Consider the following 55,352-nt stretch of genomic DNA (forward strand, 5'->3'; position numbering starts at 1 on the left):
TGCCGCGCCGGGCGGGCGTGCCCGGGCATCCGGAAGGACGCTCGTGCGCGTGGAAGTACCGGCCGCGTACCTGTAGCCGATACTCCCGCGGGAAGTCAGCCCCACCGACTTCCCGCTTCCTGCACGAACTCCGTCCACGACAGCCGTCTCAGGCCGCGTGACAGCGTCGTCCCCTTCTCCGGCAGGCCGGACGAGGTCCCCCGGCAGGTGCCCCCGTGACCACACCCTCCCAGCAGCTCCGCGCCGCGCTCGACGCGCTCGACACCGCCTTCGCGCTGCCCCCGAAGCCCCGTTCGCCATCGGCGGCTGCACCCACTGCTACACCGTCGCCGAGCTGGAAGCCCTCGCGGGGCCCGCGCACCTGCTGCCGGACGACCTGGTCCACTCCGTCGCCTTCGAAGCAACCGACCACTGGGCCGACTTCCCCGCCCTGTAATACCGGACGACACCCCGGATCGTCCGCCTCCTGACCACGGGCCGGCTGCACAGCGGCTTCGGGATGATCGCCTCCCGGTTGCTCGCGGCGGGTTGGCGGGACTGGGCGCCCGCCCAACAGCAGGCGCTGGAAGAGGTCTGGGACGCCTGGTGGCGCTCTACCCTGCACGAGTACCCCGGCCACGAAGGCGCCACCGATGTCTCGGAGACCGTCGCCGTCAGCACCGGAAGCCTCTCGCGCTGGCTCGCCGTCTGGGCCGGGACCCGGACCGAGGCGGCCGACCGCCACTTCGACGACGCCCTCGACCACTGGCTCGCACCCCCGGGGCTCGCCGACCTCCGCCTCGGCTTCCGCGACGAACTGCACGCCGGACCGGAGCTGCTGGACTGGCTGATCTCCCTGGAGGAGAGCCGGATCGGCGCCGCCCAGCTCTTCGAGATCGAACGCCTCGCCTACAGCTGACGGCCCCGGCGGTCCCGGTGGGAGAGGCGGGAGCGGCCTCCGTGGAGCAGGACGTCGGACGCGCCGACTTCCTGCTCCACTCCACAGCGGCTGCCCTCCGGGCCACCTCCCCTGAGAGCACTTTGCAAAGTCATCAGTGACTTTGCAAAGTGCCTCAGAGCAAGGGTCGGCGACTTTGCAAAGTCGCCGACGGCTTTGCAAAGTGCTGGTGGCACGACGGTCTCCTGCGTCGTGAGGGGCTCACGACACAGGAGACCGGGACGGGGCGTCGGCGGCTGTGGCGGCTACAGCCACAGCCACAGCCACGGCACAGCTTCAGGGCGCTCCCGCCGTGGCCGCGCGGCGTCGCCACGGCGGGCGGTGAACCGGGCGGCCGCGTTGCCGCCCGGCAGCGGCACGGGGCCGCCATGGCGGGAGCGTGACCGGGGCGGCAGGAAGTCGGCCCGGCCGACTTCCTGCTCCGGACGCTGCAACTGGTACCGGACGTACTCCGGGGCGGCCGGGCCGAGTTCGATGTGGTTCTCGTCGAGGCCGTTCATGATCCGCAAGTAGTCGTCGCCGAAGCGGACCACCGCGAAGCCGGTCAGCCGCGACCGGCGAGCGCCGCCGACCGTGCTCCGTGGGCCTGTCGGACCTCGTCGATCCCGAAGAGAAACGACGGCTCGTAGCCGGTGATCCCCGTCCTCCTCATGGCACCGGAGTCTGTCCGGCGGCCGGAGCGGCGGTGGCCGACGCGGGGAAAATGGCGGGCTCCGGGCGGTCCGGCGGAGCAGAATGCGCAGCATGGCGGACATGGCAGCGTTCCGGGACGCGATCACGGCGTGGGCGGCGGGCGGACCCGGTGGGCCCGCGGGGGAACTGGCCGGGCGGGTGGGGGTGCGGACGGCCGTTCTGGTGGAGGGGCCGAGCGATCTCGCGGCCGTGGAGACGCTGGCGGCGCGACGCGGCCGGGACCTCGCCGGGGACGGGGTGTCCGTCGTCTCGATGGGTGGAGCGATGAACGTCGCCCGCTACGCCGAACTGCTCGGGCCGCCCGGGCTGGGGCTGCGGCTCACCGGGCTGTGCGACGCGAACGAGCAGGGCTTCTACGAGCGCGGGCTCGACCGGGCGGGAGCGCCGGGCGAGGCGTTCTTCGTGTGTGTGGCGGACCTGGAGGAGGAGTTGATCCGCGCGCTGGGCGTGGACCGGGTCGTGGAGATCCTCCGGGACGAGGGCGACCTGCCGGCCTGGCAGACCTTCGTCCGCCAGCCCGCCCACCAGGGCCGCCCGGCCGAGGGGCGGCTGCGGCGGTTCCTCGGCACCAAGAAGGGCCGCAAGATCCGCTACGGGCACCTGCTGGTGCGGGCCCTCGCCCCCGGGCAGGAGCCGGACCCGCTGCGCGACCTGCTCGCCGCGGTGTGAGCGGCGCGCCGTCCGTCAGTACGCGACGGCGTCCAGGTGGTACGTGGTGTCGACCGAGAACTCGCCGGCCCGTGCCTTGATGGAGAGCACGTACTGACCGGGCGCCAGCGGGTCCAGGGCGCACCACTGGCCCCAGGCGACGCGCGGGATGCCCATCGCCAGGAAGCGCCTGGACGCGAACTCCTGCACCCGCAGCGGGACACCGTTCAGCGTCGCCTCCGCCCCGGAGGTCTCGACCCGCCACGGCGCGGAGGACAGGCCGAGGGCGAGTCGCTGGGTGTTGAAGACCGGGAAGAAGACCGGCTTCCCGGCGGGGATGGGGCAGCGGCGCACCACCCGGCCGCCGTAGGTGCCGGCCAGGAACCAGACGTCCTCGGGCTGCCGCCAGTCGGCGAACTCGCCGGTGGTGTCACCGACCGGGCTGCGCTCCGCCGGGGCCGACAGTGCCCACTTCCACCAGCGTGCCGCGAGCTCCGCGCCCCGGCGGGGGTCCACGGTGTCGGCACCGGTCTCGGGGGAGACGGCCTCGCCCACGGTCTGCTCCTTCGGTTCCACGCGCGCACCGCAGATCGGTTCGCCCCGCGACTGTATCCCCTGGATTCGTCCGCCGGGCGCCGGGCCCTCCGCGCGGGAGGGCCCGGGACGGACCGGCGGACGGTCAGGCGGTCAGGCGGTCAGGCGGCGGACGGTGACCTCGTACTGGTCGACCGCGCCGTCCCAGCGCACGACGACGGTGCCGCCCTGCGAGTCGTCGTAGTCGTCGTAGTCGTCCTCGTCGAAGTCGTCGTCGTCGCCGTCCTGGTCGTCATCGTCATCGTCGTCGTCGGCCGGGGCGAACCGCACGAGGGCGAGGTCGTGGGACTCCTCGTCGCAGAAGGCCGCCAGGTAGTCCCGCAGGGCCGGGTCGGTCACCCCGGCCACCAGGTCGTGGGCCTCCTCCTCCACCTCGTCGGCGGTGTCGCCGAGACCGGCCGGGACCAGGTCGGGCGAGGTGGCGGCGGTCAGGCCGGTGGCGGCACAGAGGGCGTCGAGCAGGGTGTCGCCGGAGGCGATCCGGCCCTGCCAGAGCGTCCACAGCTCGCGGGGCAGGTCGGCCGAGGCGAGGTCGACGCCGTGGCGCCCGGCTATCCGGCCGAGGTCGGCGCCGAGCACGGCGCCGCGCCACTGGCCGTCCTCGGAGGCCGCGACGGCGTCGGCCAGCTCGGCGCCGAACGCGGCCAGCGCGTCGGGCAGTTCGCGCGGGTCGACCCAGAACAGCGAGCGGCCGGCGTCGAACACCAACTCGGTCTCGGCGGTGTCACCGGGCGGGGTGAGCAGCAGGTCGCCGGTGGCGACCGCCTCCTCCCCCGCGAGCGCGGCCCGGCCGACCCACACCGGGTCGTGGTCGAGTTCGGCCTCGTCGAGGAAATTGCCGCCGTAGTAGGCGCCGTAGCGGGCGTCCTGGTCCCCGTACTCGTCCAACGGCCGGCCGAGGATCTCTCCGAAGGCCCCGGCCAGGGTGGCCGCCCACTCCGCGGAACGGCCGGGCGGCGGCGTGCTGTTCTCAAGCGTCATGGCGGGAGTACAGCACGGCCAACCGACAACACCGGCAACAGGGTTGGTTCAGCGGCTGTAGTCCTTGAGTTCCTCGGTGTCGAGCATCACGCCGAGACCGGGAAGCTCGACCCGCTCGCCGTAGTCGTAGCTCCGGATCGTGCGGTACCGGCCGTCGGCCGGCTCACTGTGGACGGTGACCGTGTCGGTGTCCCGGTCGACCAGCAGGTGGATCGGGATGCCGCTCTCCGCGTACGCCCGGGGCCTGCCGACCCGGTCCCGCTCGTCGGCGCGCCGGTCGAACGAAGTGACCTCCGCGACCAGCAGGACGCCGCGGGAGTCCGCCCACTCCCCCTGGCCGGCGAAGTGCTCGGCGGGCGCGAGGGCGCCGTCGGGGCGGGCGGCACCGGCCCGGTGGGGCGGGAGCAGCTGCAGGCCCTGCCGGACGAAGAGCCAGAGGTCCGGCCGCGATCGGGCGCATGCCCGCTGGAGCCACGCGAGGATCTGGGCGCGGTCGCCGTCGGGCGCGGGCCGGACCCCGAGCTCGCCGCCGACGAACTCCAGGACGACGTCGTGGCGGGCGGCGGTCCTGGCGATCGCCTCGAAGGCTTCGAGGCTCATCTGCGGACGGTCACGGGTGATCATGTCAGTCTCCCTCCGGACGCGCCCCCGCAGGGGTTCCGCCGGAGACCGTACCGCCCGGCGCCGTCAGCCGGTGGCGCGGACGTAGATGTCGGCGGCGCCGGGGAGGCCGCCCGGGTCGGGGGCGACGTAGATCCGGCGGGCCCGGTTGTGGGTGGAGTCCGTGCCGAGGAGGGAACCCTCGGTGTCCTCGGGTGCCGGGGTCGGCGTGGGGCCGGGCTCGGCGGCGGGGTCGACGGCCTGGGCGATGTGCTCCGTGGGCTCCGGGTCGGCGGCCTCGGCGGCGGGCCCGTCGGTGTCCGCCGGGTCGGCGTCGGGGGCAACGGCGTCCGGGGCCGCGGCGTCGGTCGGCGCCTCGTCGACCGGCGTCCAGGGCGAGTCGGAGCGCGGGGCCGAGGGCGACCCGGCAGGCGGCGCGGTGGGCAACGCGGACGGGGAAGGGGAGGCGGAGGGCGAGGCCGAAGCCGGCAGCGGCGCGCCCAGTTCCGGTGCCGAGGCCGGTTCGTCGCCGCCCAAGGCCTCGGTGAGGTCGGCGGGCAGCGGGGCGACCGCGCCGGGGGCGGGCAGGTCGTAGGTGCGCAGGAAGTCGCCGATGCCGACCTCGCGCCCGCCCGCCAGCCGGTAGTGCAGGTAGGCGACGGGCAGGCCGTCCGCCCCGCGCGTGTAGACGGCGCCGACCGGGACGTAGTAGCGGCCCGCGCCCGGGTGCTGGGAGGGGTGCAGCCCGGCCAGCAGTTCGGCGCGGTCGCGGTCGGTCTCGATGGCGCCCCGGCCGACGGTGAGCGCGTTGACGCCGCGGACGGCGAGGGCCGCCAGCACCGACACGAAGACCACCAGGCCGATCGCGACGGTACGGCGCAGCACCGGCCGCCCGTGCAGAGCCGGCCAGGAGTCGCTGGTCGCACGCTCGGGCGGCGATCCGCCGTCGGGCCCTCGTTGCCTCACTGTTCCCCGCTCCCCCGGTCCGTCGTCGTGGCCGCCCGGTAGGGGGCGCGGCCACGCGTGCTGCTCGTCCTGGACCCTACGCTCCGAGTTCCGAATGGAACCAACCACCCCGATCACCCCTCGTGCACCCGCCGCCCGGCCGTCCACCCGGCCGTCCACCCGGTCGTCCACCCGGACCTCCCTCCGGCCCTCCGTTCAGCCCTCCGCTCAGCCCAGGTACGCGGGCGCCACCGCGGCCTCCAGCAGCCGGCCGGCCGCGCCGCTGCCGTCGGCGGGCACGGTCCACAGGTCGGCGCCGAAGTCGCCGGGCATGGCGTAGAGCAGGGTGCGGTCGTCGGACCAGACGGCCTGGTCGTCGATGCTGCGCTGCTCGGCGGTGGCGGTCTCGGTCATGGTGGCGAGGTCGAGGACGTACAGCCGCCAGGGGGCGTCCTCGGAGGCGCCGGGGACGCGCTTCTTGTAGGCGACCCGGGTGCCGTCCGGGGAGAGGGACGGGCACTCGACGTTCTGGTGCAGGGTGGTGAGGGTGCGGGCGGCGAGGTCGCCGCGGACCAGGTAGGTCTGGCCGCCGGTGGCGACGGTGGCGTAGAAGGTGTTGTCGTCGGCGAAGGTCACGCCCCAGACGTTGATGTCCGGCGCCCGGTACGGCCTGCCGTCCTTGATCACGTCGAACTCCTCCAGGTTCTCCCGGAGGTTCCAGTCGCGGACGTCGACGATCGAGGTGCGGGTGGAGAAGTCGGTGCCCGCGTAGGAGTCGCCGCTGACGAAGACGGTCCAGGCGGCGAGGTGGCCGGAGGGCGAGACCCGGGAGCGGGTGGGGATGCCGGCGGCCGGGAAGGAGCGCAGTTCGCGCAGGTGGTCGTCGAGGACGACGGCCCGGTAGGTGTCCTGGAGGGCGCCCCGGTCGGCCCGCAGGCAGATGCCGGTGCCGGCGGCGGCGTAGAAGCGCAGGCACTGGACGCCGGAGGAGGTGCGCGGGCCGTCGGGGTGCCCGGCGGGGACGGTGACGACCTCGTCGCGGTGCGGGCCCCAGGCCATGTTGCGGAAGACCAGCTGCCGGGCGGCCGGGTCCTTGAGGGTCACCTCGCCCCGGGTGACGACGGGGCCGCCCACCTGGGTGCGGTCGCGTTCGGCGGAGCGGTCCGAGGCCCACAGCACGGCGCCGGTGCCGACCGCGCCGAGCAGGACGACGGCGACCAGCAGGATCAGCACCCGGGTGCGGTTCGGGAGGGTGGCGGTGGTCACGAGGGCCCCTCGGAGTCGTCGGTCGTGGGGTCGGCGGCGGGCCCGCCGGGAGCCGCCGCGGGCTCGCGCAGGACGAACGCCGCCCCGGTGACGCAGCCCGCGAGGGCCAGCGCCGACCAGGTCAGCGCAGCCGTGCCGCCGACCGCGCTCCACAGCGCGCCGAAGGCCAGCGAGCAGGCGAACCGGGCCAGCGCCTGCCCGGTGCCGACCAGGGCGAGGCCGGCGCCGCGCCGCGCGGCGGGGACGGTGTCGGCCGCGGCGGCGGCGAGCACGCCGTCCGTGGCGGCGTAGAAGGAGCCGTGCAGCAGCAGGACGCAGACCACGACGGCCGGGCCGTCCAGCGGGGACAGCAGCAGGCCGTAGGCGAGCAGCAGGACGCCGTGCCCGGCCAGGAACAGCCGGCGGCGGCCGATCCGGTCGGCGAGCGCGCCGAGCGGCACGGCGAGCAGCAGGAAGGCGCCCGCGGTGCCGAGCGGCAGCAGCGGGAAGTACTCGACGGAGAGGCCGAGCCGGCGCTGCACCAGCAGGTAGAGGAACGAGTCGCTGACGGTGGTGAGGCCGAGCAGCACCGCGCACACGGTGAGCCGGCGCAGGCCGGGGATGCGCAGCAGCGCGAGCCCGTCCCGCAGCCGGGGGCGGGCGTCGGAGGTCGGTTCAGCGCCGTCGAGCCGGTTCGGCACGAACAGCAGCAGGACCAGGACGCCGAGCACCGCGACGCAGCCGCTGACCGCGAACACCGCGTGGTAGCCCTGCTGCTGGCCGCCGTCGGCGAGCACCGGGCCGCCCGCCAGCCGCAGGACGAGGAAGGCGGTGAGCGGGCCGAGCAGCGCGCCCGCCGTGTCCATCGCCCGGTGCACGCCGAACGCCCGGCCGCGGTGGGCCGGTTCGGTGGCGAGCGAGATCATCGCGTCCCGCGGGGCGGTGCGCAGGCCCTTTCCGGTGCGGTCGGCGGCGAGCACGGCACCGATCAGCGGCACTGTGTGGACGAGCAGCAGCAGCGGCTTGCAGAGCGCGGACAGCCCGTAGCCGACGGCGGCGACGGCCTTGTGCCGGGGCGCCCCGTCGCGCCCCCGGCGGTCGGCGAGGTGGCCGCCGAGCAGGCGGACAACGGCGCTGAAGCCGTTCTGGATGCCGTCGAGCAGGCCGAAGCCGAGCGGGGACAGGCCGAGGCCGGTGAGCAGGTAGAGCGGCAGGACGGCGCTGACCATCTCGGACGAGACGTCGGTGACCAGGCTGACCACGCCCAGGACCACCACGGTGCCGGGGACGGCCGCCCGGACGGCGGTGCGGCGGCCGTCCGCGGTGGCGGTGCCGTGGGCGGTGCCGGTGCCGTCGGCGGCCTCCCGCCGCCCCGGCCGGGTCTCGGCCGGGGCGACGGGGGCCTTGGAGCTGCGGGAGTCCGCGACGTACACGGGCGTCAGTTCCAGATGCCGGTGATGGTGGCGGCGGTGGCGGCGTTGCCCGCGTGGCTGGTCAGGCCGGCGAGGTCCTCCAGGGTGCGCAGCACGTTGTAGTGGTTGTACGTGGTGGCGCTGGTGGAGCCCGGGGTGACGTGGGCGCCGTAGAAGACGGTGGGGATGCGGTTGCCGGAGAGGCGGTTGTCCTCGTCGAAGGTGACGACGAGGAGGCTGTTGTTGGCCTTGGCCCAGGTGGCGTAGGCGCCGAGCTTGTTCTTGATCCAGGTGTCGCCGGTGCCGACCGAGCAGTCGTGCATGTCGTTGCAGAGGTCCGGGACGACGAAGGAGACCTTCGGCAGGGTCGCGTAGTTCGTCGGGAACTGCGTCATGGTGTACGCGGTGTTGGTCGGCACGTTGGAGAAGCCGAACCACGGGTTGTGCTTCTGCGCGTACTTGCCGCTGGAACAGACGGTCGAGCCCTGGCTCGGCAGGCCCTCGTTGTAGCTGCCCCAGGTCTTGCCGGCGGCGATCAGCTCGGAGGCGAGGTTCGGCTTGTTGATGGAGCCGACGGAGACGCAGCTGTCGTCGGTGCGGCCCTGGTTGGAGCCGGAGAACAGCTGGTAGTAGTTGGGCTCGCTGGGGTGGGTGAGCCCGAAGGACTGGGTGAGGGTGGCGCCGCCGGCCTTGAGGGTGTTGTTGATGTACGGCGCGCTGGAGCTGCCGATGACCTGGGTGTAGGCGTGGTTCTCCAGGACGACGACGACCACGTGGTCGGGCGTCGGCAGGGCGGCGGCCTGCGCGGTGGTGCCGGTGGCGGCCCAGAGGCCGAGCGAGCCGGCGACGAGGCCGAGCCCGGCGGCCGAGGCGGTCAGCGTGCGGCGGCGGGGGCGGCTCGGGGCGGCACCCCCGGCGCTCGGGGTGGTGGCGCTCATGTCAACAGTGTCCGGAGTTTCGGGCATGGTGTCCTCCGTGCGTCGGGAACGGCGGCGGGCAGGGCAGGCTTTCCCGGCCGCCGGGTACTGCCGGGTGGGAGAGCACCGCCGGTCGGGGCGGCGGCGGTTTCGGAGCGCCGCAAACAGTAGGAGCGGCCCGGTGGCGCGGGCCTCGGCGGAGAGGTGAAGAACAGGCGAACAGGGATCGGTGGCCGAGCTTCGCCGTCGGCCGGAGCCGGGGGAACGTCACATTCGGCCCGATTGACCCGTCCGTCGCGGGCGTGGTGGGATTTCCGGCGGCCCCGACGCCCGGTATCGCCCTGACCTGCGGCATTCCGCCCGGGCGGGGAGCGGCGGATTTCGGCCGCCCCCGGTGGCCGCCGGGCCGCGCCGGCCGGCGTCCGGCCTTCGGGCGGGTGTCGGGCGGATGACGTGGAGGAGCGGGACGTGAGCGGACGGTGAGCGCGGCGTGAGGGATCCGGAGCGGGACGGGGCCGGCCTGCCCGACGGCCCGGGCCCGCGGGGCAACGGGAGCACTCCGGGGGCGTGGACCGCGCAGGACGCGCGGGGCGCTCACGGCGTGCACGGTGCGCACGGTGCGCGTGGTGTTCACGGTGTGCGCGGTACGGGGCGCGCCCCGGACGACGGCGGGTCCGTCGACGGTGCGGGGCCCGTCGTCGGCGCGGGCGTCGCCGGCGAGCATGTCGTCGACGAGCACCTCGTCGGCGAGCACGTCGCCGACGGCCCGGGCCTCGTCGTCGGCGTGGGCGTGCGCGCGACCGCCACCCGGAGCGAGTTGCTGGAGCTGATCCGGCACACCCTCGCCGGAGCCGGACTGCCCGCCGACACCGTCCGCGCGCTCGCGACCCTCGCCGGCAAGGGCGGCCACCCCGCCGTCCGGACGGCCGCGGCGGCGCTCGGCGTCCCCGTGGCCGAGTACCCGGCCGAGGCGCTGGCCGCCGTCCGGGTGCCGACCCCGTCCGGCACCGTCGGCGCGGCGGTCGGCACGGTCAGCGTGGCCGAGGCGGCGGCGCTGGCGGCGACGGGCGGCGGCGAACTCCTCGTCGCCAAACGGAAGACCGCGTCCGCGACGGCCGCCGTCGCCCGCACCCCCCACCCCCGGAACGCAGGAGAGCAGCCGTGACCCCCCACTCGCCCGCCGGACCCGGGACGCCCGAGCCGGACCTGCGCCACCACGGCGACGCCGAGGTCCGCGACGGTGGCGCCGGCCTGGTCGACCTCGCCGTCAACGTCCGCACCGGCACGCCCCCGGCCTGGCTGCGCACACGCCTCGCCACCACCCTCGCCGACCTCGCCGCATACCCCGACGGCACCGCCGCCCGGGTCGCCGTCGCCGCCCGGCACGGCCGCCCGGTGGACGAGGTACTGCTCACCTCCGGCGCCGCCGAGGCGTTCGTGCTGCTCGCCCGGGTGCTGACGCCACGTCATGTCACGGTGGTCCATCCCCAGTTCACCGAGCCCGAGGCCGCTCTGCGGGACGCCGGGCACCCGGTGCACCGCGCCCTGCTCTCCCCCGCCGAGGGCTTCCGGCTGACCACCGGCGCCGTCCCGGAGGAGTCCGACCTGGTCGTGCTCGGCAACCCCACCAACCCCACCTCCGTGCTCCACCCGGCCGCCGCCGTCGCCGCGCTGGCCCGGCCCGGCCGCACCCTGGTGATCGACGAGGCGTTCATGGACACCGTGCCCGGGGAGAGCGAGTCCCTGGCCGACGCAAGGGAGTTGCCGGGCCGGGTGGTGGTCCTGCGCAGCCTCACCAAGACCTGGGGCCTGGCCGGGCTGCGGATCGGCTACGTGCTCGGCCCGGCCCCGCTGATCGCCGCACTCGCCGCCGCCCAGCCGCTCTGGCCGGTCTCCACCCCGGCCCTGGTCGCGGCCGAGGTCTGCTCGGCCCCGGCGGCGCTGGACGAGGCCGAGCAGGCCGCGCACGAGCTCGGCCTCCGGCGCGACCACCTGCTGAAGGGCCTGGCCGCCCTCCCCGAGGTCCGGGTGCACGGCGAACCGGCGGCCTCCTTCGTGCTGGTCGAGCTGCCCGGCGCGGACGCCGTGCGCGACCGGCTGCGCGAACGCGGCTTCGCCGTCCGCCGGGGCGACACCTTCCCCGGCCTCGGCCCGGACTGGCTCCGGATCGCCGTCCGGGACGAGGGCACCGCGGACGCGTTCCTCGCCGCGCTCGCCGAGGCCCTGGGCCGGAGGCCGTCCGACAATTCCTGGCCGAGGTCGTCCGACAATTCCTAGCTAGGGGTTGGCGGGGCGGCCGAGGGCGGCGGACGTCCCGACCGGCCCCGAGCCCGGGACCGGACCCGGGAGGGTGAGCGTCGGCGTGCCCGAGGGCGTCGTCACCACCACCGTGATCGGCGCCGAACGCCCGCCCGACCCGCCGTCCCCCGAGGTCAGGAGCACCACCGTCAGGGTCGCCCCGGCCATCGCGACCACCGCCCAGCGTGCGCGGCGCGCCGCCCGTCCGCCCGCGTTCCGGTCCGTCTCCTCGCCGTCCACGCCCTCGCCCGCCGTGCCCTCGCCCGCCGTGCCCTCGAACTGCCGGTGCCCGCCGCCCATCCCGGTCGCCTCCCCGGACTCGGTTCTGGTAATCGTGGGACCGCCCGGAGCGGCAACCGGTTCCGCGATCGCGGAAAGAAGTCCTCTCAGGACACCGGCCCGACCCGGTCCCCGACCCGCACCCGCCCGGGCCGCAGCACCCGGGCGTACACCCCCAGGCAGGGCAGCGCCGACATGCCCGGCAACGGCACCACCCGGTTGCGCTCCGCGAGCACCCGCAGCGCCGCCGCCGAGCGCGGCAGTCCCGGCCCGTGCGCGAGAGTGGGGACGGCGCACCGCGGCGTCGCGGCCAGGACGTGCAGGCGCAGCTCCGGCCCGACCGCCAACTCCCCCTCCACCCAGCCGTTCTCGACGAAACCGGAGACGCCGCCGGGCGTCCGCAGCACCAGGTTGGGGCGGTACCGCCGGGCCGCCGCCGCGGGCGCGTCCGCGGCGGCGAGCGCGGCCGTGGTGAGCAGGTGGAGCGGCGCGAAGTCGAAGAAGGTGCCGGACGGCGCACCGCGCCCCAACTCACTGACGGTGAAGCCGACCTCGGCACCCACGCCGTGGGCCAGCACCTCCTCCGGGACGGACCGTTCGACGCTCGCTCCCGGCGGCGGCACGTCCACCAGCCGGACCTTGCGGCCCAGCCGCTCCGAGAGTCCGCCCTCGTCGACGGCCTCCCCGTCCCGGTCGAGGACGGTCACCCGGCCGCCCGGCCCGGTGACCGCCGTGAACCCGAGCACGGCCGCCCACAGCCGGGGGTTCTTGGCGCTCGCCACCCGGCCGGTGCCGACGTCCAGCAGCGCCCACGCCCGGTCGCCGGCGACACCGCGTTCCGACACCTCCGCCTCGCGGAGCTCCTCGCCGAGCATCGACTTCACCGGGTACCGGCACAGCCGCTCCACCGTGGCGGCCGGCACGGCGCTCAGGCCCCCGCCTCGGTCCGCGCCCACTCCCGCAGCGTGTCGAAGTCCTCGGCCCGCAGGCCGAGCCCGGGGTGGATCCGGAACGTCGCCGCCGGGCCCGGGTGGTTGGCGGCTATCCACTCGGTGTCCTGCGGTCCCAGCTCGTCGTCCACCCAGACGAAGGGCCGCCCGGCCGCCCACTCGACCAGGACCCTGGTCTTCCAGTGCAGGCCGTCCGGGTCCTCGTGGAACATCTTCGGCCAGGCGATGAACGGGAGTTCGGGCAGGCCGACGAGCGGGCCGATCCAGGTGTTGGCCTCGCCCTTCCAGGCGGTCGCCCAGACCAGTTCGAAGGGCAGGTCGAGCAGCCGGGGGCCGTGGTCGGGGTTGATCCAGAGCCGGATCGGCTCGATCTCCCCGGTCGGCCGGCCGGGGAAGCGCGCCAGCAGGAAGTCCGGGCGGACGTGGTGGGTGCCGTATCCGGCGGGCTGTTCCGGCGGCTGGGCGGCGAACGGGTTCAGCGGGCCGTCGACGTCGAGGAGGAGCAGCGGGAGGGTGGTCATGTCGCGAATGGTCCCGCGCGACGGCCTTCTTGACCATCTTTTTTACGGCGGGCGGGAGGGCCCGGGGCGGTCCGGAACAGAATCGGGATATTTCCCGCACCGGACCGTGAACGTCCCCGGCGTACGGTCGTCCTGCGCCGGTGAGCGACACCGGCGGTCACAACCCTGGGGGATCCGCCATGCGCCCGCGCCGTCTCGTTCTCACCGCCGTCGCCGTCGCGGCCCTCGCCGCCACCGCCACCGCCTGCGGGCCGGAGAACAGCGACCCCGCCCCCGCCGCGTCCGGCCCGGCCACGACGGCCGCCGCCCCCGCCACCGCGGCCCCGGCGACCACGCCCGCGCCCGCCACCACCCCGGCCACCACCCCGGCTCCGGCCTCCGCTCCCGCCACCGCGGCCGCGCCCGTTACGGGGAAGCCCTCCACCCCGGCCCAGGCCGCCGGCACCTGCGGCGCCAAGGACCTCGTCCTCACCGCCAAGGTCGAGTCCCAGGCGGGCGGCTACGTCCTGATCACCGCCAAGGCCAAGCCCGGCGTCACCTGCACCCTGCCCGCCCGCCCCGTGATCGCCTTCGGCTCGGGCGGCATCGAGGCGGCCAAGGCCGAGCAGACCGCCGCCCAGCCGATCAAGCTCAGCGGGTCGGAGGCCGCCTACGCGGGCGTCATGACCAAGACCACCAAGGACAACCAGGCGATCCAGTTCAACGACGTGATCGTCGGCATCACCACCCCGGACCCGGACCCGGTCAGCCTGCCGATCGGCCCGACCAACGTGGACAAGCCGATCGTCACCAACTGGCACAGCCGGCCCGCGGAGGCCGTGCCGGTCCACTGACGGGCCCGGGCCGCCTCCGGGCCGGTGCCCGGACCGGCGATCACCGGCCCCGAGGCGGCCCGGTAATCGCTGGTCCGGGCACCGGCTCCTCTGCTTGGATCCGGCCATGACCACGGAACTGCCGGACGGCTACGAGATCTCCACCGACCCCGCGCGCCTCGACGCCGCCCTGATCCACCGGTGGCTGTCCGAGGACGCCTACTGGGCCCTCGGCCGCAGCCGCGAGAAGCAGGACCTCGCCATCGCCGGCTCGCTCAACTTCGGCGTCTACGAGAGCGCTTCCGGCAGTCAGCTCGGCTACGCCCGGGTGGTCACCGATTTCGCCACCTTCGCCTGGCTCTGCGACGTCTACATCGCCCCGGCGGCCCGCGGCCGGGGCCTCGGCACCGCCCTCGCCGCCGCCGCCCGCGACCACCTCGCCCCCTACGGCCTGCGCCGCCTCCTGCTCGCCACCGCCGACGCCCACCCCGTCTACGCGAAGGTCGGCTTCGAACCGATGGCGAAGCCGGAGAAGTGGATGATCCTCGGCCAGCAGTGAAGCAGTGCTGTGAAGCAGTGTCGTGAGGCACTGCGGTGGAACGGTGCGCTGACGCAGTGGCGTGGAGCACCACGCCGGAAACGCCCGCAGGGCCTCCCCCGTTGCTCGGGGAGGCCCTGCGGGCGTACGCGGTACCACCGGCGGCGGACCGCCGTGGATCAGACCTGGCCGGCCTTCTCCAGGGCGGCGCAGCAGGTGTTGATCAGCAGGCGGGTGACGACGTAGGGGTCGACGTTGGCGTTCGGCCGACGGTCCTCGATGTAACCCTTCTGGTCGACCTCGACCTGCCACGGGATGCGGACCGAGGCGCCGCGGTCCGAGACACCGTAGGAGTAGACGTTCCACGGGGCGGTCTCGTGCTTGCCGGTCAGGCGGGACTGGATGTCGTCGCCGTACTGGCTGACGTGCTCCAGGACCAGCTCCTGGGAGGCGCCGAGCGACTCGCAGGCGGTGATGATCGCGTCGTAGCCCTCGCGCATCGCCTTGGTGGAGAAGTTGGTGTGCGCGCCCGCACCGTTCCAGTCGCCGCGGGCCGGCTTCGCGTCGAGGGTGGCGTCGATGCCGAACTCCTCGGCGGTGCGGTAGAGCAGGTAGCGGGCGATCCACATGTCGTCGGAGACGGTCAGGGCGTCGACCGGGCCGATCTGGAACTCCCACTGGCCGGGCATGACCTCGGCGTTGATGCCGCAGATGGCGAGGCCCGCGTCGATGCAGCGGTCCAGGTGCAGCTCGACGATCTCGCGGCCGAAGACCTCCTCGGCGCCGACACCGCAGTAGTAGCCGCCCTGCGGGGCCGGGAAGCCGCCCTCGGGGAAGCCGAGCGGGCGGGAGCCCTTGAAGAAGGTGTACTCCTGCTCGATGCCGAAGATCGACTCCTGGTCCGCGTACTGCTCGGCGACGGAGCGCAGCAGGGCGCGGGTGTTGGACTCGTGCGGGGTGCCGTCGGTCTCGTTGACCTCGCAGAGGACCAGGATGTGGTCGCCGCCGCGGATCGGGTCCTTGACGACCCGGACCGGCTCGAGCACGCGGTCCGAGGCGTGACCCTCGGCCTGGTTGGTCGAGGAACCGTCGAAGCCCCAGGTGGGGATCTTGTCCGCGTTCGGCAGGACACGAGTCTTGGAGCGGAGCTTGGCGGTCGGCTTGGTGCCGTCGATCCAGATGTACTCGGCCTTGATTGCCACGGCGGTGTACCTCGCAAACTGGGTGGTGGGTGCCCGCGTAGCGTTGCAAGGCGCCGTTTCCCGGTTGTTCCTCTCATGTAACGCGCATGTGAACCAACCGTCCGCATTGGCACGGTCACGGTGCGGGAGTGCCGCAGGTGGCACTCCCGCACGCCTGGAGACCCCGGGGTTGTCAGTGGCGGCGGGCGTGGGCCGCGACCGCGCGGCGGCGACGGGTGCCCCAGAGGGCGACGGCGCCCCCGGCCACCAGCGCCGCGGCCCCGGCGGCGAGCGGGGCGGTGGCGTCGTTGCCGCCGGTGGACGCCAGGTGGTCCGGCGCGGCGGAGGAGGTGCCGGCGCCGGTCCGGCGGGCGGAGGGGGTCGCGGTGGCCGCCTGCGGGGCGGCGGCGCGGCCCGTCCCGGGGGCGGCGGACGGGGCACCGGAGGGAGTGACGTCCACGACGGGCTGGGCGGCCGGGGTCACGGTGGGGGCGGCCTCCGAGGGTGTCGGCGCCGCGCTGGGCGTGGCGGTGGGCACGGCCGGCACCGGCTTCTCGCAGCTCACCGAGGCGATCCTGATGGTGCCGGTCACCTTGGCGACATTGAGGTTGAGCGGGTCCACCGCCACCTGCACCTCCAGTGCCGAGGCCGCGGCCGTGGTCGAGGTGGTGGTCTTCTTGGAGAACTCCACCGAGACGCTGCCGACCAGCGGCACGTCCACCTTGGTCGGCCCGTACAGGCCGACGCTGACGGACTTGCCGAGCACGGTGAGCTTGGCGGGGGCCACCACGTCGGCGGTCGGCTGCCCGTCGACCGGACAGGTGGCGGTGGCGGTGAGCGCCTCCAGACCCAGCAGGGTGGTCCCGGGCAGGCCGGGGGCGTGCACATCGGCGTCGGCCAGGGTCACGGAGGCGGTGGCACCCTTGGCGTCCGTCCTGGTCACCGACTTGCCGACGTCGGCCTTGACCAGGGTGACCGGGCCGGACTGGTCGACACCGTCGACCTTGGCGGTGAGCACGGTGCCGTCGCGCTGCGCCGGGGACTCCACCTTGTTCAGCGAGACGTTCACCGGCACGTCCACCGCATTGTTCAGCAGCTTGACGTCCAGGTCGAGTTCGGCGGTGACGGCCCGCGCCTTGCCGGGGGACGGAGTCGCGGGGGCCCCGGCCCCCGGAGCCCCGGGGGCGGCGGTGGCGGTCGGAACGGTGAGCAGTGTGCAGACGGCGACGGCGGCGGTTGCGGAAACGATTCGGCGGGCGGAGCGAGAAGACATGGCGGTACCCCATGACCAACGACAGGAATTGGATGAGCCGCCAGTCTTCTCAAACGATCCGTCATACGAGTCATACAGAGAGTCATTTCACCCGTTGGGGTGATGTTGACGCTCCGCGGTGACCAGGGTCTGCTACAGGGACGGCCGGGACTACGGCAGCCGCCAGTCGACGGGCTGGGCGCCCTGCCGGACCAGCAGTTCGTTGGCCCGGCTGAACGGGCGGGAGCCGAAGAAGCCGCCGCTCGCCGAGTACGGGCTCGGGTGCGCGGACTCGATCGCCGGGATCTCGCCCAGCAGCGGGCGCAGGTTGCGCGCGTCCCGGCCCCACAGGATCGCCACCAGCGGGCCGCCGCGCGCCGTCAGGGCACGGATCGCCTGCTCGGTGACCTCCTCCCAGCCCTTGCCGCGGTGCGCGGCGGGCTTGCGCGGGGCGGTGGTCAGGGCCCGGTTCAGCAGCAGCACGCCCTGCCGCGTCCACGGGGTGAGGTCGCCGTTGGACGGCTGCGGCAGGCCGAGGTCGCTGCCGTACTCCTGGAAGATGTTGATCAGACTGGCCGGGATCGGACGGACGTCCTCCCCCACCGAGAAGCTGAGACCGACGGCGTGACCGGGCGTCGGATAGGGGTCCTGGCCGACGATCAGCACCCGGACGTCGGCGAAGGGCTGCTGGAAGGCGCGCAGCACGTTCGGTCCGGAGGGCAGATAGGTGCGGCCTGCGGCCAGCTCGGCGCGGAGGAAGTCGCCCATGGCGGCGACCCGCCCGGCCACCGGCTCCAGCGCGGTGGCCCACCCGGGCTCGACGATCTCGTTCAGTGGACGCGGTGCCATGGGCGTAACCCTATCGGCCTACTCGGACACCCCGTTCACCACGACCGCCGCCCCGGGCCGCGGCGGCTCCGTTCAGGCCACCGGGCGGCCGCGCAGCACCACCAGCCGCGGATCGGCCAGCACCCGGACGTCGGCGCGCGGGTCCTCCGCGTACACCACGAAGTCCGCCGGGGCGCCCTCCTCCAGACCGGGCCGCCCCAGCCAGGCCCGCGCACCCCAGCTCGCCGCCGAGAGCGCCTCGGCCGGGGCGAGCCCGGCCTTCACCAGCTCGGCGACCTCCGCCGCGACCAGGCCGTGGGCCAGCGAGCCGCCCGCGTCCGTGCCCACGTAGATCGGGATGCCCGCGTCGTGCGCGGCGCCCACCGTGTCGTAGCGGCGCTCGTGCAGCCGGCGCATGTGGGCCGCCCAGGCGGGGAACTTGGCCTCCCCGCCGGCCGCCAGCTGCGGGAAGGTGGCGATGTTGACGAGCGTCGGGACGATCGCGACCCCGCGCTCGGCGAACACCGGGACCAGTTCCTCGGTCAGCCCGGTGGCGTGCTCGACGCAGTCGATCCCGGCCGCCAGCAGGTCCGGCAGCGACTCGGCGGCGAAGCAGTGCGCGGTGACCCGCGCGCCCTCCTCGTGCGCCGCCGCGATCGCCTCGGCGAGCGCGTCGCCGGGCCAGCAGGCGGTGAGGTCGCCGTGCTCCCGGTCGATCCAGTCGCCGACCAGCTTGACCCAGCCGTCGCCGCGCCGGGCCTCGGCCCGGACGTAGGCGGCGAGGTCGCCGGGCTCGATCTCGTGCGCGTAGTTGCGGATGTAGCGGCGGGTGCGGGCGATGTGCCGACCGGCCCGGATGATCCGCGGCAGGTCCTCCCGCTCGTCGATCCAGCGGGTGTCCGCGGCCGACCCGGCGTCGCGGATCAGCAGGGTCCCGGTGTCGCGGTCGGTGATCGCCTGCTTCTCGCTGGTGGCGGCGTCGACCGCGCCGTGCGCGTCCAGGCCGACGTGGCAGTGCGCGTCCACCAGCCCCGGCAGCACCCAGCCCTCGACCGTCCGGACGTCCCCGGACCCGGCCCCGGCCCCGTCCCCGAGCCCGACGGCGGCCGGCCGGGAGAAGGTCACCCGGCCGTCGACCACCCAGAGTTCGTCCCGGACGTCCTCCGGCCCCACCAGCACCCGACCACGGACGTGCAGCACCGCGCCATCGCTCATGGCCGCACTCTACCGACGGCGCCGTTCCCTGCGGGCGGCGAATCTGAGGCAGACTCGTTCGGGCCGGTACCGATCCGACCACCCCCGCCGGCCCCTCCCCGCGAAAGGCCCCGAGACCGTGAGCCCCTTCCTCGACCTGCCCCCGCTCACCGCCGCCGAGTTCGCGGCGATCGAGGACAAGGTCGCCGCACTGCTGCACACCACCGCCGACGTCGTCGTCACCCAGGGCGAGGCACTGCTGCCGCTGGAGGCGGCGATCCGCGGCGCCGCGCACCCGGGCTCGACCGCGCTCAACATCGTCACCGGCCCCTACGGCCGGACCTTCGGCGACTGGCTGCGCGACTGCGGCGCCGAGGTGGTCGACCTGGCCGTGCCGTTCGACACCGCGGTGAGCGCCGAGCAGGTCGCCGAGGCGCTCGCGGCCGAGCCCTCGATCGACTTCGTCTCGCTGGTGCACGCCGAGGCCGCCACCGGCAACACCAACCCGGTCGCGGAGATCGCCGCCGTGGTGCGCGAGCACGGCGCGCTGCTGATGGTGGACGCGGTCGCCTCGGTGGCCGCCGAGCCGCTGCTGACCGACGCCTGGGGCGTGGACCTGTGCGTGATCGGCGGGCAGAAGGCGATGGGCGGCCCGGCCGGTGTCTCGGCGGTCTCGGTCTCCGCCCGGGCCTGGGAGCGGATCGCCGCCAACCCGGCCGCCCCGCGCCGCTCCTACCTCTCGCTGCTGGACTGGAAGGAGCGCTGGACGGACGCCGGGCGCACCGTCCTGCCGCACGCGCCCGCGCAGTTGGAGATGCTGGCGCTCGGCGCCTGCCTGGACCGGATCGCGGCCGACGGCCCGGACACCGTGATCGCCCGCCACCGGGCGGCGGCGGCCGCCACCCGCGCGGGCGTCCGGGCGCTCGGCACGCTCGCCCCCTTCGTCCCGGACGACGCGCACGCCGCGCCGGTCGCCACCACCCTGCGCGTCCCGGACGGCCTGGACGCCACCGGCCTCGCCCGCGAACTGCTGCGGCTGGACCCGTCGCTCCCGGTCCAGGCCGGCGGCGGGGCGCTGGCCGCCACGATGCTGCGGGTGAACCACTACGGCGCCGCCGCGGACCTCGGCACCGTCCGCGCCACCCTGACCGCCCTCGCCACCGCGACCGGCGCGGACGCCGCCCCCGCCCTCACCGCGGCGGACGCCGCCTGGGACGGGGCGCTCACCGCCTGACCGCCGCACCGCGGACGTCATCCGGAACCCGGCCGACGTCACCCGGTCACCGCCACCCGGCAGCCACCCGGCCGCCGCCACGGCCCGCTACGCTCGCGCTCCGATCTTGATCACAGGGGGAGCGCGAATGTCGACGGTATGGACCAGAACGACCGGGTGGCTGACCCTGATCGGCGTCCTCGTCACCGAAGTGTGGGCTCTGCTGCCCGCGGTGAGCCCGAGCGCGGTGGCGCTGTCGGCCCGGGCCAGGCTGCTGCCGCTGCTGGTGACGACGGCCTGCGCCCTCGGCTGGCTGGCGGTCTCGGCGGTGACACGCCGGCGCGAGCAGGTCGGGCGTGAACGGATCCGGCGCGCGACCTTCGGACCCGTCCTGGACAAGCGGCCGCCCGCCGCCCCCGGCCGGACCGCCGCCGCCCTGCTGGGCGTCGCGCTCGCCCTCGGGCCGACCGCCGCCCTGGCCCAGGCGGTCGGCCCGGACGGCGCCGAGGGCCGCTGGACCCAGCGGGTCCTGCGCGCGGGCGGCGGCCTGTACACGGTGGAGATAGCCGAGGTGCTCGGCACACCCCGGCGCACCGGCGTCAACATCAACGACCACCAGGTCTGGAGCGCGCCGATGGTGCTGGCCGTGCCGTGGTCGGACGGCGAGCCCCGACGACTGACCCTGGACCGGGTGGAGACGCTGGACGAGCCGGAACCGGGGGACTCGGTCTCGCTGATGTTCGCCGCGAACGACCTCGGACTCGGCGCCCGCGCGCACCGTTACGGCGCGATGAGCGGGATCGCCGGGCTCTGGATCCTGGTCCTCGGCCTGCTCGGCTCGGTCTTCGGCGCGGGCACGCTGGTCTCCGGGCGCGAGACGGTCGGCCGGCTGCGGGACTTCGCCCCCGGCGTGCACCTGCCGGTCGCCGGACTGCTGGCCCTGGGCGTCGGCCTCGACCTGCTGGTGGTGTACGCGTGGCCGCCGACCGCCCTGGGCTGGCTGCTGGCCCTCGCGGCGGCCACCACTCCGGCGCTCGCCGCCTGGTGGGTGCTCCGGCGGCTCCCGTACGGCCGCTGACGACGGGCCGCCGGGCCGGGTGCGCGCGCTCCCCGGCCGGGCAGTGTTCCCGAGCCGTTCACTCCCCCGGCACCGGGACCTCACCGACCCCGGGCAGGCTCCCGCACGACGGAGAAGTTGTCTGTACAACTTCGACCCCCCACCTCCGGGCCGCCGAGGAGAAGAGCATGACCACCACCGCCGAGCTGTCGCCGTACTGGCTGCGCGACAACTGCCCCTGCACCGAGTGCCGCGACCCGCGCAACGGGCAGAAGCTGTTCCAGATCACCGAGCTGCCGGACGATCTGGCGATCGCCGCGCGGGCCGAGCTGGACGGCCACCTGGAGGTGCTCTGGTCGGACGGGCACCGCTCGCGCTACCCCGTCGGGTGGCTGGCCGAGGAGGCCGGGGAGGACGGCCGCACCGAGAGCGGCAAGCAGCTGTGGGCCGCCGCCGACTTCGCCCGCGGCATCCCGGAGGCCCACTGGGACGACTACCTGGCCGACCCGGCCGAGAAGGCCGCCGTGCTGGCCGCCGTCCGCCGCTCCGGCTTCGCGGTGCTGCGCGGCGTCCCGGTGGTGGAGCGGCAGGTGCTGGCGGTCGCGGAGACCTTCGGGTACGTGCGGGTCACCAACTACGGCGAGCTGTTCGACGTCCGGGTCGAGCCGGACCCGAACAACCTCGCCTTCACCAGCGCCGCGATCACCCCGCACTCCGACAACCCGTACCGGGACCCGGTGCCCACCCTCCAACTGCTGCACTGCCTGGAGAACTCGGCCACCGGAGGCGACTCCGGCCTGGTGGACGGCTTCCGGGCGGCGGCGCTGCTGCGCGCGGAGGCGCCCGGGCACTTCGCGGTGCTGACCCGCACCCCGGTGCCGTTCGTGTTCCGCGACCGGGGCACCGAGCTGCGCGCCGACCGCCCGCTGATCGACGTGGACCCGCTGGGCCGGATCCGCGAGGTGCGGTTCAACAACCGCTCGATCGCGACCCTGCGCGGTCCGGCGGCGGAGCTGGACGCCTTCTACGCCGCCTACCGGGCGTTCGCCGCGATCACCCTGCGCCCGGCGCTGCAGCTGGAGTTCCGCCTCGACCCCGGGGACTGCCTGATCTTCGACAACGTCCGGCTGCTGCACGCCCGGACGGCCTTCGCCCAGGACGGCCGGCGCCACCTCCAGGGCTGCTACGCCGACCTGGACTCGCTGTCCTCCACCCTGAGCGTGCTGGAGCGCCGTGCGGCCGCGCTGGACGAACTGGCCGCGCTGTTCGAGGGCGAGGGCGCCGGGGAGTACCTGGGCGAGGCGGTCACCATGGCCGAGCACATGCTGCAGGCCGGCGCGCTGGCCGAGGCGAGGGGTGCCGGCCCGCACCTGGTCGCGGCGGCGCTGCTGCACGACGTCGGGCATCTCTCTCTCGACAAGCACAGCCAGGGCGCCCTGCACGGGCGGGACCTGATGGAGGGCCGGGACAACCGGCACAGCCACACCGGCGCGGACTGGCTGGCCCGATGGTTCGGCCCGGAGGTCACCGAGCCGGTCCGGCTGCACGTGGCGGCCAAGCGCTACCTGTGCGCGGTCGAGCCGGACTACCGGGCCCGGCTGTCCGAGGCCTCGGAGTACACCCTCCGGGTGCAGGGCGGTCCGATGTCCGAGGAGGAGGCCGCCGCCTTCGCCGCCCGGCCGGGCGCCGAGGACGCGGTGGCGGTCCGCCGCTGGGACGACGAGGCCAAGGAGGCGGACGCGGCGACGCCGGGCTTCACGCACTTCCGGCCGCTGCTGGCCGCACTGATGCGCTGATGCCCTGATGCCCTGACCCGAACAGCCCCGCTGCCGCACCACTGCCGCCCCCGTGGCGCACCGCTGCCGCACCGTGCCGCCCGTCTGCCGCACCGCTTCAACGGCGGTGCGGCAGCCGGGCGTTCGGGCGGGGAACCCCGCCCCGGCTCAGTCGCTCTCCCGCGCGTGCCGCGAGAGCGCCGACGTGGCCAGCGAGTTGTGGATGCTGAAGGCCACCGTGCCGGGCAGGTAGCGGTCCTGGGACCACTCCACCGGAGTGCCGGTCGGATCCGTGGTCCGGCGCCGCTCGCGCAGCAGCGGACCGCCGCGCCGGCAGCCCAGCAGCCGGGCGTCGTCCGCGTTGGCGGCGACTATGTCGATCGTGTGGTCGGCGTCGGTGAACAGGATGCCGTGCTCGCGCAGCACCTCGGTGTGCGAGACGACGTCCGGCGGCAGCTCGGCGACGATCTCGCCGACCCGGGGCGGGTAGACGGTCCGCTCGACCATCACCGGCTTGCCGGAGAGGGTGCGCAGCCGGACCGTCACATAGACCTCGTCCCCCGGCTCCAGACGCAGCTGGTCGCGCTCGGCGGCGTCGGCCGGGCGGCGGACCAGCGAGTCCAGGATGCCGCCGGGCTCCTCGCCCATCGAGTAGGCCCAGTGCGTGAAGCTGAGCAGTTCGGAGAAGCTCTGCACCCGGGCCGTGCCGAGCACGACGCGGCGGGTGCCCCGGCGCGAGGTGACCAGTCCGTCCGAGCGCAGCACGGCGAGGGCCTGGCGGACGGTGCCGCGCGAGACGCCGTACTGCTCGGCGAGCGCGCCCTCCGCGGGCAGCCGGCCGGCCTCGCCGAACGCGCCCGTGGTGATCGCCTCGCGCAGGTCGGCGGCGACCTGGCGGTAGAGCGAACCGGACGCGCGCTCGGCCCCGGCGGGGCCGGTCGGGCGGCCCTCGGGGCGCCCCGGCTCCAGTGCCACGTCAGTCAATGTCCCTCCTGGGCGGTGTCCTGCGCAGCCCGTACCGGCGCGGACAGCCCGACCATATCCCGCTGCGCTCCCGAAGCATCGCACTCCGGCGATCATCCGCCGGCGATCTGATTCGACCGTTCCCGCAGCCGACCCCGGTTCTGGGCCATCCGTTCACCTTCCCGTCACCGGGCTCCGGCGTACTTACCCCCGTCAGCGAAGTTGGCTAGTCAACTCGGACGACGCGATCGGCCTCTCACCCGGCCGGCCCGCCGCCCTTCGCGAGACGCAGGCCCGCGGACCCCCCGCGAACGCCCCCTCGCAGTACGCCCCCTTTACAGGAGACTTCCCCGTGACCGTGCACCGCGCCCGCGCCGCCGCCTTCGCGGCCGTACTGACCGCCGCCGCGCTCTCCCTCTCCGCCTGCGGCTCCGCCGGTTCGACCGCCAAGGCCGGCGACGCCGCCAAGGCCGGTACCAAGGACGCCAAGGACGCCACCTCCGCCGCCGACTTCGGCGGTCTGGACGGCCTGGTCGCCGCCGCCAAGAAGGAGGGCAAGCTGCACGTCATCACGCTGCCCCGGGACTGGGCGAACTACGGCAAGATCATCGACGGCTTCAAGGCCAAGTACGGCCTGGAGGTCGAGGAGGAGAACCCGGACGGCTCCAGCCAGGACGAGATCAACGCGATCAACTCCCGCAAGGGCCAGGACCGCGCCCCCGACGTGGTCGACCTGGGCAGCGCCTTCGCCCTGCAGGCGGTCAAGGACGGCATCCTCGCCCCCTACAAGGTCGCCACCTTCGACAAGGTGCCGGACAGCATGAAGGACGCGACCGGCGCCCGCGTCAACGACTACGGCGGCTACATCTCGATCGGCTGCGACGCCAAGAAGATCGCCAACTGCCCGAAGACCTTCGCGGACCTGCTCAAGCCGGAGTACAAGGGCCAGGTCGCCCTCAACGGCAACCCGACCAAGTCCGGCTCGGCCTTCGGCGGCGTCTACGCGGCCGCGCTCGCCAACGGCGGTTCGCTGGACAACATCCAGCCCGGCATCGACTTCTTCGGCAAGCTGAAGCAGTCCGGCAACTTCAACCCGGTCGAGTCGACCCCGGCGACCATCGAGAAGGGCGAGACCCCGATCTCGATCGACTGGTCCTACCTGAACGCCGGTTACAGCGACCAGTTCAAGGACAAGGGTGTCGACTGGAAGGTCTCCATCCCGGTCGACGGCTCCTACGCCCAGTTCTACAACCAGGCCATCAACAAGTGGGCCCCGCACCCGGCCGCCGCGCGCCTGTGGCAGGAGTACCTCTTCAGCGCCGAGGGCCAGAACCTCTTCCTGGGCGGTTACGCCACCCCGGCCACCTTCGAGGCCCTGAAGAAGGACGGCACCCTGGACGCCACCGCGGCCGCCAAGCTGCCGACCGTCGAGAAGCCGTTCACCGACTTCCCGAGCGTGGACCAGATCAACGCGGCCAAGAAGGTCGTCACCGAGAACTGGACCAAGGCCATCGCGGGCTGACCCGCCCCGGCCACGCACCACCCATCGGGCTGAGACACCACTCATCCGGCTGAGACAAGGCACTCATGACCACGGCTCCCACCCCGGTGCCGACCACCCCCGCCGCCACCGATCTCGGTGGCGGCGCGGGGGCGTCGCCCACCGCCGCACGCACCACCCCCGCCCCCACCCGGCGGCGCGGACCGCTCGCCCGCCTCGGCGGCGCGTGGCTCGCCACCCTGCCGCTGCTGCTGTTCTTCGTGATCGGCTTCGGCCTCCCCGCCGTAGCCATCGTGATCGGCGCGTTCACCACCTCCAGCGACGCGGAGGCCGGTGCCGGGCAGTTCACCTTCGACAACGTGACGGCCTCCGTCCAGGGCGCCTACCTCACCTCGATGCTGAGCAGCCTCAAGCTCTCCGCGCTGACCGCCCTGCTCGCCACCCTGATCGGCCTGCCGCTCGCCCAGGCGGTCGTGACCTCCAAGCGCGGCTGGCTGCGCCAGGCGGTGCTCACCGCCTCCGGTGTGCTCGCCAACTTCGGCGGCCTGCCGCTCGCCTTCGCGTTCGTCGCCACCCTCGGCAACGCCGGCGAGATCACCAAGCTGCTGCACCTGACCGACCACGGCTGGTCGCTGTACACCTTCACCGGCCTGACGATCGTCTACCTGTACTTCCTGATCCCGCTGATGGTGCTCACCATCACCCCGGCGCTGGACGGCCTGCGCGTCCAGTGGCGCGAGGCGGCGCAGAACAACCGCGCCACCGGCTACCAGTACTGGCGCTACGTCGCGCTGCCGATCCTGCTGCCCTCGCTGCTGGGCGGCTTCGTCCTGCTCTTCGGCAGCGCCTTCGCCGCCTACGCCACGGCCGCCGCCATGGTCGGCGCGACCGTCCCGCTGGTCAGCCGCTCGATCGCGGACGCGCTCTCCGGCAACGTGCTGGTCGGCCAGGGCAACCTCGCCCTCGCCCTCAGTCTCAACATGATCGTGGTGGCCGTCCTGGTGATGGCCGTGTACCTCCCCCTCCAGCGCCGGAGCGCCCGATGGCTCAGCTGACCTCCCCCGCCCGCACCCACCGCCAGGCCACCCGCCGGCCGAAGGTGCGCTGGTGGCGCGGCGCCGTGCTGCTGCTCGCCGGCGTGTACTTCGTGGTCCCGCTCGCGGCCTCCGCCTGGTTCTCGATCGACGAGCCCAAGGGCATCTCCTTCGAGGCCTACACCGGGCTGCTCTCCGCGCCCGGCTTCCTGGACAGCCTCTGGCTGACCCTCGGCCTCGCCCTCGTCACCGTGCTGGTGCTGCTGCTCCTGCTGGTCCCGGCGCTGATCGCGGTCCGGCTCGGCGCGCCCCGGCTGCGCCCGGTGATCGACGTACTCTGCACCCTGCCGCTGGTCGTCCCCCCGGTCGCCCTGACCGCCGGCATGATCGGCGTGCTCCGCTGGGGCCCGGACTACCTGATGGACACCCCGTTCTTCCAGACCTTCGTGTTCATCCAGGACCCGGACTTCCCGCTGGTGCTGGTCATCGCCTACGTGCTGATGGCCCTGCCGCTCGCCTACCGCTCCCTGGACGCCGGGCTGCGCGCGGTGGACGTCCGCACCCTGGTCGAGGCCGCCCGCAACTGCGGCGCGAGCTGGCCGCGCGCGGTGTTCACCGTCGTCCTGCCGAACCTGCGCGGCGCGCTGCTCAACGCCTCGTTCCTGACCCTGGCCCTCGTGCTCGGCGAGTTCACCGCCGCCTCGATCCTCGGGTTCCAGCCCTTCCCGGTCTGGATCTACTCGGTCGGCAACAGCCAGGCCCACATGTCGGTCGCGGTCTCCATCCTCAGCCTGCTGCTCACCTGGCTGCTGCTGCTCCTGCTGGCCTCCGTCGGCCGTCAGCGCGGCTCCAAGACCGCCACCTCCTGAAACCCCCCGGAGTCACCCATCATGACCACGGCCACCGCCCCCGTCACCGGCGCCCCCGTCACCCCCGGCAGCGCCACCGTCGAGTTCCGCTCGCTGCGCCGCACCTTCGGCGCCACCACCGCGCTGGACGGCCTCGACCTCACCGTCCACCCCGGTGAGCTGCTCGCCCTGCTCGGCCCGTCCGGCTGCGGCAAGACCACCGCGCTGCGCATCCTGGCCGGCTTCGAGCAGCACGACTCGGGCCAGGTCCTGGTCGACGGCAAGGACATCACCGCGATCCCCGCGCACAAGCGCGACGCCGGCATGGTGTTCCAGTCCTACAGCCTGTTCCCGCACCTGACCGCGGCCGACAACGTCGCCTTCGGCCTGCGGATGCGCGGCGCCGGCAAGGCCGAGCGGACCAAGCGCGCCCAGGAGCTGCTGGAGCTGGTCGGTCTGCCGCAGCACGCCGGCCGCTACCCGCACCAGATGTCCGGCGGCCAGCAGCAGCGCATCGCGCTCGCCCGCGCGCTCGCCCTCCAGCCGCGCGTCCTGCTGCTCGACGAGCCGCTGTCCGCGCTGGACGCCAAGGTGCGGCTGTCGCTGCGCGAGGAGATCCGCCGCCTCCAGCAGGAGCTGGGGATCACCACCCTGTTCGTCACCCACGACCAGGAGGAGGCGCTGTCGATGGCCGACCGGGTCGCCGTCCTGCGCTCCGGCCGGCTCGAGCAGTGCGCCGCCCCCGCCGAGCTGTACGCCCGCCCGGCCACCGCCTTCGTCGCCGAGTTCGTCGGCACCATGAGCCGCATCCCCTGCGAGCGCTCCGGCGAGGGCGTCGAGATGCTCGGCCGCCGCCACGCCGTGGACGGCGAGCTGCCCGCCGACGGCCCGCTCCAGGTGCTGGTCCGCCCGGAGAACGTCCGGCTGACCCCGGACGAGCACGGGCCGGCCCTGGTCGTCTCGGCGTCCTTCCTGGGCGCGGTCACCCGCCTCACCGTCCGCCTGAACGACGGCACCGAGGTCAAGGCCGACCTGCCCACCGAGACCGCCGCCGCGCTGCCGGCCGGCTCGCGCGCCGCGCTGACCCTGCCGGAGCGCCCGGTCCTGGTCGACCGGCGTACCGTCTGAGCCGCACCCGACCGGCACCCGACCCGACCGGCACCCGACCCGACCCGCGCCTCGCCGCGCCGAACCCGGCCGCCCGCAGGGACCGGGCCTCCCGGCCCGCCCCGTCCACCCTCCGCGTGCACCACCGAAGGTACCGCCATGCCTGAAACTCCCCCACCCGCCGCCGTCCTCTTCGACATGGACGGCACCCTCGTCGACACCGAGCACCTCTGGTGGGAGGCCGCCGCCGAGCTCGCCGACGAGCTGCGCCACCCGCTCACCGAGGCCGACGCGCCCGAGGTGCTCGGCCAGGCGATCGAGCACACCGCCGCCCACCTCCACCGGGTCAGCGGCACCGCCCTCAGCGAGGCCGAACTGGCCGACCGGCTGGGCGACTCCTTCGCCGGGAAGGTCGCCGCCGAGACCGTCCCCCGCCCCGGCGCGCTCGCCCTGCTGGCCGAGCTGCGCGACGCCCGGGTGCCCACCGCGCTGGTCTCCGCCTCCCCCCGCCGGGTGGTCGACATGGTGCTGGGCACCATCGGCCGGGACTGGTTCGCGGTGACCCTGGCCGCCGAGGACACCCCGCGCACCAAGCCCGCCCCGGACCCGTACCTCGCGGCCGCGGCCCGGCTCGGTCTGGACCCGGCGGCCTGCGTCGCCGTCGAGGACACCCCGACCGGGGTCGCCTCCGCCTCCGCGGCCGGCTGCGCCGTGCTCGCCGTCCCGTCCACCGGCACCGCGATCCCGGACGGCTCCCGGATCACCCTGCTGGACAGCCTGGAGCACGCGGACCTCGACCTCCTCGGCCGGCTCACCGCCGTGCCCGGGGTTTAATGCTCCGTGCCCTACGTACTCCTCGCCCTGGCGATCATCAGTGAAGTCTGTGCCACCAGCTGCCTCAAGCTGACCGAGGGTTTCAGCCGGCTCTGGCCCAGCGTGGGCGTGGCGATCGGCTACGTGCTGTCCTTCGCCCTGCTCGGCCGCGCCCTCAAGCACATACCGGTCTCGATCGCCTACGCCGTCTGGTCCGGCGCCGGCACCGCCGCCGTGGCCGGCATCGGCGTCGTCGCCTTCGGCGAGTCGCTGGGGCGGACGCAGTGGATCGGCCTCGCCCTGGTCATCGTCGGCGTGGTCGTGCTCAACCTCAAGGGCGGCCACTGAACCGGGCCGCGCACGGGTGACGACGAACGCGCCGGGCGGTGGGACCACCGCCCGGCGCGCCGTTCCCCGCACCGGTCAGACGTGGGCGATCGGCCCCAGGTAGGTACCGCCCGAGACGTCGACGGTCTGGCCGGTCACCCAGCGGCCCTGCGGTCCGGCCAGGAATCCGACCACGTCGGCGACGTCCTCCGGCTCGCCGAGGCGACCGAGCGCGGTGATCGACTCCAGGCCCGCGACGATCTCCGGTATCCCGGTGTAGGCCGCGGTCATGTCGGTCCGCACCGCGCCGGGCGCCACCGTGTTGACGGTGATCCCGCGCAGGCCCAGCTCATTGGCGAGGGACGGGCCCATCGCCTCCAGCGCCGCCTTGGTGACCGTGTAGCCGATCTGCGTGGACACCGCGAAGCGGCTGGCGGTGGAACCCATGTTGATGATCCGGCCGCCGTCGTTCAGCAGCGCCAGCGCGCGCTGGATCACGAAGAACGGCGTGGTCACGTTGACGGCGAGGAGCCGGTTGAACTCCTCCTCGGTGACCTGCCCGATCGAACTGCCCGAGCTGATCCCGGCGTTGTTGACCAGGATGTCCAGGCCCCGCACCCCGCGCTCCGCCAGCCCCGCGGTCACGCCCTCGAACAGCCGCTCCACGGCGCCGGGCTCCCCGAACCGCGCGCCGACGGCGAACGCCCGGCCGCCGTTCGCGACGATCCGGGCCACGGTCTCCTCCGCCGCCTCCGCGTTGCCCCCGTAGTGCACCACGACCAGCGCACCGCCGGCGGCCAGCCGGAGCGCCACCGCCCGTCCGATGCCCCGCGAACCACCCGTCACCAATGCTGCTTTGTCGGCCAGTTCGGCCATTTCTGCCCCCGTTCGATCGTCCCGGCCCCTCCGAGGAGCCGGCCGACGATCAAGGTACCGGAGGTGGCCGATCCGGATCCACGGATTCCCGCCCCGGGCCGCCCGGCCGTGACCGGCCCCACCCGACCCGGCCGTGACCGGCCGTGACCGGTCTATCCTGCGCGCATGATCATCCCGACCGGGCCGGTACGGCTCGTCATCTTCGACTGCGACGGCGTCCTGGTGGACAGCGAGCGGATCGCGGCCCGGGTGCAGACCGGCCTCGGCGCCGAACTCGGCTGGCCGCTCACCGAGGAGGAGGTGGTGGAGCGCTTCATCGGCCGCTCGATGGCCTCGATCGACGAACAGGTCGCCGAGCGGCTCGGCCGGGAGACCGCCGACCACTGGTGGGCGGAGTTCGTGCGCCGGCACGCCGAGCAGGTGGACGCCGGTCTGGAGCCGGTCGACGGCCTGCCGGAGGCGCTCGACGCGATCACCCTGCCGACCTGCGTGGCGTCCAGCGGCTCGCACGAGAAGATGGCGCACACCCTGGGCCGCACCGGGCTGTTCGACCGCTTCGCCGGCCGGATCTTCAGCGCCACCGAGGTCGCCCGGGGCAAACCGGCCCCGGACCTCTTCCTGCACGCGGCGCAGCGGATGGGCGTGCCGCCGTCGGCCTGCGCCGTCGTCGAGGACAGCGCCCCGGGCGTCCTGGCCGCGCGCGCGGCCGGCATGCGCGCCTTCGGCTACGCGGGCGGCCTCACCCCCGCCGCCCGGCTGACCGGCCCGGGCACGGTCGTCTTCGAGGACATGCGCGAACTCCCCGCCCTCCTCGCCGCGGGCTGACCACCGGTCCGGGGCCGGGTCCGGTCTCCGCCCAGCCGGCGGCCTTCCTCCCCGGCCCGCGCCGGGACGCCGAATGCCCCGGGCGGGGGCGCGCCTCGCGTCGCGCCCCCGCCCGGGTACTGCTCAGCCGACCGGTCCCAGCAGGGCGGGCAGCTCGGCGACGGACTTCAGCACGTGGGTGGCGCCGTCGGCCCGCAGCCGCTGCTCGTCGTGGGCGCCGGTGAGGACGCCCGCGACCACCGAGGCGCCGGCCCGGACACCGGTCAGCATGTCGTAACCGGTGTCGCCGGACACCGCGACCTGCCGGACGTCGTCGGTCCCGGTGCGCAGCAGCGCGGCGAGCGCGAGGTCCGGGTAGGGGCGGCCCCGGCCGGCCTCGGCCGGGCAGAGGGTGAGGTCGGCGATGTCCTGCCAGCCGAGGGCGGCCAGGATGCGGTCCTGGGTGGCCCGGGAGAAGCCGGTGGTGAGGACCACCTTGCGGCCCTGGCCGCGGAGTTCGGCGATGGCCTCGGCCGCGCCGGGCAGCGCCGCGCAGTGGCCCTCGTCGACGAGGTCGTGGTACGCGGCCTCGAAGGCGGCGTTGGCCCGCTGGGCCTTCTCCTCCTCGCCGAACAGGTGGCGGAAGACCGAGATCTTGGACTCGCCCATGGTGGCGCGGACGTGCTCCAGCATGGTGGCGTGCTCGGCACTGCCGGTCTCGACCCCGAGCGAGCCGGCGGCGGCCCCGAAGGCCCGCTCGACCAGGCCGCCGTCGGCCACGGTGGTGCCGGCCATGTCCAGGACGACCAGGCGGATGTCGTTCGACATGTTCAATTCCTTCGACAGACTTACAGGTTGGCGGACTTACAGGTTGGCGAGTTCGGCGGTCTTCTCGGCGATCGCGGGCGAGCAGGTCATGCCCCGGCCGCCGGGGCCGGTGACCAGCCAGACGCCGTCGCGGACACGCTCGCGGTGGACCACCCGGGTGGTGTCGACGCACTGCGCGTAGACGCCGGCCCAGCGGCGGCGGACCCGGGGCAGCGGGCGGCCGAGCAGTTCCTCGGCCACGCCGACCAGGTGGTCGTACGGGTCCTCGACCACGTCGAAGGCGAAGGGGTGGTCGTACTCGTGGGTGTCGCCGATGGTCAGACCGCCGTCCCGGCGCTGGACCATCAGCAGCTGCATCTTGTGCTCGGCCGCGACCGGCGGCTGCGGCTGGACCTCGCGGAGGCGGTCCAGGGCGTCGCCGGCGAAGGCCGGGTAGTAGCGGAAGGAGTCGCCGTCGGCGACCGAGGTGGTCATCGGCTCGTCCAGCGGGTCGGTCTGCATCATCTGCAGCCGCACCTTGCGGACCGGCAGCTCGGGCGCCAGCTCGCGGACCAGGCCGCCCAGCCAGGCGCCGGTGCAGAGGATCACCAGGTCACCGGTGTGGACGTCGCCGTGGTCGTCGCGGACGGCGTTCTCGCCGACGACGTCGCGGACCTCGCGCCCGGGCAGGAAGGTGTACCGGCCGGTGGCGGTCAGGGCGGCGCGCAGCGCGGGCTGGGCGGTGCGCGGCTCGACCGCGGCGTCCCGCTCGCACCACAGGGCACCGAGCAGCTTGCCGCGCAGGGCGGGGTTGGCGGCCCGGGTCTGCTCGGCGTCGAGCAGCCGGTAGCCGCGCGCGGCGGCGTCGGGCAGGGTCAGCGCCTGCTCGGCGACCGCGAGTTCGGCCTCGGTGCGGATCGCGGTGAGCGAGCCGTTGGCGCGGAAGCCGAGGTCGGGGACCTGCCCGCCGATCCGCTCCCACAGCTCGCGGGCCCGCAGCGCGGTGTCCAGTTCCTCACCCCGGGCGCGGCCGCTGACCCAGACCAGGCCGAAGTTGCGCACCGAGGCGCCGCGCGCCTCCGCCTCGCGCTCCAGGTGGACGACCTCGTGGCCGCGCTCGACGGCCTGCCAGGCGTGCATGGTGCCGAGCACGCCTGCTCCTACGACGATGACTCTCATGCGGCCAGGCTGATGCCGCCAGGTGTCCGAGGGGAGTCCGACCGGCGGACCGCAGATGAACCGACCGAAAAGTTGTACAGCCAACATGGCGCCCGCCGGGCCCGGACGGGCGCCGCGGCCGGGGTCAGCGCCGCACGGCCGCCCGCAGGTAGTTCCGCCGGCCGAACTTCGGCTCGTCCACCGCCGTCAGCCCCTCCACCTGGAACCGGTACAGCGCCGCCGCCCCGCCACCGGTCAGGAACTGCCGCCGCACCTCCTCGTCCCGCGCGAAGGCCGGGTACCGCCCCTGGTAGGCGGCCAGCGCCGACTCGGCCTGCCGCCCCCACGCCTCGCCCGCGCTGCCGGTCAGCTGGAGTCCGCGCAGCTGCTCGCCGAAGACCGGCGGCGGCAGGAACACGGTGGCCGCCGCCCTGGCCTCCTCGGCCAGGTGGTGGCTGTGGCGGGTGGCGCGCTCACTGACGAAGTAGAGGACGAGGTCGTCGTCGTAGGCGAAGAAGGCGAGGTTGGCGTGCGGGCCGTGCTCGTGGCCCGCCGTCGCCAGGGTGAGCACCATCGCCTCGGCCAGCAGGCCCTCGACGCCCTTGCCGAGCTCCTCGGCCGGCCAGTCCCCCTGGGTGATGTCGAGTCGGTACGGCATGAGCAGCACTTCCCTCCACTGGCACGCCCGGCGCGCGGCGCCCTGGCACGACTGAGCCGGGCGGGTGCCCCCGTCGGGGGCCGCCGCGCCCGGCTCACATGCTCTTCCCCGGCACCCCTGCCGCACAAGGGCCGGGACAGCGTCCGGCCTGCCGGTTCCGGGCCGCCCGGTCCCTCCCCCACTGGCAGGCCCGGCCGGGACCGCTCAGTCCCGCCGCACCCCGACCGGCCGGCCCGGGCCGGCGACCGCCGCCGCGGCCCCCGTGCCCAGCAGCGGCCGCAGCGGACCGGTGCGGGCGTGTGCCACCAGCGGCCCGGCCCGGCCGGCCGCGAGCACCAGCGGCACCGCCACCAGCACGCCGACCACCGCCCCCACCAGGACGTCGTGCGGATAGTGCACCCCCACCCAGACCCGGGAGGCACCCATCAGCACGGCGGCCACGGCGGCCACCGCGCCGATCCGCCGGTCGACGAGCAGCAGCGCGGCGGCGGCCGCGAACGCGATCACGGTGTGGTTGCTCGGGAAGGACCAGTCACCGGGCCCCGGGCAGCTCTCCAGGGTGTCCCGCACCCGCAGCTGCGCGCACGGCCGGACCTCCTCCACCACTCCCTTGAAAGCGGAGTTCACCGCGTAGGCGAGCAGGACGACCGGCGCCGCGGCCAGCACCCGGGCCATCACGGCCGGCCCGCCCCCGCGCGCCCGCCACCAGGCGGCGAGCATCAGCAGCGCGAAGAGCCCGAGGCCGAGCAGCGACCAGAGCGCGACCACCCGGTCCAGCCAGTACGGCGCGGCGTCCGCCCAGCCGACCACCCGGCTGTACAGGCCGCCGGAGACGCCACTGCCGTCGTACACGGCCAGCTCGTGCAGCGGCATGCCGGGCACCGGAAGGCCGGACGCAGGAACGCCGGACGCCGGAAGGCCGTGCACCGGAAGGCCCGACGCCGACGCCTCGTGCACCGCCGCCTGCGCCGGGAGCAGTGCCGGGGTCGGGAGCGGCGCCGTCACCGGTCGGCACCGGCGTGACGGCGGTACCGCCGGTCACCGAACAGTTCGCAAACAATCGGGAGCATGAGGACAACTACTACCAGAACGAAGATCTGTACCGGATAACAGTCGATACCGGGCGCGCCCGAGCCGGCCGCCGCCCACCCCGCACCGGCCACCGTGACCAGCATTCGGACACGCGCCCCTGCTACGCACCCGTGCGCCGGGCGCGCACCCCGCAGGCCCCGCGCGCCCGCTTGCGGCCGCCCGCCCCGACCGCCCCGGAACCGGGCACCCGCCCACCGCTCCCGCCCCTCGCCGGACCCCTTCCCACCCCGTCCGGACACCCCCGGCCATTGGCATGTCCACTTCCATACCATCGGGTATTCCGAGTTGGCAGACCCCATCCCCAGGAACGGGTGGCGCCCGTACTCTTTCGTCAGCGCGTCGACCCCGGCGCGCCCTCGGACGGCGGCGAGGAGCGAACCGAGTGCGGCAGCCAGGACGGCAGACCCGACGACCCGAGCGTCGTACTCCGCAGACGGCTGCGGAACTGGCCAAGGTCCACGAACGCGCCCTCGCCGAGGCCGCCGCCCGCGCCGCCACCCGCGACACCGGCCCCGACGACCCGTCCCTGTTCCAGCCCCGCCCCGAGATCGGCGACTCCTGGGAACGCCTGCGCCGGATCGGCCTCGACCCCGACGCCGGCGCCGCCGCCGTCCACCTCGGCCCCGCCGAGATCGAACACCGCCGCCGCACCAGCGGCCTCGACCCGCTGCTCCCCGTCCTCCGCGACACCCTGCTCGAACAGCCCGGCCAGCCACCGCTGATCCTCGCCATCGCCGACGCGGACGGCCACATCCTCTGGCAGGAGGGCGAGCGCGGACTGCGCCGCAGCGCCGACCGGATCGGCTTCCTCACCGGCGCCCGGTGGATCGAGGAGAGCGTCGGCACCAACGGGATCGCCGCCGCCCTGCGCGCCCAGCGCCCGATGCAGGTCCACTCCGCCGAGCACTACCTGCGCAGCCACCACTCGTGGACCTGCGTCGCCGCCCCCGTGCACGACCCCGGCACCGGCCGGCTGATCGGCGCCATCAACCTCAGCGGCCCGGCCCACTCCGTCCGCCCCTACCTGCTCCAGCTCACCGCCACCGCCGCCAAGCTCGCCGAGACCGAACTGCGCGCCCGCCGCCTCGAATCACTGCACCACCTGCGCACCCTCGCCGCCCCGATGCTGGCCCGGGTGAACGGACCCGCCCTGGTCGTCGACGCGGCCGGCTGGACGGCCGCCGCGGCGGGCCTGCCACCACCGGCCCGGCTGCGACTGCCCGCCGAGGGCTGGAGCACCGCCGCCGTGCACTGGCTGCCCAGCCTGGGCGAATGCGTGATCGAGCCGCTCGCCGACGGCTGGCTGGTCCGCCCGGTGCCGCTCCGCAGCGCCGCGCCGGCACCGGCCGCGGACCTCGACGGTCCGGACGACCCCGGCGCTCCCGACGGGCCCGGCGGCCTCGGCGGCCTGCTCGCCGAACAGGCCGAGGGCGCCCGGGTCCGGCTCGACCTGCGCCGGCCGGGCAGTCCGGCGCTGTCGGTGCACGGCGCGGCCGGCAGCTGGTCGCACGCGCTCAGCCCCCGCCACGCCGAACTGCTGCTGCTGCTCGCCACCGAACGGAACGGCCTCAGCGCGGCCCAGCTGGCCGACGCGCTGTTCGGGGACCCGGCCAGGACGGTGACGGTGCGGGCCGAACTCTCCCGGCTCCGCCGCCACCTGGGCGGCCTTCTGGCCCACCGGCCCTACCGCTTCGCCGAATCGGTGCTGGTCGGCGTGGCCGGCCCGGAGGACCCGTACGACCTGCTGCCGTCCTCCTCCGGTCCGGCCCTGCGCAGGCTCCGCGCGGAACTGGCGAGCGGCACCGTCCGGCTCCCCGGGCCCCCGCCCCCACCGGGCCAGCTGCCGGCCCCGCGGACCGGCCGGGTCCCGCTGCCGCCGGCCTGAGCGCATCACCGGTCCGAGCACATCACCGCTCCGGGCGCCTCACCGGTCCGGGCGCACCGCCCGCCCCGGGCTCAGCGGCCCCCGGACAGCAGCGCGGTCAGCTCGGCGTCGCTCGGCCCGTGGGCCCGCTCCGCCTCCTCCGAGACCAGCGCGTACGTCCGGTCCAGCCAGGCCCGGACCTTCGGCTTGGAGACCTCCAGCAGCGCGCTGCCGTGCGGGGACTCCAGCGCCAGGTGCAACGTCGAGCCGTGGCACGGACAGTAGGCCGGCCACAGCTTGACGTCGCCCTGACCGCTCAACGAGCGCAGGCCGTCGCGCAGCAGTTCGCGCGAGAACACCCAGTCGGCCTCGTCCGGCCGCCCCAGATGGAACGTCAGCAGCACCTCGTACGGGCGCGCGGCGTCGAACCGGAACCGCGTACGGACCTCTCCGACCACCTCCTCGCCCAGCGAGATCCGCAGGGACAGCACCTCCTCCACCGCCGCCGGAGCGGCGGTGGAGCCTGCCTCTTCGCCGCCCGTGGGGGTAGCGGCGAGAGGGGCACTGGAGGGTGCTGGCAGCGGGTCGGGCGGCATGACGGTCTCTCCGGGACGGCGTGGAATGCCCTCCAGACTGCGCCACCGCGCGACGGACCGGCAAGGGTTGCAAGGGGGTTGCAATAATCCCCGAACGCTCCCGGGGTCCCTTACCGGGCCCGTTGCCGCCCTTGTCAGACGGACCGTCAACTTCCGCTGGCCAAAGGGTTGTCCACGGATTTGATCCATTCGGTCCAGGCTCTGGCCACCGCCCGGGTGCCCGCTGCTACGCTCGTCCCCCTGCCGGCGCACGCCCGCGCGCGCACCCGGCGGACTCCGCACGCTCGGCCCCGGGGGGACACTCGGGCCGGGCCCGGACGCGTCCCGGACGACGCCCCCGACCGGATCCCGGTCGGGCCGGCCGCACCGGGCCGGCCGGCGGCCGTCCGCCCGGTCGGCGGCACCGGCGCCGCCGTCGGTACGTGGGAGAATGCGGCGACCGCAACGGCGACTTCAGGGGAGGGAGGGGTCCGGTGGGTCCGTCCGAGGACACCGGGCAGGACGCGGCGTACCCGCACGACCGTCACCGCACCAGGCACGGCCGGCACGGACGGCCCGGCCCGTTCGGCGGCCGCCTGCGACTGCCCACCCTGCGATTCTCCGGCGCCGCGATGGCGATGTCCACCGTCGTGGGGATCAGCATCGCCACCACCCTGCTGCTCAGCGAACAGCAGGGTGTGGGCCGCCGGGCCGGGGTCTCCAGGGTCGGTTCCAGCGCCCCGCCGCCGAGCCCGGCCGTCGGCCCCGACAGCGGCTCGGGCACCGCCTCCGGCACCGCGTCCGGTCCCGCCTCGGGCACCACGGCCGACCGGGAGACCGGCACCGCGGACGCCACCGCGGGCCGTCCCCCGGCCACCCCTGCCGTCCCCCTGCCCGGCCCGACCGGCCCCCGCGCCCCGGGGAGCACCACCGGCCCGCGGTCCACCACCCCGGCCGCGCCCCGCGGCGGATCCCCCAGCGGCGTACCGCTCGCCGAGGGCCCGCCGCCCCGGCACGGCGTGACCGGCGAGCCCGCCGGGGGGCAGGGCGGCACCGGTACCGGCACCGTCGGCGGCGGCCAGGACACCCTCGCCGCCGGGCAGCCCGCCGAGGAGCAGCCCGCCTCCCGCAACGCCGACCGGCCGACCGCCGACCGGCCCGCCGGGGAGCCGGCGACCGGCACGACGGCCCCGGCCACCCCCGCGCCCTCCCCCTCGCCGACCGCGGCCCGCCCGCTCGCCCCCGTCCCGGGCACCCCGGCACCGACCCCGCCGGACCGGACCGGCGAGATCCTCGCCGACCCCGGAACCGGCGGCACCGACAGCACCGACGGGAAGGGCGCCACCGGCGGCACCGGCGAAAAGGGTGACCGGGGCGAGACGGGCGGCAAGGGCGGCACCGACAGCACCGACGACCTGGCGCTCAGCGGCGCGGCCCTGGTCCAGCCGCTCGGCCGCGACGGCACCCGCCACCTGCTCGCACTGACCGTCACCGAGCCGCTGACCGCGCTCCAGGCCGAGTTCCGGCTCGCCCCGGGCGCGCTGGCCCCCGGCGCCGGCACCGTCTGGACGGACCTGACCGGCGTCGTGATCACCGCCCACCAGGAACGCGGCTCGGCGGTGTACCGCTTCACCACCCCGCCCGGCACCGACGTCCGCCCCGGCCGGTACACCTTCGCCGTGCTCGGCATCCGCCCGCCCGCACCGCGCCGCGCCGCGCCCCGGACCGCCGAGTGCTGGAAGGCCAGTGCCTTCGGGATCGACCGGCCGCGCGCCGTCGCCGCCCTCGGCGGCTTCGCGGCACCGTCCGGCACCGGCAGCCGTCCCGGCGCCACCACGCCGGTGTCCGCGCCGGTAGCGGCACCCGCACCCGCACCCGCCCGCTGAGCGGCCCCGGCACCGCCGCACCACCCCCGTCCGGCCCGGTCCGTTCCGGTCGGACAACCCGACAGGTCAGCGGCCCGATCGGGCTCATCCGGCCGACCTCGTTCGTTACTGTGGTCGCCAGTCGGCACAGCCGCCCCACCGCCGGGGCCGGCCCCGCACCACGTCATTCCCAGGAGGAGTTCGTGTCCACGGTCCTGACCCAGGGCGGCAATGCCCCGTTGACCGCCGCGCGGGTGACCGTCGAGGTCACCGCACCCAAGGCGCTGGACGTCTCGGGCCTGCTGCTGACCGATGCCGGCAAGGTCCGTTCGGACGACGACTTCGTCTTCTACAACGCCCCCAACGGGCCCGGGGTGACCCACCGCCCGGCCGCCGCGGGCAGCCCGGACGCCATCATCGTCGACACCGCCGCCGTCCCGGCCGGGATCAGCAAGATCGTGGTGACCGCCAGTCCCGACGAGGCCGGCGCCACCTTCGCGGGCATGGAGCCGACCGCGACCGTCCGCGACGCCGCCACCGGCGAGGTCCTGGTCACCTTCACCTCGCCGGCGCTCGGCCGGGAGACCGCACTGATCGTGGTCGAGGTCTACCAGCGCAACGGCGCCTGGAAGGTCCGCGCGGTCGGCCAGGGTTACGCGAACGGTCTGGCCGGCATCGCCACCGACTTCGGTGTCTCGGTCGAGGAGCAGCCGGCTCCGGCGGCCGCCGCCCCGGTCACCCAGGTCGCGCCGCCCCCGCCCGCCCCGGCCGCCACCGCGCCGACCCCGCCGCCGGCCGCCGGCCCGGTCGACCCCCGGCTCGCCATGGCCTCCGCCCCGCCGATGCCGCAGAGCGCGCCCCCGATGCCCCCGGCCCCGCCCGCCGCCGCGGCGCCGTCCCTCACCAAGGTCACCCTGGACAAGGGCCGGGTCAGCCTCACCAAGGGCGGTTCGGTCTCGCTGGAGAAGAACGGCAAGCCCTTCCTCTCCTCGATCCGGATGGGCCTCGGCTGGGAGCCCGCCGGCCGCGGCCGCAACATCGACCTCGACGCCTCCTGCCTCGCCTTCGACGGCAAGCGCGAGAAGCTGGACACCGCCTGGTTCATGAAGCTGGGCATCTTCAACGGCGCGATCGTCCACTCCGGCGACAACCTGACCGGCGAGGGCGGCGGTGACGACGAGTCGATCACCGTCCACCTCAACGGGCTGCCGCAGGAGGTGTGCGGCCTGGTCTTCGTGGTGAACTCCTTCTCCGGTCAGAAGTTCACCGAGGTCAAGAACGCGTACTGCCGTCTGGTCGACGCCGGCACCGGCCAGGAGCTGGTCCGCTTCGACCTCACCCACTCCGAGTCCCGCACCGGCGTGGTGATGTGCAAGCTGGTCCGCCAGTACTCGGGCGAGTGGGTGATGACCGCGATCGGCGAGTACGTCGACGCCAAGACCGCCCGGGCGATGGTCAAGCCGGCCGCCTCGATGCTCTGACGACCGGTCGGGCGGCGGGAGAAAACGACTGGACCTCCCGCCGTCCGCCGCGCATCATGTCCGGATGCTGATCAGGGAAGCCACCACCGAGGACTGGCCGGGCATCTGGCCGTTCTTCCACGCCATCGTCGCGGCCGGCGAGACGTTCACCTACCCGCTCGACCTCGACTTCGAGCAGGGCCGGGAGTGGTGGCTGCTGCCCGAACCGCACCGCACCGTGGTCGCCGTGGACGAGACCACGGGCGCCGTCCTCGGCACCGCCAAGACGAACCGCAACCAGATGGGCAACGGCGGCCACGTCGCCGGCGCGAGCTACATGGTGGACCCGGCGCACGGCGGCCGCGGCGTCGGCCGGGCGCTCGTCCTGGACAGCATCGACTGGGCCCGCCGCTCCGGTTACCGCGCGATCCAGTTCAACGCCGTGGTCGCGACCAACGAGCACGCGGTGAAGCTCTACGAGTCGCTCGGCTTCCGCATCGTCGGCACCGTCCCGGAAGCCTTCCACCACCCCGTGCACGGCTACGTCCCCCTGTACGTCATGCATCTGGCGCTCTGACCGGCGGCACCCGCCCTACTCCTCGATCGCCCCGCCGACCCGCCGCAGGTGCTGCCGGAAGGTGTACCCCGGGTCGGCGGCGCGGCGTTCCAGGTACTCCGCGAACGCGGTCTGCCGCCGCAGCGTGTCGCCGGAGCGGATCCGCTCCGCCTGCGCCCGCTCGGTGCGGGCGATCCCGGCCGCCGCGTCCAGCACCTCGTCCAGCCGCGCGGACGGCACGAACAGCACACCGTCCGCGTCCGCGAACACCACGTCCCCGGTGTCCACCAGGTGCGGACCGAACCGGGCCGCCGTCAGCGCCTCGGGCTCCCGCCCGTCCAGCCGCACCGGGCCGAGCGGCAGCGTGCCGTAGCTGAACACCGGCAGCCCGATCTCCACCAGCTCCGGGGTGTCGCGGTGCAGCCCCCACACCACCACCCCGGCGGCCCCGGCGGCCCGCGCCTCCAGCACGGCGAGGTCCCCGATGCACGCCTCGTCCGTCCGCCCGCCGTTGTCGATCACCACGACGTCCCCGGGCTCCGCCGCGCCGTACGCCTCCAGGAACACGTCCACGCTCCCGTAGTGCCGCACCGGCAGCACCCGCCCGGCCACCCGGCTCCCGGGCACCACCGCCGCCACCCCCGCCGGCGCCACCCGCAACGCCACCCCCACCCGCATGCAGGCGTCCGCCACCAACGGCGTGGACAGCTCCGCGAACCGCTTCAGCACCATGCCAACTCCTCGCTCACACGCCAGAGTTCACCAGCGCGAAGATCCTACGCCGATCCGCCTTCCCACGATCGGGTGAAAGTCCCGCACTCCCGACACGACCCGCCCGTCCCGCCACTACGGTGACGACCCGTGCCATCCACAGAACCGGCCTGCACGTCCGGCCGACAGGCAGACATCTTCGCCCCGTCCTGGATGGAGCCCGACGGTGTGGCCATGGTCGCGGAGGTGACATCCAGCAAGCCGGACCAGGACCGGATCGCCAAGCGGCACTGCTACGCACGCGCCGGAATCCCGCTCCATCTCCTCATCGACCGGGAGAAGTCGCAGGTCAGCCTCTTCTCGAAGCCCAAGCGCGACGAGTACACCGAGCTGCACCTCGCGGGGTTCGGCGAGCCGCTCGTCCTCCCCGCCCCGTTCGAGTTGGAGCTGGACACCAAGCCCTTCATCTGACCGGCGCCGACGCGACCGGCCCGGGTCCCCCCATCGCGGGAGGGGGACCCGGGCCGGTCGGTCGCCGCGCGGGGTCAGCCGCGGGTGGCCATGGCGCGCAGGAAGAAGGTCAGGTTGGCCGGGCGCTCGGCGAGGCGGCGCATGAAGTAGCCGTACCACTCCTCGCCGTACGGGAGGTACACCCGCATGGTGTTGCCCTCGCCCGCGAGGCGGAGCTGCTCCTCGGGGCGGATGCCGAAGAGCATCTGGTACTCGAAGGAGTCCCGCTTGCGGCCGTTCCACTCGGCCAGCTGGCCGGCGATCTTGATCATGTTGGGGTCGTGCGAGGCGATCATCGGGTAGCCCTCGCCCGCCATCAGGACCTTGAGCGCGCGGACGTACGCGAGGTCCACCTCGTGCTTGCCCTGGAAGGCGACCGACTCGGGCTCCTTGTAGGCGCCCTTGCACAGGCGCACCCGCGAACCGGGGCCGGAGAACTCGCGGCAGTCGGCCTCGGTGCGGCGCAGGTAGGCCTGGAGGACGACCCCGAGCCAGGGGAAGTCCTGGCGCAGCTCGCGGGCGATCGCGAGGGTGGAGTCGGTGGTGGTGTGGTCCTCCATGTCGAGGGTCACCGTGGTGCCGGCGTCGGCGGCGGCCTCGCAGATGCGGCGGGCGTTCTCCAGGGCGATCTTCTCGCCGTCCACCGGGAGGAACTGGCCGACGGCCGAGAGCTTGACCGAGACCTCGGCACCGGCGGCCAGGCCGGTCTCCTTGAGCGCCGCGAGCAGGTGCTCGTACGCCTCGGCGGTGCCGGCGGCCTGGGCGGCGTCGCGGGTGTCCTCGCCGAGGTGGTCCAGGGTGACCTTGCGGCCGGTCGCGACGAGGTCGTCGCAGGCGGTGACGGCGTCGTCGAGGGCCTCGCCGGCGACGAAGCGCTCGACTATCGCGTGGGTCGGCGGGAACTTCTCGACGACGGTGCGGACCTGGGCCGAACGGGAGGCGGCGAGGAGGGCGGAACGGAGCATCGTGACTCCTGGAGCTGGTGTTTCCGAGGGGTGGCAGAAAGGACGGGCGGCGAGCCGAGGGGGGTGGTCGGCTCGCCGCCCGTGGGACGCCGCCCGGTTGCGGGGCCGGGGGCGTCGGGGACCGCGAACGGGTCCCGGTGGGACGGTCAGCCCATGTGCGGGTAGCGGTAGTCCGTCGGCGGGACGAAGGTCTCCTTGACCGAGCGGGTCGAGGTCCACCGCGCGAGGTTCTGCTTGGCGCCGGCCTTGTCGTTGGTGCCCGAGGCGCGGGCGCCGCCGAACGGCTGCTGGCCGACGACCGCGCCGGTCGGCTTGTCGTTGATGTAGAAGTTGCCGGCCGCGTTCCGCAGCTTGAGCATCGCGTGCTGAACGGCCTCGCGGTCCTGCGAGATGATCGCGCCGGTCAGGGCGTAGTCCGAGACCGACTCCATCTGGGTCAGCATCTCGTCGTACTTGTCGTCCTCGTAGACGTGCACGGCGAGGACCGGGCCGAAGTACTCGTCCCGGAAGTACTCCGAGGCCGGGTCCTGGCAGACCAGCACGGTCGGTCGGACGAAGTACCCCACGCTGTCGTCGTAGGTGCCGCCGGCCAGGACCTCGACCTGCGGGTCGGCCTGGGCGCGGTCGATCGCGGCCTTGTTCTTGGCGAAGGCGCGGTCGTCGATGACGGCGGACATGAAGTTCGACAGGTCGGTGACGTCGCCCATGGTCAGGCCGTCGACCTCGTCCCGGAACTCGTCCTTCAGCTCGGCCCAGATCGAGGCCGGGACGTAGGCGCGGGAGAGCGCCGAACACTTCTGGCCCTGGAACTCGAAGGCGCCGCGGGTCATCGCGGTCTTCAGCACGGCCCGGTCGGCGGACGGGTGGGCGACCAGGAAGTCCTTGCCGCCGGTCTCGCCGACGATCCGCGGGTAGGTGCGGTAGCCGGAGATGTTGTTGCCGACCTCGCGCCACAGGTGCTGGAAGGTGGCGGTGGAGCCGGTGAAGTGGATGCCGGCCAGCGCCGGGTGCTTCAGCGCGACGGCGGAGACGTCCAGGCCGTCACCGGTCACCATGTTGATGACGCCCTTGGGCAGGCCGGCCGCCTCCAGCAGCTGCATCAGCAGGTGCGCGGAGAACTGCTGGGTCGGCGAGGGCTTCCACAGCACCACGTTGCCCATCAGCGCCGGCGCGGTCGGCAGGTTGCCGGCGATGGCGGTGAAGTTGAACGGGGTGATCGCGTAGACGAAGCCCTCGAGCGGGCGGTGGTCGCTGCGGTTCCACACGCCGTCCGAGGAGATCGGCTGCTCGGCCATGATCTGGCGGGCGAAGTGCACGTTGAAGCGCAGGAAGTCGACCAGCTCGCAGGGGGTGTCGATCTCGGCCTGCTGCGCGGTCTTGGACTGGCCGAGCATGGTGGCGGCGGCCAGGGTCTCGCGCCAGGGGCCGGCCAGCAGGTCGGCGGCGCGCAGGAAGATCGCGGCGCGGGAGTCGAAGGAGAGCGCCTGCCAGGCCGGGGCCGCGGCCAGGGCAGTGTCGATGGCCTCCTGCGCGTCGGCCTGGGTGGCGTTGCGCAGGGTGCCGAGCCTCGCCGCGTGGTTGTGCGGCTGGACGACGTGGAACTCGGTGCCGCCGCCCATCCGGCGCTCACCGTTGATCGTCATGGTCAGCTGGACCGGCTCCTGGCCGCCCAGCTCCTTCAGCTTCGCCTCCAGGCGGGCCCGTTCCGGGCTGCCCGGCGCGTAGCTGTGGACCGGCTCGTTCACCGGCGCGGGGACCTGGGTCACAGCATCCATGAGCGCACGCTCTCCTTCGTTCCTTGCGGGGGAAGCCGGCGCGGATCGCACGACGGCCACATGACGAACGCTATTCCTGCATCAGGGGTCGCTTGATTGGCCGGACGGCTAAAATCATCCGGACGGCGTTGTCCGACCGGATGAAGGATTCGGACGAAAGCCACCCTTCGGCCACCCGCCGGCCACCCCCACCACCCCCGGCCACGGCTGCGGCCACCCCCCGCCGCCCGTCGGACACCCCGGTCGGACACCTTTGAGGAGGCCCGATGACCGCCCCCGGCCTCCCGCTCCGGCAGCTGCTGATGTCCCTCGGCGAGCCGCTGGTCGAGCTCCAGACCGCCCCGCACGGCCTCGACGTCCCGGTCCGCGACGTCGCCATCCTCGACCCCGAGGACCCGCCCACCGCCGCCCCGGGCGAACTCGTGCTCGCCATCGGCGCCCGCGGCCGGGCCGCGCTCCCGGCGCTGCGCGCGGCCGGCCGGGCCGGAGCCGCCGCGGTCGCCGTCAAGCTGGACGCCCCCGGCCAGGCCGACGCGCTGCGCGAGGCGGCCACCGAGGCCGGTGTGGCGCTGCTCTCGGTGCGCCGGGAGACCCGCTGGGAGCACCTCGACTCGCTGGCCCGGGCGATCATCGCCGGCCCGGACACCCCGGACGCGCCCGGATCGCCCGAGCACAACGCCGGCGACCTGTTCTCGCTGGCCCAGACCGTCGCGGTGCTCACCAACGGCATCGTCTCGATCGAGGACACCTCCAGCCGGGTGCTCGCCTACTCGCGCTCCTCCGACTCCGACGAGGTCGACGACCTGCGCCGGCTCTCCATCCTCGGCTGGCAGGGCCCCGAGCCGTACCTCTCCAAGCTCCGCGAGTGGGGCGTCTTCCAGCACCTGCGCACCTCGGACACCGTGATCGCGGTCGACCCGCACCCGGAACTCGGCCTGCGCCGCCGGCTCGCGATCGGCATCAGGACCGGTGCGCAGCCGCTCGGCACGATCTGGGTGCAGGAGGGCGCCCGGCCGCTCGCGCCGCTGGCCGAACAGGCGCTGGTCGGCGCGGCCCGGGTCGCCGCGGCCCAGCTGGTGCGCCGCCGCCGGGAGCTGTCCGCGGACGTCCGGCTCACCCGGACCCTGCTCACCGGCCTGCTGGAGGGTTCCACCGGCCCGCAGTCGCTGGCCACCCACCTCGGCCTCGACGTGCGGCACCCGGCCACCGTGCTGGCGTACAGCGCGGGCACCACCGAGGAGCTCACCCGGGCCGAAGTGACCGGCCTCATCTCGGTGCACACGGCGGCCCGGCACCGCGCCGCGCTGCTCGCGCCGATCGAGTCCCGGGTGTACGTGCTGCTGCCCGACCTGCCCGCCAACCTGCCGATGGCCACGGTGCGCGGCTGGGCGCACGAGGTGGTCGAGGCGGCCGGGGACCACCTGGGCGTCCGGCTGCGGGCGGCGATCGGTTCGACCGTGGAGGGCCTCGCCCAGGTGCCCGAGTCGCGCGCGCAGGCGGACCGGATCCTGGACGCGATGGGCCGCGGCGGGGTCGACCTGGAGGTCGCGGCGCTGATCGACGTCCAGGCGGAGGTGCTGGTCAGCGAGGTGCTGGCGCTGCTCCAGGAGCGCGGCGGCCTGCGCGACCCGCGGCTCACCGCGCTGACCTCCTACGACCGCAGGCACGGGACCAGGCTCGCCGAGTCGGTGCTGGCCTGGCTGGACGCGCTGGGCGAGGTCCGGGTCGCGGCGGACGCCCTGCACATCCACCCGAACACCCTGCGGTACCGGGTCCGCCGGGCCGAGCAGCTGACCGGGATCGACCTGGCCCAGCCGCAGCAGCGGCTGCTGGCGATGCTCCAGCTGCGACTGCCGGCCGACTCCTGAGCCCCGGGCCGGGCGCGCTAGGGCCGGGCTCGGGGCTCGGGCACACGACGCGTCGGCCGGGCACCAGACGAGTCGGCCGGGCTCACGAGGTCCGGGCTCACGACGCGTCGGCCGGGCACGCGAAAGGGGCCCGCCGAAGCGGGCCCCGATCACTCACTCGCGGTCAGCGGTCGGCTCACTGGCCGTAGCCCTGGCCGCGCTTGTGCTCGTTCAGGCGGTGCCACGGGCCGGTGATGGCCAGCTGGATGCCCGGGGTCTGGATGTTGGCGAACAGGGTCTTGCCGTCGTCCGAGAAGGTGACGCCGGTGAACTCGCTGAACTCGGGCTTCTCGGCGGTGCCGATGTTCAGCTCGTTGCGGGCGATCGGGAAGGTCAGGCCGTCCTCGGTGGCGCCGAACAGGTGCGAGACACCCTCGCCGTCCTCGGCGATCACGATGCCGCCGTAGGGCGAGACGGTGATGTTGTCCGGGCCGTCGTAGTTGTCGTGGTCGCCCCAGACGTCGGTGTTGACGCCCAGCAGGACCTTCAGGGTGATGGTGCGGCGGACCGGGCTGTAGAACCAGACCTGGCCGTCGTGCTGCAGCGGGCTCTCCGAGCGGGCGAAGCTGGAGACGAAGTAGAAGCCGCCGTCACCCCACCACATGCCCTCCAGCTTGCGGGCGCGGGTGACCTCGCCGTCCTTGAACTGCTTGCGGACGGAGACGGTCTTGGCGTCGCGGTCCTGGACCTTGACCCAGTCCACGCCGTAGGTGGTGCCGACCGCGGTGGCGCGGGACAGGTCGTCGATGAACTTGCCCTGGGCGTCGAAGACCTTGAAGGCCTCCAGCACACCGGCGTCGGCGGCCAGCTTGCGCAGCTGGTAGCGGCCGTGCTTGAAGCCGGCCGGCGGGGTCCAGCGGAAGAGCAGGCCGTTGGGGTTGGAGGCGTCCTCGGTCAGGTACACGTGGGCGCGCTTCGGGTCGACGACGACGGCCTCGTGGGCGTAGCGGCCGAACGCCTTGATCGGCTGCGGGTCGCGGTTGTAGTCGTCGTCGAACGGGTCGACCTCGAAGATGTAGCCGTGGTCCTTGGTGAAGCCGTTCTTGCCGGCCTTGTCCTCGGTCTCCTCGCCGGACAGCCAGGTGCCCCACGGGGAGACGCCGCCGGCGCAGTTGGTGGAGGTGCCGGCGATGCCGACCCACTGCTCGACCGTGCCGTTGGCCTTGGCGTGCACGATGGTGCAGCCGCCGGCCGCGCCCGGGTCGTAGACGTGGCCCTCGGTCAGCGGGACCGGGTTGGGCCAGTTGGCGCGGGCGCCGGACAGCTCGTGGTTGACGACCAGCAGGTTGCCGCCGCGCTCGTCCTCGAACGCCGAGGTGCCGTCGTGGTTGCTCGGGGTGAACTCACCGGTGCGCAGCTTGGTGACGCCGGCGCGGTTCACGACCTTGTACTTGAAGCCCTTGGGCAGGGCGAGCAGGCCGCCCTGGGTGTCGGCGACCAGCGGGCCGTAACCGACCGCGAGGCGCTCGCCCTCGACAGCCTCGGCGACCGGCGCCTCGCCACCGGCCGGAGCGGCGATCGCACCCGGGGCGGTGGCCAGGGCCTCCGCGCTGCCGGCGATCAGAACGCCCGCCCCGACGAGGGTGGAACGGTTGACGAAGTCCCGGCGGGACAGCGACATGGCAGTCACTCCTGAAGGCTGGGGTGCCGACCGGGCGGACCCGGTGCGCGGCTTGCGAGGTGTCGAGAATGGTCGTCGACGCCCAGCAGACTCCGCCCGCCCGGTGAACGCCCGGTGAAGGGGACACCGCGTCAGGGCGGCCATTTGCCGACCGTATTCGAACCCATGACTCAACTTTTGCCATGTCCCCACAGGTCACACCGCCGGCCGGGCTCCGGCCACCCCCCGTTCGGCGCCCGGGAGGGCCGCCGTTCAACCGGCCCGGGCCCCGACCGCCCGCCGCCCGCCCGGGCCGGCCGCCCGGCCCGCCCGGCACCCGACCGGCTCGGCACCCAGCCAGCTCAGCACCCGGCCCGCGCCACCCGCCACTGTTCCCAGGCCGCCAGCCACAGCTGCTCTCCCATCCGGTGCTCCCCGCGCTCCCCGCTCCGCACCCGCTGCCAGGCCCGCTGCGCCGGCAGGCTCGCCACCTCGCTGGCGAACACCGAGTACCGGATCGACTCCTCCACCGCGGCGTCGCCCTCCGGCGTCCCCACCACCCAGTGCGTCAGCTGGGACAGCCGCCGGAGCTGCTCCACCATCGCGGCCACCGCCTCCGCCGCCTCCGGCCTGCTCTCCGAGGCGAGCCGCATCTGCTGACGCACCGCCGCCTCCCACCGCAGCGCGCCCGCCTCGGCGCGCGCCCCCCGCTGCGGCCGCGGCGGCCGCCCGGACCGCAGCCGGGCCTCGACCGCGGCGGCCTCGCTGATGCCGTGCGCGATCACCTCCCGGTGCGCCTCCAGGCCGCTGACCGGGGCCAGCTCGCGCCGCTCCACCGGCAGGCAGCGGCCGCGCCGGGCCGCCAGCTCGCGCAGCAGCGCGGTACGGCCGCGCAGACAGCTCTCGGGGTCCTGGATCCGGGCCAGTTCGACGCCGCCCGGCGGCACGCCGCGCCCGCAGACCGTCACGGTCAGCCCGTCCACCCGGAACCGGCCCGCCCAGACCGGCTCGGCGCCGCCCATCGGGCAGCAGCCGGGCAGCGGCGCACCGGACCACAGGCCGCGCCGGTCCTCGTGCACCTCGACGGCGTGCGCCCGGCCGTCGACGGTGATCCACTCGCGCAGCGCCCTGACCCGGCCCGGGGTGTCGCCCTCGTCGACCCCGAGCTGCTCGTAGACCCGGTCGCGCTCGTCCTCGACCACGTCCTCGAGCTCGGGCAGCGGCTCGTACCGGTCGGCGCCCGGCCGGTGGGTGCGCACGGTGACGTAGGGGCCGGACGCCGAGGCCCAGTCGCCGGTGCCGACCTCGATCCAGCCCGGGGCCGGATCCGCGCCGCCGCCGAACGCGACCAGCGCGACGGGACCCCCCGGCCCCGTCGCGGGCACCACGCCGTACAGCGGGAAGTCGGCCGCGTCGAGCGTCCGGCGGGCGAGGTCCTCCTGACCGCCGAGGAACTCCTCCAGGTCACCGACCCGGCACTCGCGCGGACAGTCCCCCGGGCGGCCGCACGGGTCCACCGTGCCCGCACCGTCCCCGTACCGACCGCTCCGACCGCCTCCGCTCGCCCGCGTCATCCCGCGCCGCACCCCCTGTCCTCGCCGTTCCCGCCGTGCCGTAGACCCCGGCAACGATACGTGGCCCGACCTGCCGGGTCATCAGGCCCTTTGCGCACCCCCGCCGATCGGCCGCCGCCGGCCCCGTCTGGCCCGTCCCGCCGGACGGCCCTGCCCGGGGCGCCGCTGTCGGTCCCCGTCCCTACGCTGGCGGCATGACAGCAACCACGGACTTCCCGGCCCGGCTCAGCATCGTCACCCTCGGCGTGGCCGACCTCGAGCGCAGCGCCCGCTTCTACGAGGCCCTCGGCTGGCACCGGTCCGCTGCCTCCAGCCCGGAGATCGTCTGGTTCCGCACCGCCGACTCCGTGCTCGGCCTCTTCCCGCACGAGGAGCTGGCCGCCGACGCGGGCGTGCCGTCCGCGGGCGAGCCGGCCTTCCGGGGCGTCACCCTGGCGGTGAACCTGGAGTCCCCCGCCCTGGTCGACGCCGCGCTGGCGACGGCCGTGGAGGCCGGCGCCGTGGTGGTCAAGCCGCCGGCGCCGACCGGCTGGGGCGGCTACTCCGGCTACTTCGAGGACCCGGACGGCCACCTCTGGGAGCTGGCCCACAACCCGTTCTTCCCCTTCACCGAGGACGGCTCGCTCGACCTGCCCCGCTGAGCCCCCGCCCGCCGCACCGCCTGCCGGCGCGGGCGGGGGTCCTGTCGCCCCTCAGCCCTTGGAGCGCGCCTTGAACGCCGCCTTGCGGGCCTCCTTCGCCACCGCCCGGTCGGGATGCATCTCGCCGACCGCCTCCAGCACGTCCGCCGTGTACGGGTGGTCGACCCGCCACAGCTCGCCCAGGTACTCCGCCGGATCCTTCGTCACCGGCAGCTCCGCCACCAGCTCGCGCAGCTGGTCCGGATCGCCGCCGGTGTCCAGCAGCTGGGCCGCGAAGGCGTCGACGACCGCCCACAGCGCCGTCGCGCGGTCCGGGGCCGGCACGTCCGCCGCGCCGAGCGCGACCAGCCAGGAAGCCGCGCCGCCGCCCAGCTCCGGATCTCCCAGCACCTCCCGCACGGCCGGTTCGGCGGGCGCGCCGAGCAGGGTCAGCGCCGAGTGGCAGAGCATCCGCCGCATCGGGGCGTACGCGTCGTTGCCGCGCGCCGCCTCCAGCAGCTCGCGCGCCGCCTCCACCGGCTCCCGTCCTTCGAGCCAGACCTTCAGCTCCTCCTCGGGCAGCACATTGGCGGCCTCGCTGACGCCGCGGAGCAGCTCGGCGGCGTCGCCCCCGGCCAGGTCGCCGACCAGCGGCGCGTCGTAGCCGTCCTCCAGCAGCCACTGGCGGATCCCGTACTGGCCGAGCGGGGTGAGCCGGACCAGTCCGAACCGGGCCGACTCCGCCTCGTCCAGTTCCGCCGGCTCGCCGTCCGGGCCGGCCCCGGTCGGCTCCTCGCCCTCCTCCTCGTCGAAGAGCTCGGGGTCGATCGGCCGGTAGTCCAGCAGACCCAGCTCGGAGAGGTCGGCGAGCATCGGGTCCAGCGCCACCATCACGTCGGTGATGTCGCCCAGCAGCTCGTCGCTCGGCTCCTCGCCCTCGGGGACGACCAGCAGCGCCGCCAGCACGCCCAGCGGCACCGTCTCGGTGCCCGGCTCGGCGAAGGCCGTGGTCTCGTACAGCACCTGGAGAGCCTCGTCGAGCAGTTCGGCGGCCTCGTCCCTGGCGTCCTCGACCTCGCCGAGGCCCTCCTCGTCCTCCTCCGCCTCGGCGTCCCCGTCGTCCTCCCGCTCCAGCTCCTGGGAGTCCGCCTCCACCGCCAGCTCGCGGACGATCCCGGCGGCCGTCAGCCACAGCTCCAGGACGGTCTCGGGGTCGCCCTCCTCGGCCGGCTCCAGGTCCGGGCCCGGGACGGCCACGTGCTCGCCGGCCGCCGTGGTGCCGATCTCGACGAGGTCCAGGTCGCAGGCGAGCGACCAGGCGCGCATCGCCTCGACCACCGCCTCCTCCGGCCCGTCCCCCTCCTCGGGGGCGAGACCGAGCAGCCGGGCGGCCGGGAGCCGGTCCGGGGCGGTCAGGTCGCCGAACTCGTCCACCGCCCGGTGCGGGGCCGCCCAGCGGGCCAGCCGCAGCGCCCAGTCGAACATCGGGACGGCCTTCGCCAGCGCGGCCAGCTCCGTCTCGGCCGGCAGCCGGACCGGTGGCACCAGCACCGCCGCGTCGTCGAGGTCCTCGTCGTCCAGTCCGTGCGCGGCGAACGCGCCGTACAGATCCTGGAGCTCCAGGTCGGCGGGCAGCACCGCGCCCTCACCCGGGGTCCCCGCCGCCGAGGGGCCGGCGTTCCTGCGACGTCGTGCGGCCATCGTTGCGTGTTCTCCCTACACCGAGCTCCACGGGCTGCACCGAGCGGTCAGCCGGGCCTGGCCCGCGGAGATCAGCTCCGCGTACCGGCCCACTACCTCAGCGTATAGGCCGGGCACCCCCGATGCCCGGCCTCGAGGGGCGCGCGCCGTCGGCGCGCGCCCACCCCTTATCCTTCGAAGTCGGTACCGCGCACAACCCCGCGCGCGCCGACGGGCAACGTAGCCCCGCTCTCGCTCACCTGCACCACCAGGGAGCCCGCACCGAGGCCACCACCACAGCGCCCAGGACGGGCGCGCCGGCACACCCCGCCGACCCGCGTGGTGCCCGGCCACAGGAGACCCCTGCCATGGCGGACCTCTCCCCCGCCGGCTCCGGCCTGCGCACCGCGCAGCTCGACGGACGCCGACTGTCGGAGGCCCTGCTTCCCCTGGAGCTCGCGCCCCGCGCCCAGCTCCGGCTCGCCGCGATCAGCCGCTGGAACGCGCTGCGCGGTGTCCGCGTCGGCCTCGTGGCCGCCGGCCTGCTGCTCATGCTGATCGGCGCCAATCTGGCGACGCCGATCTACCCGATGCTCCAGCAACGCCTGGGACTGGGCCCGCTCGACACCACGATCCTCTTCACGGTCTACGTGTTCGCGCTGGTCCCGGTGCTGGCCGTGGTCGGCCACTGGTCCGACCACCTCGGCCGGCGCGCCCTGATCCTGCCCGCCGTCGCCCTCGCCGCCGCGGGCGACGTGGTCTTCGCGACCTCCGGCAGCTTCTGGCAGCTGGCCGCCGGCCGGGCCGTCCAGGGCATCGCCGTCGGCCTGTCCACCGGCGCCGCCGGGGCCGCCCTCGGCGATCTGATGCCGGACCGCCCGACCCTGGCCGCCAAGCTCACCCTCGCCTGTTCGGCGGGCGGCGTGGCGCTCGGCCCGGTCGTCGGCGCCCTGCTCGCCAACGGCGCCGACCCGCTGCTCACGCCCTTCCTGCTGCACGCGATCGCCCTGCTGGCGCTCTGCGTGCCGCTGGCCCTGGTCCACCCCCGGATGCCCGGCCGCAACCGCCCGCCGGCCTCCCCGCCGCGCATCACGACCCCGGCCCACCTGCGCCCGCAGCGCCTGCGGCTGCCGCGCACCGGCCGCCGCGAGTTCCTGCTGGCGGCCTCGGCCGGCTTCGTCTCCTACGCGGTGTTCGGCGTCTACCTGAGCCTGGCCCCGGCCTTCTCCGCCAAGCTGCTGAACACCGACTCCCGCCTGGTCGGCGCGATCGTCGCGGCCCTGCTGCTCGGCTCCTCGGCGCTGGCCCAGCTGGTCGTCCCGCCGACCGCCGACCGCCTGGTCATCGCCCTCGGCATGGCGGGCCTGGCGACCGGCCTGGGCCTGGTCGTCACCGCCCAGTACACCGGCACCCCGGCCCTGCTCTTCATCGGCAGCGTCCTGGGCGGCGCGTGCCAGGGCATCGCCTTCCGCTCCCTGTTCACCACCGCCGTCGCCGCGATGGACCCCGAACGCCGGGGCTCCGAGCTGAGCTCCCTGTGGGTCATCGTCTACCTGGGCTCCTCGCTCCCCATCGTCGCCGTCGGCGCCCTCGTCAAGGCCTACGGCCTGCTCCCGGCCACCAGCGGCTTCACCCTCCTCGCCGCCGGCCTCTGCGCCGCCCTGGCCCTCGCCGTGGCCCGCAGGCCCAAGGCCGCCTGACACCCTGCGCACGAACGCCGCTGCCCGGGACCTCCTCCGAAGCCCCGGGCAGCGGCATTTCCGCCACCGGGTGAACACCCCGCGCATCATCTGCTTCGTTGAGCAGTTCTCCCACCGTTCCCCACCGTCCACCCCCCACCCGCCCTCCGGCGGGTGCCCACCCCAACCCCGCCCGCACGCCGCCGAGCGGACGCGCGGGCGCCGATGCCGCAGGGAAACGCACCTCCGGGAACGAGAGGGCACAGGGGACCGGGGGGCCGAAGACCGACAAATAGCTCGGCAGCCGTCTCCCAACCCCGCCTCCAGAAACAGGATCAGCTACCCCCTCCACTGCTGAGTGCGTCACCCCGCGAAGTAGCACGAACCCCAGCGCGGCGAGGTCCTCAGGCAAGCGGCGTTCCCCAGGCTTACGCGCTCCAGGGCTTCCAGGCATCCGTGTCGATCTCGATGCTGAACGGCTCCGGCAGCCGGACGGCCTCGCCGAACTTCCACTCGCCCAGGACCTCGTACGTGGCCTCGGCCGTGTTCGGCTCACCGAACAGCTTGACGCCGGGCTGCCGCGGGTCACGGTCGACCAGAAGGTAGAACGGCACCCCGCTCCGCGCGTAGCCGTTCCACTTGGTCGGCTTGACCTGCCGCCCGAACATGGGGCGACGGTCGTGACGGGCGTTCGACGGCGATGTCACCTCGACCACCATGGCAATGTCGTGCGGATAGAGACGAGCGATATCCCCGGCCAGCGCGCGTTCCTCGACCTCTGCATCCACGATGACGAGATCCGGAATGTAGCCGTCGCCCGTCTCGACCAGATCCAGTTTGACCCCCTGCATTGCCCGCCACGGATAGGACGGGTCCGGCACAGTGGCACGTGTGAACGGCCGGTCGATGTGTGCGAGGAACACCGCATGCGTAACTACCGGCGCCGGTGACACAACGATCTCCCCTCCGACAACCTCCACCCGCGTACCGTCGTCCGGGAGCCGGAGGTACTCCTCCAGTTCCCCCCGGACCCACATGGCGTACGGCGAATCAGGCAGAAGCAACTGCGCGAACGCAACCACTGACATGACTTCGCTCCCTCCGAGGTCGCGGCACCAGCCTGGCCGCCCGGTCGCAGATATACCACTGCCGC

General features: G+C 74.5%; 53 protein-coding genes. 24 read left to right on the plus strand and 29 right to left on the minus strand.

Annotation, left to right across the window (positions count from 1 at the left end):
* Window positions 1-499: 499 nt before the first annotated feature.
* A complete protein-coding gene (locus ACIPYS_RS13650; protein ID WP_400746007.1) occupies window positions 500-898 on the plus strand; it encodes a hypothetical protein in 399 nt (132 codons plus the stop codon).
* A gap of 284 nt (window positions 899-1,182) precedes the next feature.
* Here ACIPYS_RS13650 and ACIPYS_RS13655 read toward each other — a convergent pair whose 3' ends face one another.
* A complete protein-coding gene (locus tag ACIPYS_RS13655; protein WP_400746009.1) occupies window positions 1,183-1,470 on the minus strand; it encodes a hypothetical protein in 288 nt (95 codons plus the stop codon).
* Window positions 1,471-1,681: 211 nt separating this feature from the next.
* On the opposite strand from ACIPYS_RS13655, the gene ACIPYS_RS13660 reads away from it, so the two are divergent.
* The gene (locus tag ACIPYS_RS13660) at window positions 1,682-2,299 is read left to right on the plus strand and encodes a TOPRIM nucleotidyl transferase/hydrolase domain-containing protein (RefSeq protein ID WP_400746011.1); all 618 of its coding nucleotides are present in this window, start codon (window positions 1,682-1,684) and stop codon (window positions 2,297-2,299) included.
* A 15-nt stretch (window positions 2,300-2,314) separates the two neighbouring features.
* On the opposite strand, the gene ACIPYS_RS13665 is transcribed toward ACIPYS_RS13660, so the two are convergent.
* The 7 genes from ACIPYS_RS13665 to ACIPYS_RS13695 all read right to left on the minus strand — a co-directional run bounded on the left by ACIPYS_RS13665 (window position 2,315) and on the right by ACIPYS_RS13695 (window position 8,993).
* Window positions 2,315-2,854 (minus strand): hypothetical protein, encoded by a 540-nt coding sequence (locus ACIPYS_RS13665; protein ID WP_231978531.1) that lies wholly within the window; start codon window positions 2,852-2,854, stop codon window positions 2,315-2,317.
* 111 nt (window positions 2,855-2,965) lie between these two features.
* Window positions 2,966-3,853: a hypothetical protein gene (locus ACIPYS_RS13670; RefSeq protein WP_400746013.1), complete on the minus strand. Its 888-nt coding sequence runs from the start codon at window positions 3,851-3,853 to the stop codon at window positions 2,966-2,968.
* A 48-nt stretch (window positions 3,854-3,901) separates the two neighbouring features.
* A complete protein-coding gene (locus tag ACIPYS_RS13675; RefSeq protein WP_400746015.1) occupies window positions 3,902-4,477 on the minus strand; it encodes a Uma2 family endonuclease in 576 nt (191 codons plus the stop codon).
* A gap of 63 nt (window positions 4,478-4,540) precedes the next feature.
* Window positions 4,541-5,419: a hypothetical protein gene (locus ACIPYS_RS13680; protein WP_400746017.1), complete on the minus strand. Its 879-nt coding sequence runs from the start codon at window positions 5,417-5,419 to the stop codon at window positions 4,541-4,543.
* A gap of 207 nt (window positions 5,420-5,626) precedes the next feature.
* Window positions 5,627-6,664, minus strand: a complete 1,038-nt coding sequence (locus ACIPYS_RS13685; RefSeq protein WP_400746019.1) for a TolB family protein — start codon at window positions 6,662-6,664, stop codon at window positions 5,627-5,629.
* A complete protein-coding gene (locus tag ACIPYS_RS13690) occupies window positions 6,661-8,076 on the minus strand; it encodes an MFS transporter (protein WP_400746021.1) in 1,416 nt (471 codons plus the stop codon). Before ACIPYS_RS13690 ends, ACIPYS_RS13685 begins: the two co-directional genes overlap by 4 nt.
* A gap of 5 nt (window positions 8,077-8,081) precedes the next feature.
* Window positions 8,082-8,993 (minus strand): alkaline phosphatase family protein, encoded by a 912-nt coding sequence (locus ACIPYS_RS13695; RefSeq protein WP_400746023.1) that lies wholly within the window; start codon window positions 8,991-8,993, stop codon window positions 8,082-8,084.
* A 616-nt stretch (window positions 8,994-9,609) separates the two neighbouring features.
* Here ACIPYS_RS13695 and ACIPYS_RS13700 point away from each other — a divergent pair.
* Both ACIPYS_RS13700 and cobC read left to right on the plus strand, forming a co-directional pair.
* Window positions 9,610-10,137 (plus strand): cobalamin biosynthesis protein, encoded by a 528-nt coding sequence (locus tag ACIPYS_RS13700; RefSeq protein WP_400746025.1) that lies wholly within the window; start codon window positions 9,610-9,612, stop codon window positions 10,135-10,137.
* Entirely contained in the window at window positions 10,134-11,249 is a 1,116-nt protein-coding gene (gene cobC / locus ACIPYS_RS13705; protein WP_400746026.1) for an Rv2231c family pyridoxal phosphate-dependent protein CobC, read from the plus strand. The genes ACIPYS_RS13700 and cobC overlap by 4 nt, the downstream gene beginning before the upstream one ends.
* Here the strand turns inward: cobC and ACIPYS_RS13710 are convergent, their stop codons facing one another.
* The 3 genes from ACIPYS_RS13710 to ACIPYS_RS13720 form a co-directional block, all read right to left on the minus strand.
* The gene (locus ACIPYS_RS13710; RefSeq protein WP_400746027.1) at window positions 11,250-11,570 is read right to left on the minus strand and encodes a hypothetical protein; all 321 of its coding nucleotides are present in this window, start codon (window positions 11,568-11,570) and stop codon (window positions 11,250-11,252) included.
* 86 nt (window positions 11,571-11,656) lie between these two features.
* Window positions 11,657-12,505 (minus strand): MOSC N-terminal beta barrel domain-containing protein, encoded by an 849-nt coding sequence (locus tag ACIPYS_RS13715; protein ID WP_231978532.1) that lies wholly within the window; start codon window positions 12,503-12,505, stop codon window positions 11,657-11,659.
* Complete coding sequence (locus ACIPYS_RS13720; protein WP_093860043.1) at window positions 12,478-13,020, minus strand: hypothetical protein; 543 nt, start codon at window positions 13,018-13,020, stop codon at window positions 12,478-12,480. Before ACIPYS_RS13720 ends, ACIPYS_RS13715 begins: the two co-directional genes overlap by 28 nt.
* 179 nt (window positions 13,021-13,199) lie before the next feature.
* Here ACIPYS_RS13720 and ACIPYS_RS13725 point away from each other — a divergent pair, with 179 nt between their 5' ends.
* Both ACIPYS_RS13725 and ACIPYS_RS13730 read left to right on the plus strand, forming a co-directional pair.
* Entirely contained in the window at window positions 13,200-13,853 is a 654-nt protein-coding gene (locus tag ACIPYS_RS13725; RefSeq protein WP_093860044.1) for a DUF4232 domain-containing protein, read from the plus strand.
* A 106-nt stretch (window positions 13,854-13,959) separates the two neighbouring features.
* Complete coding sequence (locus ACIPYS_RS13730) at window positions 13,960-14,391, plus strand: GNAT family N-acetyltransferase (protein ID WP_400746030.1); 432 nt, start codon at window positions 13,960-13,962, stop codon at window positions 14,389-14,391.
* 158 nt (window positions 14,392-14,549) lie between these two features.
* On the opposite strand, the gene glnII is transcribed toward ACIPYS_RS13730, so the two are convergent.
* From glnII to ACIPYS_RS13750, 4 genes are all read right to left on the minus strand, one after another.
* Window positions 14,550-15,572: a glutamine synthetase GlnII gene (glnII, locus tag ACIPYS_RS13735; RefSeq protein WP_093860046.1), complete on the minus strand. Its 1,023-nt coding sequence runs from the start codon at window positions 15,570-15,572 to the stop codon at window positions 14,550-14,552.
* Window positions 15,573-15,744: 172 nt separating this feature from the next.
* Window positions 15,745-16,824 carry an LAETG motif-containing sortase-dependent surface protein gene (locus ACIPYS_RS13740; protein WP_400746031.1) on the minus strand — a complete coding sequence of 360 codons (1,080 nt, stop codon included), beginning with the start codon at window positions 16,822-16,824 and terminating at the stop codon, window positions 15,745-15,747.
* Window positions 16,825-16,974: 150 nt separating this feature from the next.
* The gene (locus tag ACIPYS_RS13745) at window positions 16,975-17,652 is read right to left on the minus strand and encodes a uracil-DNA glycosylase (protein ID WP_093860048.1); all 678 of its coding nucleotides are present in this window, start codon (window positions 17,650-17,652) and stop codon (window positions 16,975-16,977) included.
* 72 nt (window positions 17,653-17,724) lie between these two features.
* Complete coding sequence (locus tag ACIPYS_RS13750; protein WP_093860049.1) at window positions 17,725-18,846, minus strand: amidohydrolase family protein; 1,122 nt, start codon at window positions 18,844-18,846, stop codon at window positions 17,725-17,727.
* 118 nt (window positions 18,847-18,964) lie between these two features.
* Here ACIPYS_RS13750 and ACIPYS_RS13755 point away from each other — a divergent pair, with 118 nt between their 5' ends.
* The 3 genes from ACIPYS_RS13755 to ACIPYS_RS13765 all read left to right on the plus strand — a co-directional run bounded on the left by ACIPYS_RS13755 (window position 18,965) and on the right by ACIPYS_RS13765 (window position 22,891).
* Window positions 18,965-20,059 carry a pyridoxal-phosphate-dependent aminotransferase family protein gene (locus ACIPYS_RS13755; RefSeq protein WP_400746033.1) on the plus strand — a complete coding sequence of 365 codons (1,095 nt, stop codon included), beginning with the start codon at window positions 18,965-18,967 and terminating at the stop codon, window positions 20,057-20,059.
* Between the two features lie 127 nt (window positions 20,060-20,186).
* The gene (locus ACIPYS_RS13760; RefSeq protein ID WP_400746035.1) at window positions 20,187-21,116 is read left to right on the plus strand and encodes a hypothetical protein; all 930 of its coding nucleotides are present in this window, start codon (window positions 20,187-20,189) and stop codon (window positions 21,114-21,116) included.
* A 167-nt stretch (window positions 21,117-21,283) separates the two neighbouring features.
* Window positions 21,284-22,891, plus strand: coding sequence for a phosphonate degradation HD-domain oxygenase (locus ACIPYS_RS13765; protein WP_400746037.1), 1,608 nt, complete (start codon window positions 21,284-21,286; stop codon window positions 22,889-22,891).
* Window positions 22,892-23,038: 147 nt separating this feature from the next.
* On the opposite strand, the gene ACIPYS_RS13770 is transcribed toward ACIPYS_RS13765, so the two are convergent.
* Entirely contained in the window at window positions 23,039-23,845 is an 807-nt protein-coding gene (locus ACIPYS_RS13770) for a GntR family transcriptional regulator (RefSeq protein WP_231978744.1), read from the minus strand.
* Between the two features lie 340 nt (window positions 23,846-24,185).
* On the opposite strand from ACIPYS_RS13770, the gene ACIPYS_RS13775 reads away from it, so the two are divergent.
* The 6 genes from ACIPYS_RS13775 to ACIPYS_RS13800 all read left to right on the plus strand — a co-directional run bounded on the left by ACIPYS_RS13775 (window position 24,186) and on the right by ACIPYS_RS13800 (window position 29,484).
* The gene (locus ACIPYS_RS13775) at window positions 24,186-25,355 is read left to right on the plus strand and encodes an ABC transporter substrate-binding protein (protein WP_400746039.1); all 1,170 of its coding nucleotides are present in this window, start codon (window positions 24,186-24,188) and stop codon (window positions 25,353-25,355) included.
* A 65-nt stretch (window positions 25,356-25,420) separates the two neighbouring features.
* Window positions 25,421-26,389, plus strand: coding sequence for an ABC transporter permease (locus tag ACIPYS_RS13780; protein WP_400746041.1), 969 nt, complete (start codon window positions 25,421-25,423; stop codon window positions 26,387-26,389).
* Window positions 26,377-27,237, plus strand: a complete 861-nt coding sequence (locus ACIPYS_RS13785; RefSeq protein WP_093860056.1) for an ABC transporter permease — start codon at window positions 26,377-26,379, stop codon at window positions 27,235-27,237. The genes ACIPYS_RS13780 and ACIPYS_RS13785 overlap by 13 nt, the downstream gene beginning before the upstream one ends.
* A gap of 21 nt (window positions 27,238-27,258) precedes the next feature.
* The gene (locus tag ACIPYS_RS13790; protein ID WP_400746043.1) at window positions 27,259-28,344 is read left to right on the plus strand and encodes an ABC transporter ATP-binding protein; all 1,086 of its coding nucleotides are present in this window, start codon (window positions 27,259-27,261) and stop codon (window positions 28,342-28,344) included.
* A gap of 138 nt (window positions 28,345-28,482) precedes the next feature.
* Window positions 28,483-29,157 carry an HAD family phosphatase gene (locus ACIPYS_RS13795; protein WP_093860058.1) on the plus strand — a complete coding sequence of 225 codons (675 nt, stop codon included), beginning with the start codon at window positions 28,483-28,485 and terminating at the stop codon, window positions 29,155-29,157.
* 6 nt (window positions 29,158-29,163) lie between these two features.
* The gene (locus ACIPYS_RS13800) at window positions 29,164-29,484 is read left to right on the plus strand and encodes a multidrug efflux SMR transporter (RefSeq protein ID WP_093860059.1); all 321 of its coding nucleotides are present in this window, start codon (window positions 29,164-29,166) and stop codon (window positions 29,482-29,484) included.
* A gap of 75 nt (window positions 29,485-29,559) precedes the next feature.
* On the opposite strand, the gene ACIPYS_RS13805 is transcribed toward ACIPYS_RS13800, so the two are convergent.
* Complete coding sequence (locus ACIPYS_RS13805) at window positions 29,560-30,339, minus strand: SDR family oxidoreductase (protein ID WP_093860060.1); 780 nt, start codon at window positions 30,337-30,339, stop codon at window positions 29,560-29,562.
* Between the two features lie 165 nt (window positions 30,340-30,504).
* On the opposite strand from ACIPYS_RS13805, the gene ACIPYS_RS13810 reads away from it, so the two are divergent.
* Window positions 30,505-31,164: an HAD family hydrolase gene (locus tag ACIPYS_RS13810; RefSeq protein WP_400746046.1), complete on the plus strand. Its 660-nt coding sequence runs from the start codon at window positions 30,505-30,507 to the stop codon at window positions 31,162-31,164.
* A gap of 123 nt (window positions 31,165-31,287) precedes the next feature.
* On the opposite strand, the gene ACIPYS_RS13815 is transcribed toward ACIPYS_RS13810, so the two are convergent.
* From ACIPYS_RS13815 to ACIPYS_RS13830, 4 genes are all read right to left on the minus strand, one after another.
* Window positions 31,288-31,971, minus strand: coding sequence for a phosphonatase-like hydrolase (locus ACIPYS_RS13815; protein ID WP_093860062.1), 684 nt, complete (start codon window positions 31,969-31,971; stop codon window positions 31,288-31,290).
* A gap of 36 nt (window positions 31,972-32,007) precedes the next feature.
* Complete coding sequence (locus ACIPYS_RS13820; protein ID WP_400746048.1) at window positions 32,008-33,129, minus strand: TIGR03364 family FAD-dependent oxidoreductase; 1,122 nt, start codon at window positions 33,127-33,129, stop codon at window positions 32,008-32,010.
* 124 nt (window positions 33,130-33,253) lie between these two features.
* A complete protein-coding gene (locus ACIPYS_RS13825) occupies window positions 33,254-33,766 on the minus strand; it encodes a pyridoxamine 5'-phosphate oxidase family protein (RefSeq protein ID WP_159424868.1) in 513 nt (170 codons plus the stop codon).
* A gap of 204 nt (window positions 33,767-33,970) precedes the next feature.
* Window positions 33,971-34,639, minus strand: a complete 669-nt coding sequence (locus ACIPYS_RS13830; RefSeq protein ID WP_400746050.1) for a phosphatase PAP2 family protein — start codon at window positions 34,637-34,639, stop codon at window positions 33,971-33,973.
* 601 nt (window positions 34,640-35,240) lie between these two features.
* On the opposite strand from ACIPYS_RS13830, the gene ACIPYS_RS13835 reads away from it, so the two are divergent.
* Window positions 35,241-36,743 (plus strand): GAF domain-containing protein, encoded by a 1,503-nt coding sequence (locus ACIPYS_RS13835; RefSeq protein ID WP_400746052.1) that lies wholly within the window; start codon window positions 35,241-35,243, stop codon window positions 36,741-36,743.
* A gap of 71 nt (window positions 36,744-36,814) precedes the next feature.
* Here ACIPYS_RS13835 and ACIPYS_RS13840 read toward each other — a convergent pair whose 3' ends face one another.
* Window positions 36,815-37,318 carry an SsgA family sporulation/cell division regulator gene (locus tag ACIPYS_RS13840; RefSeq protein ID WP_159424869.1) on the minus strand — a complete coding sequence of 168 codons (504 nt, stop codon included), beginning with the start codon at window positions 37,316-37,318 and terminating at the stop codon, window positions 36,815-36,817.
* Window positions 37,319-37,791: 473 nt separating this feature from the next.
* On the opposite strand from ACIPYS_RS13840, the gene ACIPYS_RS13845 reads away from it, so the two are divergent.
* From ACIPYS_RS13845 to ACIPYS_RS13855, 3 genes are all read left to right on the plus strand, one after another.
* Window positions 37,792-39,183, plus strand: a complete 1,392-nt coding sequence (locus tag ACIPYS_RS13845; protein ID WP_400746054.1) for a hypothetical protein — start codon at window positions 37,792-37,794, stop codon at window positions 39,181-39,183.
* Between the two features lie 194 nt (window positions 39,184-39,377).
* Window positions 39,378-40,643 carry a TerD family protein gene (locus ACIPYS_RS13850; RefSeq protein WP_400746239.1) on the plus strand — a complete coding sequence of 422 codons (1,266 nt, stop codon included), beginning with the start codon at window positions 39,378-39,380 and terminating at the stop codon, window positions 40,641-40,643.
* Window positions 40,644-40,707: 64 nt separating this feature from the next.
* Entirely contained in the window at window positions 40,708-41,199 is a 492-nt protein-coding gene (locus tag ACIPYS_RS13855; protein WP_093860068.1) for a GNAT family N-acetyltransferase, read from the plus strand.
* A gap of 15 nt (window positions 41,200-41,214) precedes the next feature.
* Here ACIPYS_RS13855 and ACIPYS_RS13860 read toward each other — a convergent pair whose 3' ends face one another.
* Window positions 41,215-41,910, minus strand: a complete 696-nt coding sequence (locus ACIPYS_RS13860; RefSeq protein WP_400746057.1) for an RraA family protein — start codon at window positions 41,908-41,910, stop codon at window positions 41,215-41,217.
* A gap of 129 nt (window positions 41,911-42,039) precedes the next feature.
* Here ACIPYS_RS13860 and ACIPYS_RS13865 point away from each other — a divergent pair, with 129 nt between their 5' ends.
* Window positions 42,040-42,360 carry a Uma2 family endonuclease gene (locus ACIPYS_RS13865; RefSeq protein ID WP_400746059.1) on the plus strand — a complete coding sequence of 107 codons (321 nt, stop codon included), beginning with the start codon at window positions 42,040-42,042 and terminating at the stop codon, window positions 42,358-42,360.
* Between the two features lie 74 nt (window positions 42,361-42,434).
* On the opposite strand, the gene ACIPYS_RS13870 is transcribed toward ACIPYS_RS13865, so the two are convergent.
* Together ACIPYS_RS13870 and pruA are read right to left on the minus strand one after the other, a co-directional pair.
* Entirely contained in the window at window positions 42,435-43,364 is a 930-nt protein-coding gene (locus ACIPYS_RS13870) for a proline dehydrogenase family protein (RefSeq protein WP_400746061.1), read from the minus strand.
* A 146-nt stretch (window positions 43,365-43,510) separates the two neighbouring features.
* Entirely contained in the window at window positions 43,511-45,139 is a 1,629-nt protein-coding gene (gene pruA / locus ACIPYS_RS13875) for an L-glutamate gamma-semialdehyde dehydrogenase (protein ID WP_093860071.1), read from the minus strand.
* 266 nt (window positions 45,140-45,405) lie between these two features.
* Between pruA and ACIPYS_RS13880 the strand changes: the two genes are divergently transcribed.
* Window positions 45,406-47,007: a CdaR family transcriptional regulator gene (locus tag ACIPYS_RS13880; protein WP_093860072.1), complete on the plus strand. Its 1,602-nt coding sequence runs from the start codon at window positions 45,406-45,408 to the stop codon at window positions 47,005-47,007.
* Window positions 47,008-47,182: 175 nt separating this feature from the next.
* Here the strand turns inward: ACIPYS_RS13880 and ACIPYS_RS13885 are convergent, their stop codons facing one another.
* Window positions 47,183-48,667, minus strand: a complete 1,485-nt coding sequence (locus ACIPYS_RS13885; RefSeq protein ID WP_093860073.1) for an alkaline phosphatase PhoX — start codon at window positions 48,665-48,667, stop codon at window positions 47,183-47,185.
* Window positions 48,668-49,008: 341 nt separating this feature from the next.
* Window positions 49,009-50,163, minus strand: coding sequence for a hypothetical protein (locus ACIPYS_RS13890; protein WP_093860074.1), 1,155 nt, complete (start codon window positions 50,161-50,163; stop codon window positions 49,009-49,011).
* A 251-nt stretch (window positions 50,164-50,414) separates the two neighbouring features.
* Between ACIPYS_RS13890 and ACIPYS_RS13895 the strand changes: the two genes are divergently transcribed.
* Window positions 50,415-50,861 (plus strand): VOC family protein, encoded by a 447-nt coding sequence (locus ACIPYS_RS13895; RefSeq protein WP_093860075.1) that lies wholly within the window; start codon window positions 50,415-50,417, stop codon window positions 50,859-50,861.
* 51 nt (window positions 50,862-50,912) lie between these two features.
* On the opposite strand, the gene ACIPYS_RS13900 is transcribed toward ACIPYS_RS13895, so the two are convergent.
* Window positions 50,913-52,541: a hypothetical protein gene (locus tag ACIPYS_RS13900; RefSeq protein ID WP_400746064.1), complete on the minus strand. Its 1,629-nt coding sequence runs from the start codon at window positions 52,539-52,541 to the stop codon at window positions 50,913-50,915.
* Between the two features lie 347 nt (window positions 52,542-52,888).
* Between ACIPYS_RS13900 and ACIPYS_RS13905 the strand changes: the two genes are divergently transcribed.
* Window positions 52,889-54,220, plus strand: coding sequence for an MFS transporter (locus tag ACIPYS_RS13905; protein ID WP_093860076.1), 1,332 nt, complete (start codon window positions 52,889-52,891; stop codon window positions 54,218-54,220).
* 407 nt (window positions 54,221-54,627) lie between these two features.
* Here ACIPYS_RS13905 and ACIPYS_RS13910 read toward each other — a convergent pair whose 3' ends face one another.
* The gene (locus ACIPYS_RS13910) at window positions 54,628-55,287 is read right to left on the minus strand and encodes a Uma2 family endonuclease (protein ID WP_400746066.1); all 660 of its coding nucleotides are present in this window, start codon (window positions 55,285-55,287) and stop codon (window positions 54,628-54,630) included.
* Window positions 55,288-55,352 lie beyond the last annotated feature (65 nt).

Source organism: Kitasatospora sp. NPDC089913, assembly GCF_044748625.1.
Classification (GTDB): Bacteria; Actinomycetota; Actinomycetes; order Streptomycetales; family Streptomycetaceae; genus Kitasatospora.

Excerpts from the sequence above, each read along its gene's own strand:
- ACIPYS_RS13870 (WP_400746061.1), bottom strand. The coding sequence starts at position 43,364 with ATGCTCCGTTCCGCCCTCCTCGCCGCCTCCCGTTCGGCCCAGGTCCGC.
- ACIPYS_RS13900 (WP_400746064.1), bottom strand. The coding sequence starts at position 52,541 with ATGGCCGCACGACGTCGCAGGAACGCCGGCCCCTCGGCGGCGGGGACC.
- ACIPYS_RS13720 (WP_093860043.1), bottom strand. The coding sequence starts at position 13,020 with ATGACCACCCTCCCGCTGCTCCTCCTCGACGTCGACGGCCCGCTGAAC.
- ACIPYS_RS13880 (WP_093860072.1), top strand. The coding sequence starts at position 45,406 with ATGACCGCCCCCGGCCTCCCGCTCCGGCAGCTGCTGATGTCCCTCGGC.
- ACIPYS_RS13910 (WP_400746066.1), bottom strand. The coding sequence starts at position 55,287 with ATGTCAGTGGTTGCGTTCGCGCAGTTGCTTCTGCCTGATTCGCCGTAC.
- ACIPYS_RS13795 (WP_093860058.1), top strand. The coding sequence starts at position 28,483 with ATGCCTGAAACTCCCCCACCCGCCGCCGTCCTCTTCGACATGGACGGC.
- ACIPYS_RS13895 (WP_093860075.1), top strand. The coding sequence starts at position 50,415 with ATGACAGCAACCACGGACTTCCCGGCCCGGCTCAGCATCGTCACCCTC.
- ACIPYS_RS13805 (WP_093860060.1), bottom strand. The coding sequence starts at position 30,339 with ATGGCCGAACTGGCCGACAAAGCAGCATTGGTGACGGGTGGTTCGCGG.
- ACIPYS_RS13840 (WP_159424869.1), bottom strand. The coding sequence starts at position 37,318 with ATGCCGCCCGACCCGCTGCCAGCACCCTCCAGTGCCCCTCTCGCCGCT.
- ACIPYS_RS13810 (WP_400746046.1), top strand. The coding sequence starts at position 30,505 with ATGATCATCCCGACCGGGCCGGTACGGCTCGTCATCTTCGACTGCGAC.
- ACIPYS_RS13650 (WP_400746007.1), top strand. The coding sequence starts at position 500 with ATGATCGCCTCCCGGTTGCTCGCGGCGGGTTGGCGGGACTGGGCGCCC.
- ACIPYS_RS13710 (WP_400746027.1), bottom strand. The coding sequence starts at position 11,570 with ATGGGCGGCGGGCACCGGCAGTTCGAGGGCACGGCGGGCGAGGGCACG.
- ACIPYS_RS13660 (WP_400746011.1), top strand. The coding sequence starts at position 1,682 with ATGGCGGACATGGCAGCGTTCCGGGACGCGATCACGGCGTGGGCGGCG.
- ACIPYS_RS13730 (WP_400746030.1), top strand. The coding sequence starts at position 13,960 with ATGACCACGGAACTGCCGGACGGCTACGAGATCTCCACCGACCCCGCG.
- pruA (WP_093860071.1), bottom strand. The coding sequence starts at position 45,139 with ATGGATGCTGTGACCCAGGTCCCCGCGCCGGTGAACGAGCCGGTCCAC.
- ACIPYS_RS13905 (WP_093860076.1), top strand. The coding sequence starts at position 52,889 with ATGGCGGACCTCTCCCCCGCCGGCTCCGGCCTGCGCACCGCGCAGCTC.
- ACIPYS_RS13760 (WP_400746035.1), top strand. The coding sequence starts at position 20,187 with ATGTCGACGGTATGGACCAGAACGACCGGGTGGCTGACCCTGATCGGC.
- ACIPYS_RS13885 (WP_093860073.1), bottom strand. The coding sequence starts at position 48,667 with ATGTCGCTGTCCCGCCGGGACTTCGTCAACCGTTCCACCCTCGTCGGG.
- ACIPYS_RS13750 (WP_093860049.1), bottom strand. The coding sequence starts at position 18,846 with ATGAGCGATGGCGCGGTGCTGCACGTCCGTGGTCGGGTGCTGGTGGGG.
- ACIPYS_RS13785 (WP_093860056.1), top strand. The coding sequence starts at position 26,377 with ATGGCTCAGCTGACCTCCCCCGCCCGCACCCACCGCCAGGCCACCCGC.
- ACIPYS_RS13825 (WP_159424868.1), bottom strand. The coding sequence starts at position 33,766 with ATGCCGTACCGACTCGACATCACCCAGGGGGACTGGCCGGCCGAGGAG.
- ACIPYS_RS13855 (WP_093860068.1), top strand. The coding sequence starts at position 40,708 with ATGCTGATCAGGGAAGCCACCACCGAGGACTGGCCGGGCATCTGGCCG.
- ACIPYS_RS13830 (WP_400746050.1), bottom strand. The coding sequence starts at position 34,639 with ATGCCGCTGCACGAGCTGGCCGTGTACGACGGCAGTGGCGTCTCCGGC.
- ACIPYS_RS13740 (WP_400746031.1), bottom strand. The coding sequence starts at position 16,824 with ATGTCTTCTCGCTCCGCCCGCCGAATCGTTTCCGCAACCGCCGCCGTC.
- ACIPYS_RS13675 (WP_400746015.1), bottom strand. The coding sequence starts at position 4,477 with ATGATCACCCGTGACCGTCCGCAGATGAGCCTCGAAGCCTTCGAGGCG.
- ACIPYS_RS13745 (WP_093860048.1), bottom strand. The coding sequence starts at position 17,652 with ATGGCACCGCGTCCACTGAACGAGATCGTCGAGCCCGGGTGGGCCACC.
- ACIPYS_RS13780 (WP_400746041.1), top strand. The coding sequence starts at position 25,421 with ATGACCACGGCTCCCACCCCGGTGCCGACCACCCCCGCCGCCACCGAT.
- ACIPYS_RS13670 (WP_400746013.1), bottom strand. The coding sequence starts at position 3,853 with ATGACGCTTGAGAACAGCACGCCGCCGCCCGGCCGTTCCGCGGAGTGG.
- ACIPYS_RS13695 (WP_400746023.1), bottom strand. The coding sequence starts at position 8,993 with ATGAGCGCCACCACCCCGAGCGCCGGGGGTGCCGCCCCGAGCCGCCCC.
- ACIPYS_RS13820 (WP_400746048.1), bottom strand. The coding sequence starts at position 33,129 with ATGAGAGTCATCGTCGTAGGAGCAGGCGTGCTCGGCACCATGCACGCC.
- ACIPYS_RS13725 (WP_093860044.1), top strand. The coding sequence starts at position 13,200 with ATGCGCCCGCGCCGTCTCGTTCTCACCGCCGTCGCCGTCGCGGCCCTC.
- ACIPYS_RS13790 (WP_400746043.1), top strand. The coding sequence starts at position 27,259 with ATGACCACGGCCACCGCCCCCGTCACCGGCGCCCCCGTCACCCCCGGC.
- ACIPYS_RS13815 (WP_093860062.1), bottom strand. The coding sequence starts at position 31,971 with ATGTCGAACGACATCCGCCTGGTCGTCCTGGACATGGCCGGCACCACC.
- ACIPYS_RS13765 (WP_400746037.1), top strand. The coding sequence starts at position 21,284 with ATGACCACCACCGCCGAGCTGTCGCCGTACTGGCTGCGCGACAACTGC.
- ACIPYS_RS13860 (WP_400746057.1), bottom strand. The coding sequence starts at position 41,910 with ATGGTGCTGAAGCGGTTCGCGGAGCTGTCCACGCCGTTGGTGGCGGAC.